This is a genomic window from Streptococcus sp. CM6 (genome assembly GCF_000526095.1).
Lineage (GTDB): Bacteria > Bacillota > Bacilli > Lactobacillales > Streptococcaceae > Streptococcus > Streptococcus oralis_BW.
On sequence record NZ_JATS01000006.1, the window covers coordinates 57,672 to 114,768 of the forward strand.

59 protein-coding genes (2 of these 59 only partly in view) are annotated in these 57,097 nt (G+C 39.9%); 9 read left to right on the top strand and 50 right to left on the bottom strand.

The genetic code is table 11. The features are described from left to right. The 13 genes from lacD to HMPREF1516_RS01615 form a co-directional block, all read right to left on the bottom strand. Positions 1 to 967, bottom strand: the 5' portion of a protein-coding gene (gene lacD / locus HMPREF1516_RS01555; protein WP_033605643.1) for a tagatose-bisphosphate aldolase. The gene continues 14 nt to the left of window position 1, outside the view; the window shows 967 of its 981 coding nt (coding positions 1-967); it begins with the start codon at positions 965 to 967; the stop codon falls past the left edge of the window. A 1-nt stretch (position 968) separates the two neighbouring features. Further along, on the bottom strand, positions 969 to 1,898 hold the full coding sequence (locus tag HMPREF1516_RS01560; RefSeq protein ID WP_033605644.1) for a tagatose-6-phosphate kinase: 930 nt from the start codon (positions 1,896 to 1,898) through the stop codon (positions 969 to 971). A 10-nt stretch (positions 1,899 to 1,908) separates the two neighbouring features. Beyond that, positions 1,909 to 2,424: a galactose-6-phosphate isomerase subunit LacB gene (lacB, locus tag HMPREF1516_RS01565; RefSeq protein WP_001216913.1), complete on the bottom strand. Its 516-nt coding sequence runs from the start codon at positions 2,422 to 2,424 to the stop codon at positions 1,909 to 1,911. Between the two features lie 30 nt (positions 2,425 to 2,454). Beyond that, positions 2,455 to 2,880, bottom strand: a complete 426-nt coding sequence (lacA, locus tag HMPREF1516_RS01570; RefSeq protein ID WP_033605645.1) for a galactose-6-phosphate isomerase subunit LacA — start codon at positions 2,878 to 2,880, stop codon at positions 2,455 to 2,457. Between the two features lie 285 nt (positions 2,881 to 3,165). Beyond that, on the bottom strand, positions 3,166 to 4,062 hold the full coding sequence (locus HMPREF1516_RS09725; RefSeq protein ID WP_084647623.1) for an aldose 1-epimerase family protein: 897 nt from the start codon (positions 4,060 to 4,062) through the stop codon (positions 3,166 to 3,168). Between the two features lie 98 nt (positions 4,063 to 4,160). Next, a complete protein-coding gene (locus tag HMPREF1516_RS01580) occupies positions 4,161 to 5,636 on the bottom strand; it encodes a PTS galactitol transporter subunit IIC (RefSeq protein ID WP_033605646.1) in 1,476 nt (491 codons plus the stop codon). A gap of 46 nt (positions 5,637 to 5,682) precedes the next feature. Continuing rightward, complete coding sequence (locus HMPREF1516_RS01585) at positions 5,683 to 5,988, bottom strand: PTS sugar transporter subunit IIB (protein ID WP_000590549.1); 306 nt, start codon at positions 5,986 to 5,988, stop codon at positions 5,683 to 5,685. A gap of 37 nt (positions 5,989 to 6,025) precedes the next feature. Then, positions 6,026 to 6,502, bottom strand: a complete 477-nt coding sequence (locus HMPREF1516_RS01590; RefSeq protein ID WP_000521983.1) for a PTS sugar transporter subunit IIA — start codon at positions 6,500 to 6,502, stop codon at positions 6,026 to 6,028. Between the two features lie 191 nt (positions 6,503 to 6,693). After that, the gene (locus HMPREF1516_RS01595) at positions 6,694 to 7,383 is read right to left on the bottom strand and encodes a sugar phosphate nucleotidyltransferase (RefSeq protein ID WP_000643949.1); all 690 of its coding nucleotides are present in this window, start codon (positions 7,381 to 7,383) and stop codon (positions 6,694 to 6,696) included. Positions 7,384 to 7,394: 11 nt separating this feature from the next. Beyond that, positions 7,395 to 8,273, bottom strand: a complete 879-nt coding sequence (locus HMPREF1516_RS01600; RefSeq protein ID WP_000791835.1) for a DMT family transporter — start codon at positions 8,271 to 8,273, stop codon at positions 7,395 to 7,397. 1 nt (position 8,274) lies between these two features. Next, entirely contained in the window at positions 8,275 to 9,132 is an 858-nt protein-coding gene (locus tag HMPREF1516_RS01605) for a phosphotransferase family protein (RefSeq protein WP_000413106.1), read from the bottom strand. A 16-nt stretch (positions 9,133 to 9,148) separates the two neighbouring features. Next, positions 9,149 to 10,171 carry a ribitol-5-phosphate dehydrogenase gene (locus HMPREF1516_RS01610; RefSeq protein ID WP_033605647.1) on the bottom strand — a complete coding sequence of 341 codons (1,023 nt, stop codon included), beginning with the start codon at positions 10,169 to 10,171 and terminating at the stop codon, positions 9,149 to 9,151. A 4-nt stretch (positions 10,172 to 10,175) separates the two neighbouring features. After that, positions 10,176 to 10,883 (bottom strand): IspD/TarI family cytidylyltransferase, encoded by a 708-nt coding sequence (locus HMPREF1516_RS01615; protein WP_033605648.1) that lies wholly within the window; start codon positions 10,881 to 10,883, stop codon positions 10,176 to 10,178. A 440-nt stretch (positions 10,884 to 11,323) separates the two neighbouring features. On the opposite strand from HMPREF1516_RS01615, the gene HMPREF1516_RS01620 reads away from it, so the two are divergent. Beyond that, complete coding sequence (locus HMPREF1516_RS01620) at positions 11,324 to 11,623, top strand: YbaB/EbfC family nucleoid-associated protein (protein ID WP_000981516.1); 300 nt, start codon at positions 11,324 to 11,326, stop codon at positions 11,621 to 11,623. A gap of 37 nt (positions 11,624 to 11,660) precedes the next feature. On the opposite strand, the gene HMPREF1516_RS01625 is transcribed toward HMPREF1516_RS01620, so the two are convergent. From HMPREF1516_RS01625 to glmU, 7 genes are all read right to left on the bottom strand, one after another. Further along, positions 11,661 to 13,424, bottom strand: a complete 1,764-nt coding sequence (locus HMPREF1516_RS01625) for a glycerophosphoryl diester phosphodiesterase membrane domain-containing protein (RefSeq protein WP_033605649.1) — start codon at positions 13,422 to 13,424, stop codon at positions 11,661 to 11,663. A gap of 8 nt (positions 13,425 to 13,432) precedes the next feature. Further along, a complete protein-coding gene (locus HMPREF1516_RS01630; protein ID WP_033605650.1) occupies positions 13,433 to 14,023 on the bottom strand; it encodes a 3'-5' exonuclease in 591 nt (196 codons plus the stop codon). An 82-nt stretch (positions 14,024 to 14,105) separates the two neighbouring features. After that, positions 14,106 to 14,600: a chromosome segregation protein RocS gene (gene rocS, locus HMPREF1516_RS01635; protein ID WP_000021248.1), complete on the bottom strand. Its 495-nt coding sequence runs from the start codon at positions 14,598 to 14,600 to the stop codon at positions 14,106 to 14,108. 76 nt (positions 14,601 to 14,676) lie between these two features. After that, on the bottom strand, positions 14,677 to 15,369 hold the full coding sequence (locus HMPREF1516_RS01640; RefSeq protein WP_033605651.1) for a 5'-methylthioadenosine/adenosylhomocysteine nucleosidase: 693 nt from the start codon (positions 15,367 to 15,369) through the stop codon (positions 14,677 to 14,679). Positions 15,370 to 15,384: 15 nt separating this feature from the next. Then, the gene (gene macP / locus HMPREF1516_RS01645) at positions 15,385 to 15,696 is read right to left on the bottom strand and encodes a cell wall synthase accessory phosphoprotein MacP (protein WP_007521803.1); all 312 of its coding nucleotides are present in this window, start codon (positions 15,694 to 15,696) and stop codon (positions 15,385 to 15,387) included. A gap of 11 nt (positions 15,697 to 15,707) precedes the next feature. After that, complete coding sequence (locus HMPREF1516_RS01650; protein ID WP_033605652.1) at positions 15,708 to 16,253, bottom strand: NUDIX hydrolase; 546 nt, start codon at positions 16,251 to 16,253, stop codon at positions 15,708 to 15,710. Positions 16,254 to 16,262: 9 nt separating this feature from the next. Next, complete coding sequence (glmU, locus tag HMPREF1516_RS01655) at positions 16,263 to 17,642, bottom strand: bifunctional UDP-N-acetylglucosamine diphosphorylase/glucosamine-1-phosphate N-acetyltransferase GlmU (RefSeq protein ID WP_000073751.1); 1,380 nt, start codon at positions 17,640 to 17,642, stop codon at positions 16,263 to 16,265. Between the two features lie 155 nt (positions 17,643 to 17,797). Here glmU and HMPREF1516_RS01660 point away from each other — a divergent pair, with 155 nt between their 5' ends. From HMPREF1516_RS01660 to lysS, 5 genes are all read left to right on the top strand, one after another. Then, positions 17,798 to 18,598: a glycoside hydrolase family 25 protein gene (locus tag HMPREF1516_RS01660; RefSeq protein ID WP_033605653.1), complete on the top strand. Its 801-nt coding sequence runs from the start codon at positions 17,798 to 17,800 to the stop codon at positions 18,596 to 18,598. A gap of 105 nt (positions 18,599 to 18,703) precedes the next feature. Beyond that, the gene (locus tag HMPREF1516_RS01665; protein ID WP_000493299.1) at positions 18,704 to 19,546 is read left to right on the top strand and encodes a DUF368 domain-containing protein; all 843 of its coding nucleotides are present in this window, start codon (positions 18,704 to 18,706) and stop codon (positions 19,544 to 19,546) included. After that, complete coding sequence (locus tag HMPREF1516_RS01670) at positions 19,546 to 20,028, top strand: aminoacyl-tRNA deacylase (protein ID WP_033605654.1); 483 nt, start codon at positions 19,546 to 19,548, stop codon at positions 20,026 to 20,028. Before HMPREF1516_RS01665 ends, HMPREF1516_RS01670 begins: the two co-directional genes overlap by 1 nt. Continuing rightward, entirely contained in the window at positions 20,028 to 20,651 is a 624-nt protein-coding gene (locus HMPREF1516_RS01675; protein ID WP_000780796.1) for a histidine phosphatase family protein, read from the top strand. The genes HMPREF1516_RS01670 and HMPREF1516_RS01675 overlap by 1 nt, the downstream gene beginning before the upstream one ends. Before the next feature lie 136 nt (positions 20,652 to 20,787). Then, positions 20,788 to 22,278: a lysine--tRNA ligase gene (lysS, locus tag HMPREF1516_RS01680; protein ID WP_000102434.1), complete on the top strand. Its 1,491-nt coding sequence runs from the start codon at positions 20,788 to 20,790 to the stop codon at positions 22,276 to 22,278. A gap of 228 nt (positions 22,279 to 22,506) precedes the next feature. On the opposite strand, the gene HMPREF1516_RS01685 is transcribed toward lysS, so the two are convergent. From HMPREF1516_RS01685 to HMPREF1516_RS01710, 6 genes are all read right to left on the bottom strand, one after another. Further along, entirely contained in the window at positions 22,507 to 23,346 is an 840-nt protein-coding gene (locus HMPREF1516_RS01685; RefSeq protein WP_001080330.1) for an amino acid ABC transporter substrate-binding protein, read from the bottom strand. A 15-nt stretch (positions 23,347 to 23,361) separates the two neighbouring features. Then, the gene (locus tag HMPREF1516_RS01690; protein ID WP_000891743.1) at positions 23,362 to 23,991 is read right to left on the bottom strand and encodes an amino acid ABC transporter ATP-binding protein; all 630 of its coding nucleotides are present in this window, start codon (positions 23,989 to 23,991) and stop codon (positions 23,362 to 23,364) included. A gap of 10 nt (positions 23,992 to 24,001) precedes the next feature. After that, entirely contained in the window at positions 24,002 to 24,643 is a 642-nt protein-coding gene (locus tag HMPREF1516_RS01695; protein ID WP_033605655.1) for an amino acid ABC transporter permease, read from the bottom strand. A 137-nt stretch (positions 24,644 to 24,780) separates the two neighbouring features. Continuing rightward, the gene (locus tag HMPREF1516_RS01700) at positions 24,781 to 26,010 is read right to left on the bottom strand and encodes a tetratricopeptide repeat protein (RefSeq protein WP_001065972.1); all 1,230 of its coding nucleotides are present in this window, start codon (positions 26,008 to 26,010) and stop codon (positions 24,781 to 24,783) included. After that, entirely contained in the window at positions 26,000 to 27,166 is a 1,167-nt protein-coding gene (locus HMPREF1516_RS01705) for an AI-2E family transporter (RefSeq protein ID WP_000400303.1), read from the bottom strand. The genes HMPREF1516_RS01700 and HMPREF1516_RS01705 overlap by 11 nt, the downstream gene beginning before the upstream one ends. Positions 27,167 to 27,282: 116 nt before the next feature. Continuing rightward, on the bottom strand, positions 27,283 to 29,259 hold the full coding sequence (locus tag HMPREF1516_RS01710; protein ID WP_000745941.1) for a peptide ABC transporter substrate-binding protein: 1,977 nt from the start codon (positions 29,257 to 29,259) through the stop codon (positions 27,283 to 27,285). Between the two features lie 176 nt (positions 29,260 to 29,435). Between HMPREF1516_RS01710 and HMPREF1516_RS01715 the strand changes: the two genes are divergently transcribed. Beyond that, a complete protein-coding gene (locus tag HMPREF1516_RS01715) occupies positions 29,436 to 30,449 on the top strand; it encodes a lactonase family protein (RefSeq protein ID WP_000665598.1) in 1,014 nt (337 codons plus the stop codon). Positions 30,450 to 30,492: 43 nt separating this feature from the next. Here the strand turns inward: HMPREF1516_RS01715 and HMPREF1516_RS01720 are convergent, their stop codons facing one another. The 11 genes from HMPREF1516_RS01720 to HMPREF1516_RS01765 all read right to left on the bottom strand — a co-directional run bounded on the left by HMPREF1516_RS01720 (position 30,493) and on the right by HMPREF1516_RS01765 (position 39,607). Continuing rightward, positions 30,493 to 30,912, bottom strand: coding sequence for a F0F1 ATP synthase subunit epsilon (locus HMPREF1516_RS01720; protein WP_000940837.1), 420 nt, complete (start codon positions 30,910 to 30,912; stop codon positions 30,493 to 30,495). Positions 30,913 to 30,922: 10 nt separating this feature from the next. Then, positions 30,923 to 32,329 (bottom strand): F0F1 ATP synthase subunit beta, encoded by a 1,407-nt coding sequence (gene atpD, locus HMPREF1516_RS01725; RefSeq protein WP_000094371.1) that lies wholly within the window; start codon positions 32,327 to 32,329, stop codon positions 30,923 to 30,925. A 191-nt stretch (positions 32,330 to 32,520) separates the two neighbouring features. After that, on the bottom strand, positions 32,521 to 33,399 hold the full coding sequence (locus tag HMPREF1516_RS01730; RefSeq protein WP_000301227.1) for a F0F1 ATP synthase subunit gamma: 879 nt from the start codon (positions 33,397 to 33,399) through the stop codon (positions 32,521 to 32,523). A 15-nt stretch (positions 33,400 to 33,414) separates the two neighbouring features. Further along, positions 33,415 to 34,920, bottom strand: a complete 1,506-nt coding sequence (gene atpA, locus HMPREF1516_RS01735) for a F0F1 ATP synthase subunit alpha (RefSeq protein WP_000996624.1) — start codon at positions 34,918 to 34,920, stop codon at positions 33,415 to 33,417. Positions 34,921 to 34,934: 14 nt separating this feature from the next. Then, positions 34,935 to 35,471, bottom strand: a complete 537-nt coding sequence (locus HMPREF1516_RS01740) for a F0F1 ATP synthase subunit delta (RefSeq protein WP_033605656.1) — start codon at positions 35,469 to 35,471, stop codon at positions 34,935 to 34,937. Further along, the gene (gene atpF / locus HMPREF1516_RS01745) at positions 35,471 to 35,965 is read right to left on the bottom strand and encodes a F0F1 ATP synthase subunit B (protein WP_000558551.1); all 495 of its coding nucleotides are present in this window, start codon (positions 35,963 to 35,965) and stop codon (positions 35,471 to 35,473) included. Before atpF ends, HMPREF1516_RS01740 begins: the two co-directional genes overlap by 1 nt. A gap of 13 nt (positions 35,966 to 35,978) precedes the next feature. Next, positions 35,979 to 36,692, bottom strand: a complete 714-nt coding sequence (gene atpB / locus HMPREF1516_RS01750) for a F0F1 ATP synthase subunit A (RefSeq protein ID WP_000392855.1) — start codon at positions 36,690 to 36,692, stop codon at positions 35,979 to 35,981. Positions 36,693 to 36,726: 34 nt separating this feature from the next. Next, a complete protein-coding gene (locus tag HMPREF1516_RS01755) occupies positions 36,727 to 36,927 on the bottom strand; it encodes a F0F1 ATP synthase subunit C (RefSeq protein WP_001054552.1) in 201 nt (66 codons plus the stop codon). Positions 36,928 to 37,158: 231 nt separating this feature from the next. Further along, positions 37,159 to 37,470 carry a CHY zinc finger protein gene (locus tag HMPREF1516_RS09740; RefSeq protein ID WP_084647624.1) on the bottom strand — a complete coding sequence of 104 codons (312 nt, stop codon included), beginning with the start codon at positions 37,468 to 37,470 and terminating at the stop codon, positions 37,159 to 37,161. A 14-nt stretch (positions 37,471 to 37,484) separates the two neighbouring features. Further along, positions 37,485 to 38,771 carry a peptidase U32 family protein gene (locus tag HMPREF1516_RS01760; RefSeq protein ID WP_000169122.1) on the bottom strand — a complete coding sequence of 429 codons (1,287 nt, stop codon included), beginning with the start codon at positions 38,769 to 38,771 and terminating at the stop codon, positions 37,485 to 37,487. 137 nt (positions 38,772 to 38,908) lie between these two features. Then, positions 38,909 to 39,607, bottom strand: coding sequence for a GntR family transcriptional regulator (locus HMPREF1516_RS01765; protein ID WP_000936178.1), 699 nt, complete (start codon positions 39,605 to 39,607; stop codon positions 38,909 to 38,911). Positions 39,608 to 39,747: 140 nt separating this feature from the next. On the opposite strand from HMPREF1516_RS01765, the gene guaA reads away from it, so the two are divergent. After that, a complete protein-coding gene (guaA, locus tag HMPREF1516_RS01770) occupies positions 39,748 to 41,310 on the top strand; it encodes a glutamine-hydrolyzing GMP synthase (protein ID WP_000065695.1) in 1,563 nt (520 codons plus the stop codon). Between the two features lie 73 nt (positions 41,311 to 41,383). On the opposite strand, the gene ffh is transcribed toward guaA, so the two are convergent. The 4 genes from ffh to HMPREF1516_RS01790 form a co-directional block, all read right to left on the bottom strand. After that, complete coding sequence (gene ffh, locus HMPREF1516_RS01775; RefSeq protein ID WP_033605657.1) at positions 41,384 to 42,955, bottom strand: signal recognition particle protein; 1,572 nt, start codon at positions 42,953 to 42,955, stop codon at positions 41,384 to 41,386. Between the two features lie 11 nt (positions 42,956 to 42,966). Next, a complete protein-coding gene (locus HMPREF1516_RS01780; protein WP_000402066.1) occupies positions 42,967 to 43,299 on the bottom strand; it encodes a putative DNA-binding protein in 333 nt (110 codons plus the stop codon). A 140-nt stretch (positions 43,300 to 43,439) separates the two neighbouring features. Next, positions 43,440 to 44,636 carry an elongation factor Tu gene (tuf, locus tag HMPREF1516_RS01785; protein ID WP_007521701.1) on the bottom strand — a complete coding sequence of 399 codons (1,197 nt, stop codon included), beginning with the start codon at positions 44,634 to 44,636 and terminating at the stop codon, positions 43,440 to 43,442. A 227-nt stretch (positions 44,637 to 44,863) separates the two neighbouring features. Beyond that, entirely contained in the window at positions 44,864 to 45,973 is a 1,110-nt protein-coding gene (locus tag HMPREF1516_RS01790) for an AI-2E family transporter (protein ID WP_000489822.1), read from the bottom strand. A gap of 103 nt (positions 45,974 to 46,076) precedes the next feature. Between HMPREF1516_RS01790 and pbp3 the strand changes: the two genes are divergently transcribed. Continuing rightward, positions 46,077 to 47,312 (top strand): D-alanyl-D-alanine carboxypeptidase PBP3, encoded by a 1,236-nt coding sequence (gene pbp3, locus HMPREF1516_RS01795; protein WP_033605658.1) that lies wholly within the window; start codon positions 46,077 to 46,079, stop codon positions 47,310 to 47,312. A 34-nt stretch (positions 47,313 to 47,346) separates the two neighbouring features. Here pbp3 and sdbB read toward each other — a convergent pair whose 3' ends face one another. The 9 genes from sdbB to HMPREF1516_RS01840 form a co-directional block, all read right to left on the bottom strand. Then, positions 47,347 to 47,892 carry a thiol-disulfide oxidoreductase-associated lipoprotein SdbB gene (gene sdbB, locus HMPREF1516_RS01800; protein WP_007521696.1) on the bottom strand — a complete coding sequence of 182 codons (546 nt, stop codon included), beginning with the start codon at positions 47,890 to 47,892 and terminating at the stop codon, positions 47,347 to 47,349. 12 nt (positions 47,893 to 47,904) lie between these two features. Then, a complete protein-coding gene (gene ccdA2 / locus HMPREF1516_RS01805) occupies positions 47,905 to 48,612 on the bottom strand; it encodes a thiol-disulfide oxidoreductase-associated membrane protein CcdA2 (RefSeq protein WP_002875594.1) in 708 nt (235 codons plus the stop codon). Between the two features lie 131 nt (positions 48,613 to 48,743). Beyond that, positions 48,744 to 49,604 (bottom strand): methionyl aminopeptidase, encoded by an 861-nt coding sequence (locus HMPREF1516_RS01810; RefSeq protein WP_000631555.1) that lies wholly within the window; start codon positions 49,602 to 49,604, stop codon positions 48,744 to 48,746. 15 nt (positions 49,605 to 49,619) lie between these two features. Next, a complete protein-coding gene (gene spxR, locus HMPREF1516_RS01815; RefSeq protein ID WP_033605659.1) occupies positions 49,620 to 50,897 on the bottom strand; it encodes a CBS-HotDog domain-containing transcription factor SpxR in 1,278 nt (425 codons plus the stop codon). Further along, on the bottom strand, positions 50,890 to 51,441 hold the full coding sequence (locus tag HMPREF1516_RS01820; RefSeq protein ID WP_001028753.1) for a GNAT family N-acetyltransferase: 552 nt from the start codon (positions 51,439 to 51,441) through the stop codon (positions 50,890 to 50,892). Before HMPREF1516_RS01820 ends, spxR begins: the two co-directional genes overlap by 8 nt. A 15-nt stretch (positions 51,442 to 51,456) precedes the next feature. Further along, a complete protein-coding gene (locus tag HMPREF1516_RS01825) occupies positions 51,457 to 52,716 on the bottom strand; it encodes a UDP-N-acetylglucosamine 1-carboxyvinyltransferase (protein ID WP_001227077.1) in 1,260 nt (419 codons plus the stop codon). 158 nt (positions 52,717 to 52,874) lie between these two features. After that, on the bottom strand, positions 52,875 to 54,380 hold the full coding sequence (pyk, locus tag HMPREF1516_RS01830) for a pyruvate kinase (protein WP_033584120.1): 1,506 nt from the start codon (positions 54,378 to 54,380) through the stop codon (positions 52,875 to 52,877). A gap of 64 nt (positions 54,381 to 54,444) precedes the next feature. Then, positions 54,445 to 55,452 (bottom strand): 6-phosphofructokinase, encoded by a 1,008-nt coding sequence (gene pfkA, locus HMPREF1516_RS01835; RefSeq protein ID WP_000820879.1) that lies wholly within the window; start codon positions 55,450 to 55,452, stop codon positions 54,445 to 54,447. A gap of 81 nt (positions 55,453 to 55,533) precedes the next feature. Continuing rightward, on the bottom strand, positions 55,534 to 57,097 hold the 3' portion of the coding sequence (locus HMPREF1516_RS01840; protein ID WP_033605660.1) for a DNA polymerase III subunit alpha. 1,538 nt of this gene lie beyond the right edge of the window; 1,564 of the gene's 3,102 nt are visible here — the last part of the coding sequence; its start codon lies off the right edge, out of view; the stop codon is at positions 55,534 to 55,536.

The following is a 57,097-nucleotide window of genomic DNA, read 5'->3' on the forward strand; positions in this document are numbered from 1 at the left end:
TCCATGAAGTCGCTGTTGTTTGAAGAACCTTGTTGAGTTCGTCAATGTTTTCAAAACCAGTTGTGCGAAGCCATTCGCGAGCTGCTGCTTCACCATCTTTGATGTAAGCTTCAACTGATCCAGCCCATGTAGCACGGCCACAAAGAACACCATTGAAATTTGCACCTGATTCATGGGCAAATACAAGAGTATCTTGGAAGAGTTTAGCTGATACACCAGCACTCAAGTAGATGTATGGCAAGTTAGTTGCTTCATCTTGTGCTTTGAAGAAGGCTGCCGCTTCTTCACGTGTATGCACGATTTCACCATCACCAAAGCCTTCAACGTATTTAACATTGACTGGAACTTCTACTTTCAAGACATCGATGTTAAAGCGTGGGTCTGAGAAGACCTTCATAGCACCAATAACCTTGTGTGGTTTCACTTTAGCGTATTCAGCAGAACCTGCGTCAGCGATTTTTTCATCGTAAGCGAGGATTTCAAGGAAGAAAGGAATGTCTTCTGCCACACACTCAGAGCCGATGCGTTCGATGTAGGCTTGTTTTTGTTGGTTGAGTTCGTCAGCGCTGTCTACGTCATAGTAAAGCAAGAACTTCACAGCGTCAGCGCCTTGTTCCTTGATGCGTTTTGCAGACCAAACATCCAAACAGTCAGGCAAGCGTTTGGTGCTTGTTGTGTCGTAGCCAGTTTTCTCATAAGCAAGGAGAAGGCCAGCATTTGGATCAAGCGCTTTTGTAGCTGGAAGACCATATTCAGGGTCAAGAAGCATAGAGGATGCGTATTTAGTCAATTCATCTGCAACCAATACTTTCAGTTCTTCCATTTGAGCCACTGTTGGTTCTTCTGTTTGGTGTTGAGCCATGAGGCGTTTCAAAGCACCACGTTGGTCAAATGCAAGAGCTGAGATGATACCATTTTCGTCAGAAAGTTTTTCTAAGCGTGCACGTTTTTGTTCTGTTAAAGCCATTTTATACCTCTTTTACTATTAATTGATCATATAGAGCTTGATAGTTGGCCATGTTGACATGACCAGTCATTTTTTCTTGAGCATTGAGCATACCAAGGACATTTGCCTTGATGAGTAATTCTGCATCCGATTCTTTGTGAAGAAGTCCTGAAGAAATTCCTGCCACAGTAGAGTCTCCAGATCCAACAGGATTTACTACCTGAATTCTAGGAATATCTACCTTGTAGAAAGTGTCACCATGTTTGGCAAAGGCACCGTTGGCACCAAGTGAAACGATAATCCATTCAATACCTGCAAACAAAGGTTCTTGAAGTACTTCTTTTAATTCATCCAAATCCTCAGAAACTTCTCTTCCTAGAAGCTGGGACAATTCCTCATTATTTGGTTTGATGACTGTTGGTTTATGTGGTGATTCAAGAACCGCCTGAAGTGCTGCACCAGAGCAGTCCAAAACAACAGGCTTGCCAGCTTGATTAGCAAGTTCTACCAAGCTCGCATAGTAATCAACTGGAAGGCCAGCTGGCAGACTACCTGAGATAGCTACTACTTCAACTGACTCCAAGAGTTTTTTGAAATGTTCCAAAAAGTCTTGACCTTCCTGTTCCAATACTTCAGGACCTTTTTCAAGAACTTCTGTTTGGTTGTCTCCGTGAAGAATAGCGATACAGTTACGAGTTTCTCCCTGAATTGAGAAGAAATCTTTCTTTACTTGATCATCGATATTTTCAACCAAAAACTCACCATGTTTACCACCCACTAAACCAGTAGCAAGAACAGAATCTCCAAATTCTGAAAGTACTCGGGTAACATTGAGGCCCTTACCACCAGCCGTTTTGGTTACATCCACCACACGATTGACAGTATCAATCTTTAACTCATCCAAGGGATAGGAAATATCAATGGATGGGTTCATTGTGACTGTTAAAATCATAGGTCACCTCTTAGTCGTGGTATTCTCCGCGATCCCATTTTTCAAGGAATTCAGTGAAGAAGTTTGCGTCTGTTTGTTGAGCATTATGACTTTCAACGTGTTCAATTTTCGCAATCAATTTCTTGTTTTCTTCAGATGGTTTGTATTCAGCATGGATGAAAGCTTCGATGATATCACACATGAGCAATTCACCAGTAATCTTACCACCAAAACCGATAACGTTGGCGTTCAATTGTTCTTTAGCATAAAGAGCTGTTGTCATATCACGAACCAAGGCAGAACGAACACCAGGAACTTTATTTACAGCGTTGTTGATACCAACACCAGTACCACAGATACATACCCCAAGATCAGCTTGACCACTAGTTACAGCTTCCCCTACTTTTTTACCAAATATTGGGTAGTGAGTACGTGTATGGTCATATGTACCAAAGTCAATGACTTCATATCCTTTTGATTTCAAAAATTCTGAAACCGCCATTTTTTCATCTGTTACGATGTGGTCACATCCAATTGCAATTCTCATTTTTAACTTACCTTTCTTACTGTAATCTAATTAGCACATTTTGTTCAACATGTCGACACGAATTTGGTGACGTCCACCATCGTATTTACCGTTAACAAATCCTTTAGCGATATTTTTAGCCAATTCATCACCGACAATTTGTGCACCCATAGTGATCATACGTGAGTTGTTGTGTCCACGAGTCATATAAGCTGAACGTTCGTCAGATACTTCTGCAGCAACCATTCCTTTGATCTTAGTTGCGACCATAAATGGACCTGCTCCATAAGCATCAATCACGATACCAAGGTTTTGTTCTTCTTTGTTTACTTCTGCAGCAACAGCAAGAGTCACATCAACAAAGTCTTGACCTTCAGCTGTAACATCCACAACGTGGAAGTTTTCTTTTTCCAAGAAGTCTTTCACAACTTCTTTCAATCTCAAACCTGCAGCATCTGCACCGATAACAATAGACATATTGTATACTCCTTTTATTTTTCTAGGCTAGTAAAAACTTTTATGGTTAGCAGTTTACCTACAAAAAGTTTTCTAGCAGTTTATTGACAAATTGGATTGAATGAGATGAATGACACCTTATTCAAGTTTAGGAAATCAGTTTCCTAGAAATAATCTTTCTCTACGAAAGAGAATATAACAAGTGATTGTTTGTTTGCGACAAACATCATTTGTTGCTTACAAACATAATATACTCCTATTTCTTAAAAAAGTCAACAATTAATGTTTGTTTTTGTGTTTTTTTAATTAAAAAATTTCGATATCAAAACCAATTTGATCCACTTGACCAGGTTCTAGGAGACGAACATTCTTCTTATCTTCTAGATGATCTCCTTCTTCAAGGGATGTTGACAAGCCAGACCAGGGTTCAAAAGCAATGAAAGGACCTTTATTCAAAGTTGACCAGATAATGAGATTTGGAAACTCTGTAAAGTGCACTTTCAATCCCTTATCATGTTTACGAGAACGAAGGGCAATTGTTCTAGATTGCAATTCATCTAAGGTGACTGCATCAGTGCTGAAAAGATCATAGCTGAGGTCTAATTCTTTTTGACCTTCTAGCCATGGACTTCTATCTTGAAAATCAAGCATACCTGTTTCTGGGAAAGGACGTGGAACAGAGCAAGTCTCTTCTTTTTCAAACTCTAGATAATAATCTTCATAGACTTCATCATCAAGCAGAGGACAATTAAATCCTGGATGTCCACCAATAAAGTAAGGCATGACCTTGCTAATTTCTTTATTAAATATTTTGTATTGAGTCCGCACTGTCTTTCCAGTAAGGATATAAGTGATTTCTAAGCGGAAATGATAAGGGTAGTTCTGATAGCTATTCTCATCGTCTTCAATTGCAAAAGTCACACTATTATCTGTCTGTTCAACTAATTCAAATTCTTTCTTGCGAACCAAACCATGACGAGGAATCTTTCCTTTGCTTTCATGCCCCTTCTCATCTATATAAAGTGCTGTATCCTCTCTCAATGAACCACAAATGGGAAAGAGAACAGGAGCTTGTCCACTCCAATAAGTAGCATCTCCTTGCCACAAATATTCAAGTCCCTCAGCATCTTTTATAGAAGAAAGAGCCCCACCAAAACTGTTAAATTGAACTCTTAATTGTTCTGATTTTAATTCAATTACCATTATTTTCTCCGATTTCTTGATAGTTTATAAAAAACTAGGTTGTCACTCCTAATGGTATGACAACCTAGTTTCAACAATTTACATTTTATAGGAGCGCATTATTTTGCTTTTGCTGCGTACTCTTCGTTACGTTTGATCATTTGTTTTCTGTACCATGCAAAGATACCGATATAGAATACAAGGAAGACTACAGCACCAAGGATTGCTTTGATATCACCAGTTGTAGTGTTACCAATTGTCCAACCAAGAAGTTTTTCGATTGGTCCTTCAAGAGTTGAGTGAGTAATCAATTGAGTTTCGCTCACACCTGCTGGGAAGGCACCTACACCTTTAGCAAGTTCTGTTGCAAATGGTGCAATAAGTGTACCTGAAAGAAGGAAGAGTGGCAACAAGAGTGTTCCGAAGATAATCATACGGAGCAATTTACCACGAGTTACAACCAAGAGAGCTGGAGTAACACCCATAGCGATGATACCTGCAAGTGGCAAGATACCATTTCCGACTTTTGAAAGAAGCACAGCTTCAATCAACATGATTGGTGCAAGTACGTTGGCACAAGCCCAGATTTCAGCACGACCAGCGATGAATGGCCAGTCAAGACCGATGTTGAATTTACGTCCTTGAAGACGTTTAGTAGCAACGTTTGTAATACCTTGTGAAAGTGGTTCTACGGCAGCGATGAACCATGAACCGATAAGTGAGAAGAGTTCCAAAGATACACCGGCAGTCAAACCAAGAGACAACCATCCTTTGATAACAAGACGCCATTTATCTGCATCCGCAACCCCTTCAATTGGATGTGGAGTTCCCATAATACCGATAACAATACCAAGAATGAAACCGATAAAGAATTTAGATCCCCAGAAACCGATTTTTTTGTTCAATTTAGCAGCATCAAAGTCATATTTATCAAGACCTGGGAAGAATTTTTCAAAAATCTTATCCAAAACCATGATAACTGGGTTCATCATGTAGTTCATGTGAGTTGATGTCATTGGTGATGAACTTGGAGCGTTAAGAAGGTCATCAAATGTAGGTTTCATCAAGTCAGAGTTGATAATTTTCAACACACCAACAAGAACGATAGCTGCTGTAGCAATCAAGAGTGAAACCCCTTGGCTCACACCATTGTTGTCTGCATACCATTTAATCAAAAGACCTGTGATAGACAAGTGCCAGATATCGAAGATATCGACGTCAAGTGTATCAGTTTTCTTCATAGCAAGCATTACTACGTTGACAATCAACATGATAAGCAAGAAGTAAAGTGTCCAAGCAGATCCCCAAGTGATTGTTGCAAGTGGTGCCCAACCAACGTCAGTGATACTCAATTGGATACCAGTGTTTTCAACGAATTTTGCAAGTGATGCTGAGAAAGCACCATTTAGCATACCGATGATAGCACCGATACCTGTAAGAGCGATGGCAAGTTTGATACCACCTTCAAGCGCTTTGGAGAATTTAACTCCAAAAAGTAAAGCCAATACTGTCAAAATGATTAACATGATGACAGGTCCACCCATATCTAAGACGGGTGTAAAGACCTTTTTGATTAGGTCAAAGATTGCATCCATAACAGTTCCTCCCTTTTTATTTTATATGAATGTTAACAAATTAAAATTAGCTTAATCCGTGCTCTTTGATAGCTGCTTCAATATTATCAAATACTGGAGCACTCATTGCTGGGATACGGAATAAGATTGGTCCAGCTTCGATAACTGGAATACCTGGGTCAAAACCAAGATCTGTTGCAGCAATTGGTGTAAAAATGTCATAACCTTTGATAAGGTCTTCATTAACGTCTTTGACCATAACTGCATCACAGTGAACATCATAACCACGATTTGATAGTTCTTCTTCTAGAGCACTTTTAATTTGGTGACTTGAGTTAACACCTGCACCGCAGGCAGCAAGAATTTTAATCATTTGGATTTCCTCCGATTTTATATTTTAATAAACAAGATTAAGCTGTTGCTTCAGCAATATAAGCATAAAGTTTTTCTGGTTCAGAAATTTTTGATAGATCTTCTAGATGATCCTTCCCTGTAAAGAAATCCATCAACTGAGCCAGAATATTCGTTTGACTTGAACTTGAATTGTTAATGATAAAGAAGAGCAGTGAAACTTCAACCTCTCTATCAGGAGCAATCATATTGTGAAAAGTTACTGGTTTTTCTAATCGAACAACCACTACTTTCTCAGCTAGATTATGGACAATATCTGTATGAGGAATCGCAACATTTGGTAGATCTTTCCCCAAAAATTCCATATCTAAGCCAGTTGGAAATGACTTCTCACGCGCGATCAAGGCTTCACGATAAGTTGGAGTAACGATTTCTCGTTCTTCCAATAAGGTTGCCACCTGATTAAACAGTTGTTCTTGATTATCCGCTTCTAAGCAAAACACCAGGTTTTTGTCAAAGAAATGATCTAATCCCATAACCTTTTCCCTTCTTTCAATTATCTTTTATGGTATAAGTATAACACTATATGAAATCGTTGTCAATATTTTTTTGTTTTATTTTGTTCATTTTTTTGTAATTTTTGTTTTGTTTAAAGAATATAATCAATATCAAACATTTCTATTTTAAAATCTACAAAAAAAGAAGGCTCAAGCCTTCTTCTCTTTCCTTACTCAATAGTAGATAAAATCTCTTCTAACTTATGGTAATCTTTTACACTATCAATTTCATAAATGCTATTGTCTTCTAATTCTTCAACATACACATCTAATTCTTTGATATTATCCTTAACCATGTTGTCCCAGTAGAGATCTACAAATTCACCACTTGCATATGCTTTGTCAATAAAGCCAACAATCTTCTCTGCAGTTGGAGCATCCCAGAATGAAACCCCACTCAAAATGCGACCAGCTTTGCTGTCAACAATGATGTCTTGAACCTTATAGTCATCACCATAAACCAAGAACCACTCGTTCGTACAGTCTTCACGATAAACGCTGAAATAGGTAGAACGTTTGAGATCGTTTCTAAACATATTTTTGAAAAGATAGTTATCTGCATCGATGACGTAGCTGTTAGCCAAATCTTCTTTTACTAGATAAAGTGAGTAAAAGTTATTGTAATCAGCATACTTGTCGTTAAAGACTAAACGGACACCATATTTTTCTTTTAGGTAGTCAAATTGTTCTTTGAGGTAACCGACAACTATGATAATCTCATCAATTCCTCTCTCTTTCAAAAACTCGATTTGGTATTCTACCAAAGGTTTTTGATTAACCTTAACCAAAGCTTTTGGGGTATTTTCAGTCATAGGGCGCAGACGAGTTCCTAATCCCGCTGCTAAAATAATCGCTTTCACATGAATCTCCTTTATTCTTTAATAATAATATAAACACCAGCCATAACAATAAGTGAAGTGATAATTGTCAGCATATCTAGCGGTGCACCTAAGAAAATAGCTGCAAATAAGACAGTCCAAACTACATAGCTCACATTCAAACCTGTTGCTTTCGCAGGTTGCAAACGATTAATAGCGATATAATAAGCTAAGTAGGAAATCATATCAAAGGCCGCAAAGACAATCAAGAGGCCGAATAATTGCCCATCTGCCACTTCTGCAAATGAATGGTGAGAAAAGAGCACAATCACAAGATAGGACAAGAATGAGGTTACTTGTCGGATTAACAAGGCTTCAATTTCACTTAATTCACTTTCCATGGCGTAGGAACTAAGAACACTTTCACTCCCCCAGGCAATGGCACAGATAAGGGCACAAAGAATCCCAATGTAAAACGAGTTTACTTGTTCAACCTTGTAAGTCTGAGCAATGATCGCTGCAATAATCAAGAAAACACCGAATACTGTATTCTTTGAAACCTTGTGTTTCAAAATGAAGAAGGCGAGCAAAACTGAAATTGCTGGGTAAATAGCCGATACAGATGAAGCTAGAGAACTACCGATATATTTAACCGCATAAAGATTGGCCTGCATGCCTATTGGTCCTGCTAGTAAAGCTCCGATAATTACACTTACATTTCGAATATTTAAGAAAATCGAGAGGCGAACTTTTCCTTCTTTTACCAAAAGAAAAGCTAACAAGATAAAGATACTCAAGAAATCATGAGCAGCAGCTACCACAAAAGGCGAAAGATTTGTAAAAATTGAAAAGATATAAGCACTAATCGTTAGACCTAATCCCCAGAAGATACCAGAGAGCAGACCAAAGGAAACACCATTTTTATTCTTCATCCTAACCTCCATAATAAGTCAAACCTTCGACAGCTCTTTGGTAACGGTTGATACCATAATCTCCAAAATCAGCTCCTTGAGCTTCTTTGTACACTGTCCACAAACTCCAGATAGTATCTTGCAAGATTTTATAGATACGAATCTTCTCACGTGATACAGGCGTTTTGTCACTTTCATAGTAGGAAAGGAAATCATCTTCCTCTTGCTTTGTAAATTCAGACTCTAAGAAAAGAGCTGCCAAATCCCACATCGGGTCATTCATAGAAGAGTATTCCCAGTCAATCAAATACAAACGACCTTGTGGTGACTCGATAAAGTTTTCTGGTACCAAATCGATATGACAGGATTTTCTATCAACACCCAAATCAGCCAATCTCTTTTCTAGTGAAAATACATCTTTTCTTACAGCTTCATAGTTTTCATAAGGGATAGCTCCCTCAATCAAGGATTCATATTTGCTGATTTCCTCAAAAGGAGCAAACTCTCCTCTTAATTCTTTCCCTGAAGCATGGATGGTTTGTAAAATTGGTGCAATCTTTTCAAACTTGGACTTGATTGATGTTGAATCAAGAGTTACTGCTGATTCGATGTACTCATTTACTTTAATCCCTGACTCAATATCAAAAAGATAATTTTTGACATCTAAATCTAAATCCTCTAAAAGTTCAAGATTGTACTTTTCATTTTGACGATTGATGAGTTTTTCAGTCCCTTTACCAAAAAATTTCACAATATACTGTTTGTTGGTTGTTTTAACCAAATAGTTTTGATTGGTCATGCCTCCCAGCTGTTCAACACTGAGTACTTCCTCTTCATTAGATAGCAAAGAAGAAATTTTTTCTCTGATGAGTTTCTCCACAATTAACCTCCATCTTCTAAACTTCCCACTTAAATACTGTTTTAAAAGCAGTATTTAGGTCGGTGGCAAAGACACGATGAATGTCCTTGATTTCTCTCACCGGTTCTTCGACGTAAAGAATATTTTTCAGACGATTCGCAAACTTTTTAACTTCCATCATCTGTATTGCATTTTCAAAATCAATTCGTCCTGATCGAGACGAACCGACCAATAATAAACCTTTTTCTAAAGAGTCTCGTGTATTGATATTGACCTTGTACTCGCTCACTCCCATCATGAGAATCGTTCCCTGAGGTCGAATGTAACGAATCAAGTCATTGATAGCTGGTCCCGTGCCATCACCACCGCAACACTCAAATCCATGATCAAAGGTCAAATCTTCTGGTATATTATCAGTAATGTAGCACTCTTTTGCAAAAGAGAAGAGCTCTAGTTTTTCCCAATGGCGACCAATCACGATAATCTCAGCTTCTGGTAGAGTGTAATTGATAATATTGGCAACCACAAAAGCCAAACTGCCATCTCCGATAACTGCGATGCGCTCTCGCTTGCTATGAGCAAGATTTAAGAAACGATCCATGGCATGCATACCAACACTTACAAACTCAGTAATTGCTGCAACTGTATCTTCGATATCATTATAAGAAACGACTCGGTCTTTTGGAAGAGAGACAAATTCTCTCATAAAGCCATCATAACCACTAGATAGGAAGTAGGTTCCTGTCATGTAGTTCTCGTAGAACTCCTTGTCACTCTGCATAGGCGGTTGATTTGGAATCATAACTACCTTTTGACCGACTTCATAAGTACCAGTTGGATCTGATATAACAGTTCCACAAGACTCGTGAATCATAGCCATAGGAAGCTTTTTAGCCAATATCTTTGGATCACGTTTTCCTTGATAGTAACGTTGATCCGCATGACAAACCGCCATATAATTTGGACGAATCAGGATATGATTCTCCTGATCAATGTCCTCTTCTTGGTATTTTACATTGATAAACTTTGGTTTGGTCAGTTGATAAATTTGATTAATCATAGCCTTAGTCTTTCTCAATCATGCTTTTCGCGATTTTTAAGTCTGTCACAGTTGTGATTTTGAGGTTTGAATATTCCCCTTTAGCTAGGGCAACGTCTTTACCTTTGATAACAAAAATCTTACATGCATCCGTCAGGATTTCCTTTTCTTGATCAGATAGGGACCCATACAAGTCCATGAAATCCTTGCATCGGAAGGTTTGAGGTGTTTGACCTTGATAGAGGTGAGCACGATTTGGAATATCAGTGATAAACTGACCATTGGTACTTTCAACAATGGTATCAACCGCTTCTACTACTGTGTCAACCGCATCATGATTTTGGGCCAGTTTGATATTGTCCTGAATCATGCGAAGTGTGATAAATGGACGAACAGAGTCATGCGTAATCACAATATCTTCTGGAGTAATTGGACGGTAGGCATCAATAGCTTCAACAATCTTCTCAATACTGCTATTACGATCAGCACCACCTTTGGTAATGATGATACGATCCTTGTGAAGAGAAAGATACTTGTCAACTAGGTCCTCGGCGTGTGACACCCAGTCTCCATGAACTCCAACTACAATTTTTTCAATACTTGGTTCTAAGACGAATTTTTCAATTGTGTGGATCAAAATAGGTCGATCACCCAGCTCCAAGAATTGTTTTGGTAAATTACTGATTCCCATGCGTGTGCCAGTTCCTCCGGCTAGGATTCCTGCATAGATCATTTATATTCTCCTTTAGTTTATTCTAAAAAACTCATTACTATCTATTATATCACAATCTGCCTCCATCATGAAGAAAAGACAGAGCATCATTTAGTCTAATCAACACACCATTTAAGATAAAAAGTGAACAATATCTTACTAAATCTGGAAAGACCATAACAAATTAAGAAATAAAATTAGGTTATCCTCTATATTCTCCTCTCAACGTTCGGTTAATATAGAGTTTTTTAGAATATAATAGAAACCTTAAAGAAAACTTAAATGAAATTATTTGTTTAGCAAAGAATACTAGGTGTACATAGTAAATTTCTTAAAAGTTTTTTGAGAGACTCATTATAAAAGTTCATATATCTCATGAATTAAACAAATAATAGACTTTTGAACCTAAAATTGATAAAATAAAAAAGAAAAAAATAGAAAAAAGGAAACTGTAAACCGCTATGATGAACATGCAGAACATGATGCGCCAAGCACAAAAACTTCAAAAACAAATGGAACAAAGTCAAGCAGAACTTGCCGCGATGGAATTTGTCGGAAAATCTGCTCAAGACCTTGTCCAAGCAACTTTGACTGGAGACAAAAAAGTTGTCAGCATTGACTTCAATCCAGCAGTTGTAGATCCAGAAGATCTCGAAACACTTTCTGACATGACTGTTCAAGCGATTAACGCTGCACTTGAACAAATTGATGAAACAACTAAGAAGAAACTCGGTGCTTTCGCTGGAAAATTGCCTTTCTAATCCACAAAAAAAGAGAAACAGATGTTTCTCTTTTTTTTTAGAAATCAAAGAATTCCATTGCTTTCTTTAAGAGTAATTCCGTATATTCCGGATCGTCTTGAGCCATTGTGACTTGTGATTGGACCATTTCTAGGTCATCTGTTATCATGCCATCTGCTCCAAGTCTGACTGCCTTATCAAAGGACTCAGAACTATTCACAGTCCAAACATATAGTTTCTGATCTGTTGTCCAAAGTTTATTGACAAAGTATTCATCCAAAGTTGAATACTCCATGGTATAACCAGTCGCCTTGGTTCTTGGAAACACACTATTATATGGCAGGATGAAGTAAACTGGAATTTCAGAATCATAAGCCAAGACCTTATCAATCACATGATAGTCTAGTGACTGCATCTGGTGGCCATATTTCTTGATCGTCATTCCATACTTTTCAAGGAAATGGTCCATCATTTGCGGACTATCTTTTTTACTGGTTTTAATCTCAATCAGCAATTTTTGGTTTAATGTATTTGCACGTTCTAAATAATCATCAAAACTTGAAATCTTTGTTTGATAACCATTCTCGTAAATATCTGTATTTGTTAATTCATCCAGAGTTAAGTCTTGCGGTGCTGCATTAATTCTTGCTAGCGATTTAAGGTTAGCGTCGTGCATCATCACGAACTGGCCATCTTTCGTTTCTTGCACATCCATCTCAATGAAGTCTGGTTTTAGTTGGGCTGTCTTTTCTAAAGACTGTACCGTATTTTGAACACCATTTTTATTACTTACTCCTCTGTGTGAAATCACTAAAGGTGTATTGGTATCCGGAGACTCCAGATAGATGTAACCTTCTAAAGCAAAGAAGATACTTGCACACCCCATGACTCCCCACCTCATCAAATAGTCTTTCTTTCTTCTTGGCATGATTTCCAACTCTTCTTCTGTCAGGAAGGAAACAAACTTCACTAGGAAATAAGTCAGAGTCATGTAATAGAGGTTTTTAATCAAGATAAAATTAATCACACCAAGAATCAAGGATTCTTTTTGAGTAAAATTATCCATTACCGCCTGAGCAAAGAGCAAGGGAATTAACAAGACAAAGAAGAAGAGATAGGTTTTAATGATAATGAGAAGCAAGTTCCAAGCATAGAAGAGAACGTGTTTTTTTGTCTTTAGCAGACTATATTTCACTCCCTCTCTCACTGTTTTCTTCTCAAAGATAATCTTAGGAAGGGCAAACATGAAGCGAACAGAAATGTAGAGAAAGATCCAAGCGGCTGCTATGATCAACAGCCCTACCAGCCAGTTCTTATCTTCTAGGTATGTAACGATAAAATCGGGGATAATAATCTTATTGAGATAGTAGATTTTTAAAATTTTTCTAATAAAAGGAAAAAGTAGAGCTACATAAAAGAAGACAAAGGCCATCTTACAAAAGCTCAATCGTTTGACAAATAGAAAGCTCTGGTGAAAGACTTTTCGACTATACTCAATCAAGGTTCTCTTTTCATGGTAGAGAAGGTGCCGCGCCCCAATGAATAGAAGACAAATCTGAAAATAAGCAACCAAGAGATTGATTGCTATTAAGATGAGGAAAGCTAAACTGACAAAAGGTGAGCCTTGAATAATAGCAAGAAAGTTATTGTAAGAAATAAACAAATAACCAGTTTGTCTGAGCAACATCCCTGCAATCCATGAATTCAATGGCAACCAAACAAACTCTACCATCATGAAAATCAAGAAAAATAGAAATAGAATTTTATCTAGGTTATAGTAAATCTTCCTAAAACCTAGCTTTTTAGGTTTTTCAGGTTTCATAGGCACTCCTAGTCTAAAAATTGAGATAAATCTAAACCGCCAAAGGGATTCATAGATAGACTACTCTGTTCTTTCAATAATAGCTTTCCTTCATCCGATTCTAAAAAGGCTTCGTAAACACGTGCTGTCATACGGGCATCTTCTAAACTATTATGCGATTGTCCTTTAAAGCCTAAAAAATTCGCCACGGTTTGCAATTTGAGATTGGCTATGCCGTGTAGGTCAGAACTACGGCGTTCAAAAGCCTCATCATATAGGTCGACCTTATACTGGTCACGATAGTCCAAACCATAATCTAAGAGAATAGGTAAATCACTCTTGGCCGCATTGTAGCCAACGATAGGTGATTTACCAACAAAGGCATGAAAGTCTTTTAAAACTTGCTCGACTTTCGGCGCATCTTTCAAGGTTTCAGCTGTAATTCCAGTCAAACCATTGATAAAACTCTTCAATGGTGCTGTAGTATGGACATAAGAATCAAAAGCTGCACTTTCTTGTCCATCTTGAAAACGGACTGCTGACACTTGAATTAAATGGGTAACCCCTTCGTGTTGATTGAATTCTAAGTCAAAGGCAATATAATCTCTTAATTTTTCCATCTTTTCCCTCAATTTCAACTCGATTTAAAACTATAAATAATAAAAGAAGCCATTAGGTTAGTGAATAACCCAAACAGCTTCTTTATTTTCCTCCAAATAGGCGAGCAAAAAAGCCTTTTTTGGTTGCTTGGACTTCTTCTTTTGCTTGATCCAACTCTAGTTTCAAGGTTTCTTGATCCTTCATGGCTTGAAGAGTTAACTGTTGCTGTTGGTCCAACTGTTTGTCCTTTTCTGCAATCTGACGGTCTTTGATGCGCATCTGCTCATCTTTTTCTGCCAACTGCTGGTCTTTGGCCTTGAGTTGCTCGTACAATCGAAGAATTTCAGCATTTTTCTCATCAACCAATATTTCCATCAGTTCACGTTGTTTGACATCATCACTGACTGGTTCATCTTCAAAAATCGTTTTTTTGTAGATTTCTTCTAGCTTGATCAAGCCACTTCGAGTCACTACAGTTACACCTTTGTCATTTTTTTTCGTGTCCTCTTCTGGAAGTTCTTTGACACGATTATTGATTGCTTGACGAGATAGGCCTAAGACCTCTGCAATCTCACTGACGGTCATTTCAATACTCATAATATCCTCTGAAACGTTTTCTAGCTTTTCTTTATTTAAATCTTATCATAAGCTAGATAAACTGTCAAATTTCCGCTTAATCCAAAGCCTTTAAAAAGGCTAGTAAGACTTGGGCAGAACGACGTCCAGCTTCAATGATAAACTCATCAAATGAGATAGAGGCCTCGTGATTGGCATTGTCACTCATAGCGCGAATGACTAGGAAAGGTAGGTCAAGAGCCTGAGCTGCCTGAGCAATGGCTGCCCCTTCCATTTCAACTGCTAAAACATCTGGAAAGTGGGACTTGATACTAGCAATCTTATCATCCCCAGCTATAAAACTGTCCCCTGTAGCAATCAATCCTATGTGCCAAGTCTGTTCTAACTGAGATAAATTTGTTTGAATCCTAGCGATAAAGTTCTTATCTGAGTCAAAGTAGAGGGGTTGACCAGCCATCTGACCATAAGCATAGCTAAACGCAGTCACATCCACATCATGGTAGACAAGTTTATCCGCAATCACGACATCACCGACGGCAATCCCTTCTGCAACTGCACCTGCCGATCCTGTATTGATAACGGCATCCACTTGGAAGTGGTCAGCTAACACCGCTACACTCATAGCCGACATGACCTTCCCAATCCCACTCTGAACTAGGACAACTTCTGTCTTGCCAACAGTACCAGTGTAGTAAGTATTTCCCAAAACCTGAACTTCTTGAGTTTTGGCCAAATTCTGAGTCAAGTGTAGGAGCTCTTCTGGCATTGCTGCAATGATTCCAATTTTCATTTTATTTCCTTTCGATTACAAGAGTTTCATTGCCAACACTAACAAAATTAAGAGTAGGATGACTGCAAATAAGATACGATTGAGTTTTAAATTAAAAACATTTCTCTTGGTATTCTCAATACGACGGCTCTTATGAATCGTTGGCTCTACTTCGATTGTTAAAGTATCTTGAATAGAATTATAGTCTCTAGAACGTGAATAACCAAAGTTTTGTGAAGAAGTTGATAAAATTTTAGTTTCCTCGTCATCTTGAAGAGGTGGCCCGGAGATTTGCTCACCACGATTGGCACGTTCGATTATTTCATCTGTTAATAAAGGTTTTCCCATGGGTTGCTCCTCTATTTCTTTTGTAGTTCCCAGTACTGGATTGCCATAATAGTCTTGGCATCACAGATATGACCTGACTGGATCAGGTTCTTGGCCTCCTCTAGACTCACTTCTAGGACTTCCAAGGTTTCATCATCGTCTTGCGGACGAGGATTATCTACCTTCGTCAAATCACTTGCGAGGTAGAGTTTTAATTTTTCATTACAAAAACCAATAGCAGAGTAGAAATCATATAGAAGCTCTAACTTACCCGTATAGGCAACTTCCTCCTCCAATTCACGAAGAGCCGCCGACATGGGATCTGCATTTTCACCAATTTCCAGTTTACCAGCAGGAATTTCATAAGAGATAGCTTCAATAGCTTTTCGGTATTGCTTAACAAGGACGATTTTATCCTCAGCTGTCACAGCTAGAACACATACGCCTCCATTGTGAAAAATCAGATCACGTTGGGCAGTTCCCTTCCCTTCTGGTAGTTCCACCTGATCTTGCACCAGCTTAAAAATAGGACCTTGATAGATTTCCTTCCGGCTAATCGTTTTTTCTTCAAATTCCATGATAGACTCCTACTGATTCTTAGGATGATGAGGCAAACGTAGTGCATATTCATCTTTATTAACTTGACGTCCACGTCCAATAGCAATGGCGTCAGCTGGAACATCTTTTGTAATCGTTGAACCAGCTCCAACTAGTGAATTATCACCAAGTTCCACTGGAGCAATGATGGTTGAGTTTGATCCAACAAAGACATTATTGCCAATGACAGTCTTGTACTTATTCTTCCCGTCGTAGTTAACTGTAATCGTGCCTGCGCCAAAGTTAACATGGCTACCTACCTCACAGTTTCCGATATAGGTCAAATGACCTGCCTTGGTATTTTCACCGATTGAAGATCCTTTTACTTCAACAAAGTTTCCAATGTGAACTTGGGAAGCTAGACTTGAGCCTGGACGAATATGAGCATACGGACCGACTGTCACACCATCTGCAACTGTACTTTCCTCAATCATGGAATTCGTAATCACAGCTCCAGCTCCGATAGCACTATCCACGATATAAGTTCCATTTGTTAAAACAGTTTCCGCCCCAATCTTCGTTTGACCTTTCAAGGTAACGTTGGCTTCGATTTGGACTTCAGGAGCAATCTCGACATCAACATCGATGTAAGTTGCTTCTGGATTGACAAAACTAACACCATTAACCATATGCTTTTGGTTGATACGACGGCGCATCACTGCTTCCGCAGTGGCAAGAGCCACACGGTCGTTTACCCCAAGACTTTCATCAAAATCCTTGAGAGTATAGGCGCCAACCTTCTCACCCGCATTACGGAAAATACCAATCACATCAGTAATATAATACTCACCTTGGGCATTGTTGGTGTTGATGTTTTTAAGAGCCTCAAAAAGACGTTCATTGTCAAATACATAAGTTCCTGTATTGATTTCCTTAATTTGCTTTTCAAAGTCTGTGGCATCTTTCTGCTCCACAATGCGAAGAACTTCAGCGTTATCGTTACGGACGATACGACCATACCCAAAAGGATCTGCTGCTTCAGCCGTTAAAATAGTCGCCACATTTTTGTGATTGATATGGAAATCCAAGAGTTTTTTCAAGCTTTCACCTGTAATCAGAGGAGTATCCCCAGCGATAACCAAGGTGTGGCCAGAGCGGTTTTGGAGAATGGGCTCTGCCATCATGACAGCATGCCCAGTTCCTAGTTGTTCCGATTGGGTGACAAAGTCTGTCTGTCCAGCCAAGACTTGCTCAACTAGCTCCGCCTTGTGTCCCACAACAGTGACTGTTTTTTCAGGTTGAATAGCACCAACACTACGAAAAACATGCTCCAACATCGAAATTCCTGCTACCTTATGAAGTACCTTTGGAAGATCTGATTTCATGCGAGTACCTTTACCCGCTGCTAAGATAATGGCATAATTTGACATACTATTCTCTTTTCTGTAAAAATTCCCTTATATTATACCATAATTTACTTCCTTAGGAGTAAACAAACAGAGAAATAGGGGAAAACATGCTAGTTCATTCATCTTTTCAACGTTTTCTTTGATTTTTTTATCTATTTACGTTAAACTAATTAGATATGAGAAAAGAGATTCATCCAGCTATTATTTTTAGTCTATTCACCATTGTTATAGCTATTTTAATCTTTAATAAACCAGCTTATGAAGACCATTCGGTCAAGTCAAAAAGCAACACTGTCCAAGTTGAAAACCAGGCCTTGCATAATCTTGATAAACCTATTATTGACATTTCTGGTTGGCAAAGACCAGAGGAGATAAACTACGATATTTTATCTCAAAATATTTCTGGAGCTATTGTTCGCGTACACAGTGGTACTCAACACACGGAAGCAAATGATGCAGCCTTTATCAACGGGGTCGATAAATCCTATAAAAATCACATTTCAGAATTTCAAAAGCGCAATGTTCCCGTAGCCGTCTATGCTTATCTAGCTGGTACGAACAAAGAAGAAATGGAAAAAGCGGCTGAAGTTTTCTACAATTCTGCTTCTCCATACAACCCTAGTTATTACTGGCTTGACGTTGAGAAAAAAACAATGGCAGATATGAATGACGGAGTCGAAGCTTTTCGAGCTAAGCTTGAATCGCTGGGCGCTAAAAATATCGGGATTTACATTGGTGTCTATTTCATGCAAGAACATAGCATCAATACGGAAAATTTCTCTGCCGTCTGGATTCCTTCTTATGGGACAGACTCAGGCTACTTTGAGGCCACACCCAATACTGATTTAGACTATGACCTCCATCAGTATACTTCCAAAGGAAAAATTGCAGGATTTGAACATCACCTAGACATCAATCTCATTTCTACTGATAAGGAAAAAGAAGAAACCTTCAGAAAGCTATTTTTAAGACCATAAAGCAAGTGAAAATCGCAACTTTTTCACTTGCTTTTTCATTTTTTTGCCGTCTGTGTTATAATTGATAAGACAGAGAAAGAAATTTATGAAATTGAGGAGTCTAATATGTTTTCATGGATTGCAAGAGTTATTAAAGGAATCGTCATCGCCTTAGGATTTATCCTACCTGGAATTTCTGGTGGTGTTCTGGCAGCGATTTTGGGGATCTACGAGCGAATGATTGGCTTTCTTGCTCATCCCTTTAAGGATTTTAAAGAGAATGTCCTGTACTTTATCCCAGTAGCTATTGGGATGTTGCTAGGCATTGGTTTGTTTTCTTATCCAATCGAGTATTTGCTAGAAAATTACCAAGTCTATGTTTTGTGGAGCTTTGCTGGAGCTATCATCGGTACAGTTCCCAGTCTCCTTAAAGAATCTACTCGAGAATCTGATCGTGATAAGATTGATCTAGTCTGGTTCTGGACTACCTTTATCCTTTCAGGTCTAGGGCTCTACGCGCTAAACTTTGTTGTTGGTTCTCTCAGCGCCAGTTTCGCTAGTTTCATCTTGGCAGGTGTTCTTTTAGCTCTAGGTGTCTTGGTGCCCGGTTTAAGTCCATCAAATCTACTCTTGATTTTAGGACTGTACGCTCCAATGTTAACTGGCTTTAAGACCTTTGATTTATTTGGTACCTTCCTTCCTATCGGGATTGGTGCAGGAGCAACTCTTATTATCTTTTCAAAATTAATGGACCATGCCTTAAACAACTACCACTCCCGTGTTTATCACTTTATTATTGGGATTGTGCTATCAAGCACCCTCTTGATTTTGATTCCAAATGCTGGAAGTGCTGAAAGTATCCAATACACTGGACTTTCCATCGTGAGCTATGTTCTCATCGCCTTCTTCTTTGCACTTGGCATTTGGCTTGGTATCTGGATGAGTCAATTGGAGGATAAGTATAAATAATGGCAAAAAAAGTAAAAATTAAAAAAACTCTTGTCGAGCAAATCTTAACCAAAGCAGGAATTGAGCACACAGGGATTCAAATCAATGCGCTTGAGGGAGAACTTCCTTCGGAATATGATCGAACACATATCTTTAAAACCTTGGCTCTGCTGGGGGACAAGACAGGCCCAATTATCGGAATTGTTCCCATAACGGAACACCTCGCTGAAAAAAAATTAGCAAAGGTTTCTGGTAATAAAAAAGTGAGTATGATTCCTCAAAAAGACCTAGAAAAAACGACAGGCTACATTCATGGAGCTAATAACCCCGTCGGCATTCGCCAAAAACACAACTATCCTATTTTTATTGATAAAACAGCTTTAGATTTAGACAAAATGATCGTCTCTGCTGGGGAAGTCGGGCATAGTATCATTATTGCTCCACAAGACTTGGCTAGCTTTGTGAAAGCAGATTTTGCAGATATCTTGGAGGAAGACAACTGATGAAACTCTATTTTGTGCGTCACGGCCGAACTATCTGGAATCTTGAAGGACGTTTCCAAGGTGCTGGAGGGGACTCACCTCTTCTTCCTGAGTCTATTGATACCTTAAAGGTGCTCGGTCAATATCTCAGCAACATTCCTTTCGATGAGATTTATTCAAGTGATTTACCAAGAGCGGTCAAATCTGCTGAAATTATCCAAAGTCAACTCCAGACGCAATGTCCTTTAGAGACTATTCCTGACCTGCGTGAATGGCAACTTGGCAAACTAGAGGGATTAAAAATTGCAACATTAGAGGCCATCTACCCACAACAAATCGAGGCTTTTCGTACAAACTTAGCTAAGTTCGATACAAGAATGTTTGAAGCGGAATCCCTCTACAGTACAACTCAACGTACCATTCAATTTATCAAATCTCTGAAGGGGAGTCAGGCTAAGAGAGTTCTAATCGTTGGTCATGGTGCAAATCTCACTGCTAGTCTTCGTACCCTTCTAGGTTATAAAGAGCCCCTTCTTCGAAAAGATGGTGGTTTAGCAAATGCTAGTCTAACAATTTTAGAAACCGAGGATTTTGAAACTTTCACTCTGGAAAGGTGGAATGACACTTCCTATCAAGGAAAATAATGGAACTTGATCTTAATGGTCAAGTTCTTTTTAGTTTTCAAAGAATATCCGTGAATTTCTTGACTATTTATGATAAAATGGGAGTATCGCAAAAAGACTCATCGTATCAAATTTTGAGTAAAATTAGGAGGATTTCATGTCTACAGAACATATGGAAGAACTAAATGACCAGCAGATCGTTCGCCGTGAAAAAATGGCTGCGCTCCGTGAACAAGGAATTGATCCTTTCGGTAAACGTTTTGAACGTACTGCTAACTCTCAAGAACTAAAAGACAAATTTGCAGAACTCGATAAAGAACAATTACATGAATTAAACGAAACTGCTACTATCGCTGGACGTTTAGTTAGTAAACGTGGTAAAGGAAAAGTCGGCTTCGCCCATCTTCAAGACCGAGAAGGTCAAATCCAAATCTACGTTCGTAAAGACGAAGTCGGTGAAGAAAACTACGAAATCTTTAAGAAGGCTGATCTCGGTGATTTCCTCGGTGTCGAAGGTGAAGTCATGCGTACAGATATGGGAGAACTTTCTATCAAGGCAACTCACATCACACACTTGTCAAAAGCACTTCGCCCTCTTCCTGAGAAATTCCACGGTTTGACTGACGTTGAAACAATTTACCGTAAACGTTACCTTGACTTGATTTCTAATCGTGAAAGCTTTGAACGTTTTGTCACTCGTTCAAAAATCATCTCTGAAATTCGTCGTTATCTAGATGGACATGATTTTCTTGAAGTGGAAACACCTGTACTTCACAACGAGGCCGGTGGTGCTGCTGCCAAACCATTTATTACACACCACAATGCTCAAAATATTGACATGGTGCTTCGGATAGCTCTAGAACTTCATCTCAAACGTCTAATTGTCGGTGGTATGGAACGCGTCTATGAGATTGGCCGTATCTTCCGTAACGAAGGAATGGATGCAACTCATAATCCTGAATTTACTATGATTGAGGTTTACCAAGCCTATGCCGATTTCCATGATATTATGGATTTGACAGAAGGTATTATCCAGCATGCTGCAAAGGCTGTCAAAGGTGATGGTCCAGTCAACTACCAAGGTACTGAAATCAAAATCAATGAACCATTTAAACGTGTTCACATGGTGGATGCTATCAAGGAAATTACTGGTGTAGACTTCTGGCAAGATATGACTTTCGAGGAAGCCAAAGCTATCGCTGCTGAGAAGAAAGTTCCAGTTGAGAAACACTACACTGAAGTTGGTCACATCATCAATGCCTTCTTTGAAGAATTTGTCGAAGAAACCTTGATCCAACCAACCTTCGTTTATGGGCATCCAGTAGCTGTCTCTCCACTTGCTAAGAAAAACCCTGAAGACGAGCGCTTTACTGACCGTTTTGAGCTCTTTATCATGACTAAGGAGTACGGTAATGCCTATTCTGAGTTGAACGACCCAATCGACCAGCTTAGCCGTTTCGAAGCCCAAGCAAAAGCCAAAGAACTTGGTGATGATGAGGCAACAGGTATCGACTACGACTACATCGAAGCTCTTGAATATGGTATGCCACCAACAGGTGGTTTGGGTATCGGTATCGACCGTCTTTGCATGCTCCTCACTGATACAACCACTATCCGTGATGTATTGCTCTTCCCAACAATGAAATAATACTCTTCGAAAATCTCTTCAAACTACGTCAGCGTTGCCTTGCCGTAGATATATGTTCCTGACTTTGTCAGTCTTATCTACAACCTCAAAACAGTGTTTTGAGCAGCCTGCGGCTAGCTTCCTAGTTTGCTCTTTGATTTTCATTGAGTATAAACCCTTATCCTCTGGTACTTGCCAGAGGATTTTTCGATACAAAAAGAGACTGAGGAAAAACTCAATCTCTTTTTCTTATTCTTGATTTTTAACTTGACTGGTTGCTACATCTTCCCCAAACCATTTCTGGCTGATTTCCTGGAATTTTCCTTCTTGGTATAGTGATACAAAGGCTTGATTCAGAGCAGCTAGCAAAGTTTTATCAGCAGGTCTAACACCCACTGCAAAAGCTTCACTTTCAAATCCAGCTGAAAAGACATTGTAGTCATTTAATATTCCTTCAGACTGGAGATAATAATTAGCATATACCCGGTCAATCAACAAGGCATCAATCCGATCATTTTTTAAATCAATCAAGGCTTCATTGAAACTTTGGTATTGATTAGCCTTCTGGTCTTTCACTCGATTCTTGAGTAGTTCAGGTTGTCCTTCAAAATTCAAATAGCCAGAAGATCCAGCCTGGGCCCCTAAAACTTTGTCAGTCATATCCTGAACTGAGTGGATATTTTGAGACTTTTTAGAGACCAAAACTTGTTGATTTTCCATGTAAGAAATGGTAAAAGCAACCTTCTCTTTCCGTTCATCTGTAGCTGTATAGCCATTCCAGATGGCATCAATGGTACCATTTTGTAGTTCGGTTTCTTTCATATCCCAATCGATGGGTTGAAATTTAATCTGAATTCCTAGCTTTTCAGAGACAGCTTGGGCTAGGTCAATATCAAAGCCCGCGTACTGGCCATTCTTTTCCTCAAATCCCATGGGAACAAAGGTATTGTCAAAGCCAATGGTAATGCTACCCTGCTTTTGATATTTGGCCCAATTATCCTGATTTGGATCACTTGCCTTCTGAGTACAAGCCGTCAGGAAGAAGCTAAAGAACAGAGCAAGTACAAGGGCAATTTTCTTTCTATTCATAGGCACCTCCTACTCTTACTTTGGATCAACCTTAAGGATCTGATCAGCAATGTTTTCCGCAAACTGCAGGTCGTGGGTAACAACAATCTGAGTCATCCCACGCTCTTTATTTTGAAGGATAAGTTTTTCTACTTCTAATCGCAACTCTGGATCTAAGGCTGATGTAGGCTCATCATATCCAATAATTTCTGGGTTTATCATCATAGCGCGTGCTAAGGCTACCCGTTGTTTTTGCCCACCTGAAAGTGAGAACGGAAAAGCATCTGCATGCCCTGCTAACCCAAGTTGTTCTAACAAACCACGCGCCTTCTTCTCAGCAACTTCCTTGTCCATACTCATCGTTTTTATGGGCGACAGAGTTAAGTTATCTAGAACTGACAAATGTGGAAAGAGTTGAAAATCTTGGAAAACAAATCCCAGAAGATTGCGCTTTTCTAGTTCGTCTATAGCTAGCGATTCGCCGTTATAGTAGATTTCTCCAGAATCGATAGTTTCCAATCCAGCTAACATACGTAATAAGGTTGTTTTTCCGCCTCCTGATGGACCTACGATTGCGAGGATTTGCTTTTCAGGAATAGATAGGCTGAAGTTGGTTAAGATTTGTTTGCCACCAAAGGCCTTGTTAATGTTTCGTAATTCTAACATAGCAATCCTCCTATCTGTAATAACTGTACTTCTTCTCAAGTTTTTTCGCTACAATGGTTACAAGACCAATCATAATCAAATAAATCGCTCCAGCTAAAAACATAGGCACAAGACTGGCATCTCGATTAGCTGCAGTCCGACTAGCCAAAATCAAATCTGAAATCCCCAAAGCATAGACCAAAGAAGTATCCTTGACCAGACTCATAATTTCATTAAAGACACTCGGTAAGACAATCTTTGTAACCTGAGGGAGGATGATGTAGCGAACTGTATCAAAGGAGCTAAATTTTAACACTTTTGCGGCTTCATACTGCCCTTTTGGAATGGTTTCGATCCCACCACGAAAGATTTCGGCAAAGTAGGCTGCATAGTTCAATACAAAAGCAATCACAGCAGCTGGCAAACGATCTAAACGTATCCCAACACTAGGGAGCACATAGTAAATAAAGATTAATTGCAAAAGCAAGGGAGTTCCTCGCATTACCCAAATATAAAGGTCAATGAGATAATGGAGGGGTTTCCAACGGACTTGCAAAGCAAAGGCAACGACAATACCTAAGGGAATTGAAAAAATTAAAACCAGAGCAAAGACTTGAAGTGTCATACTTGCACCGTTTAACAAACTTGGTAATATCTCAAACATATAAGACATACTGCACCTCCTAAAAATAATTGTTCCTATTATAGCATAAATAAACAATTTAGCAAGTCTTTTTGTAAAAAAATTCTATTTTTCAAAAAAAACGTATCTGCCAAATTGACGGATACGTTCTTTTAGAGAGATAACTTTTAAAGTGTTTCTAAGAGTTCTTGCATCTGAACATCATCTGGAACGAGTTTTAAATAAGCTTCAGCTTGCACTTTAGCTTCTTCAAAATATCCCAATTCACGTAGGAGATAAGTATACTGCTCCAGAAATTCAGGATTATCCTTGAGGTCAGACGATAGTTCCTGATAGAGTTCATAGGCCTTATCTAAATCCTCAATTTTCTGATAAGAACGGGCAATCATCCACTTGGTCAAGAGATTTTCAGGTTCTTGACTTTGGAGAGCAATGATATCTTCGTACCGCTCTTGTTCCATATAAATGGTTGCAAGGCGAAGGAAAATTTCTTCTGTATCCTCTGCATCATCCTTAGCAGTAAGGAGAAACTGCTCTGCAGCACTAGGATCATGCAATTCGTACGAGAACTGAGAAGCCGCTAGCAAGAGACGAGTCTCAAATGGATTTTTCTCCAGTCCTTTTTTAACGATACGAAGGGCCTCTTCCACCTGATGTTCCTTATGCAAGGCTTGACTATAACCATATTCATATCCTTCAAAATCTGGTGAAATGGTATCAATCTGCTTAAAGTAAAGAACAGATTTTTGATACTCTTCTTGGTCAAAGTAAAGACTAGCCAGTTCAAAGGCAGTTTGGTCATCATATTCTAATTCTAAAGCTTTTTCTAAGAATTCTGTTGCAGCTTCAAACTTACCTAACTGGGCATAAGCATAGCCAATTCGCTGATAAGTTGAGACGCCCGTTTGCTCATAGATAGAGCGATTGTCTAATTGAGCATAACCCTGAATAGCTTCCTGATAGTTCCCTAACTCGCTATCCAATTCAGCCAAACCAAAAACTAATAAGGGATCGTCTGAGTAATTTAAGGCTTCCAGTAACTTTTCTCGTGCTACATCTGTCAATCCTTCCAACTGATAGAGGTCTGCCTTCAAAGCCAAGGCCGATACATACCAGTCACTTTCAGGTTTGATTTCCTCAAGGTAAGCAAAGGCTTCCTCAACATTGCCATCCTCGCTAGCAATGCTAGCTAAGTTCAGATTCACTTCTGGAAATTCTGTAACGATATTTTGGTAAATTTCTTTTGCTTGAGGATAAAAGCCAATTCCCTCTAGATAGCTTGCTAGTTCATAGAGAACCTCACTTGAATCTGTTTCAAGGGCTTTGTGAAAATACTGATCCGCTTTGCTTAAATCTTGGTCATCCAAAGCTTGGAGCATGCGTTGACTATTGTTCACTCTTGATTTCCTCCCCTTCTTCTTCATACAAACCGCTGACTTTTTTATACCAGTTAAAGATAGCTGAGATAACGACCTTAGCAGAGGCATAGACAGGAATTCCCAGCAAAACTCCCCAAATACCAAACATAGACCCTGAAGTTAGGAGAACAAAGAGGACATTGATCGGATGGATATTTAGCTGACTACCTAAAATAAGTGGGGAAACGAAGCGACCCTCAATCGTTTGTTCAACAATAAAGACAATAATTACTTTTAAAAGCATAACAGGTCCTGCAATCAAGCCCAAAACCAAAGCAGGCAACATCGCTAGAAAACTACCTAGGTAAGGTACTAGATTGAGGATACCAGCCGTAATCCCCAGAGTCACAGCATATCTGAGATGAATAATCTTAAAGAAGATAATAAACATAATCGCCACTATAATAGCAACTGTAACCTGTCCTCTAACATAGTTTGACAACTGTTTATTAACATCTGACAAAACTTGTCCTACTGGTTCCTTTAACTTCGTGGGAATAAACTTGGTCAAATAATCTCGCAAACCTTTCCCATCGCGTAAAAGATAAAAGAGCATGAAAGGTACGATAATGACCGCTACAATAACCTGGGATACACTGCTGACAAAGGCACTCACCCAGTTAACGGCTTGGGAAGAGATTTTGCTCGCCCACATGGTCGCCTCAGTAGAAATATTGGCAAGAACCTGCTCCAACTGTGGTCTAAAATCATCTGGCAAGCGTTTGGTTACAAGATCATTGATCACCTTATCAGCATCTTCCAGGTATATCGGCACATTCTTCGCAAAATTTAAGACTTGGCGTTGCAGATTTGGAATAGCAACCGCCAGCCCCCAAATGATAAAGAGGCCAATTATAACAAAGAGAATACTAATGGCAAGAACACGATTGATTTTGTGTTTCTCCATCCAGTCAACAATCGGATTAAGGAGATAATAAAGTAAACCAGATAAAATAACTGGCAACATGACAACTCCTAGAAAATCTAAAACTGGTAAAAGAATAAAACTAATCTTACTTAGAATGAAAAGGTTCAAGCCCAGTAACAGGGTCACCAAGAATACAGTAATAGCTTTGTTATCTAAAAACCACTTGAAGAACCAAGATAGGCTAAAATGTTTCTCTTTATGTTCCATAAATACATCCTTTCTGTCATTCTCTCATTATACCATTTTTAGACTAAAATAACTCTTTTTTAAAGTGCTTACATAGATAGACAAAAAGAAAAATCTCCTCAATTGAGGAGATTTATTTAATCTTTAATATGACTTGATAGTTGTTTTTGGTATTCCTCGTTTGATTTTGCTTTTTCTTCAGCAAATTTCTTGCGGAATTCTTCCATTTCTTTACTTGTCACAATCTTATCTTGAATCTTCAGATATTTATAACTGTTTTCACCTGTTTTATCACCGACCCAACCATCTGCTCCTGTTCCTGGAACTTTCTTTGTAACAAGCATTTGGGCACCATCAGAGTTAACAGGGATGATCAAAGCACTATCTGTCAACCATGCTTGAGCTTTAGCATATTTTGAATAGCGTTTTTCGAGATCTGTTTTCTCACTGTTAGCATCATCAAGTAATTCTTTGTATTTATCCAATCCTACTGCCTTAATGGCTGAACTATCTGATCCTGGTGCAATACCAAGTGCTCCAAGAAGAGTTGGTCCAGATGTTGGATCAAATGCATCAAGATAGGTTGATGGATCTGCATAGTCTGGGCTCCATCCACTGTTTGGATTGATATCCCAGTCGATATTGTCTTTTGAAGTTGCAAGAACGGTCATACTTCCCAATTCATCATCAGAAACTTGTTGGATATCAACCACGACATTTTCAACTCCAAGAGCTTCCTCTATTGATTGTTTATACGATTGAGCTTGACGTACAAAATCCGTTTGAGTAGAGGATACTGGCAAGTCCAAATGAATAGGGAACTGAACACCGTCGGCTTGAAGAGTTTTCTTAGCCGCTTCAAGTTTAGTTTTAGCTTTATCTACATTATGAAGTGAATCTTGTGCATCATCTAAGCTAACATCGCTCCAAGCAGTATCCAACTTGTCAAGTTCTGTTTTTGTTACTTGACCAAAAGATTGATCCCCAATTTGAACAAATGTTGGAGGTGTAAAGCTAGTACGTAATTTACGAGGGGCAACTTCATCACCAAATACTTGAGAGACAGCAGCCTTACGATCTGCTCCAAAAGCCAAGGCTTGGCGGAAATCTTTGTTCAACAAAGCTTTCTTAGTAGATGTTTTTTCTTCGTCCGTTGTTTTAGAAGTATGGTTATAGGCTACACGGTCAATATTAGTTGAAATGTAGTAGCTACCTCCTCTTTGTTGACCATACACAATGTTGTCTTTGTATTTTTCTTTGAATCGCTCATAGTTTGCAGAATTCTTAAAGAGCGGAGCTGCTGGGTAGTGTCCTTCATCAAAACCACGACCAAGAGAGTCTGCATCTTGACCATCAAAGAAGGTCAATTTTATATCATCAATGAAGACATTTCCTTTATCCCAATAGTTTTGGTTTTTTGTCATCTCGATTGAAGATTTCGATGTGAGACCTTTCAGAAGGTAAGGACCATTGTATAGAATACTTGTAACATCAGTAGGTTTACCAAAATCATCCCCTTTAGAGGCTAAAAAGTCTTCATTGATTGGTGCTAAAACACCCATCGTTGTCTTGGAATTCCAGAAAGATTCAGGATTATTAAGCGTATAAACGAGTGTATAATCATCTGTCGCCTTAATTCCAACAGTAGAAAAATCATCTGTTTTCCCGTTAATATAATCATCCAACCCTTTGATTGAATCCTGTACAAGATAGAGGGCTTGTGATTTCTTAGCGACAGCATGTTTCAAACCTGTCACGAAATCCTGAGCCTTTACTTCACCATATTCTTCGCCTTCATTAGTGTACCACTTAATTCCTTTCCGGATTTTATAGGTGTAAGTCAAACCATCTTTAGAAACACTCCAGTCCTCTGCTACAGACGGTACAAGATTTCCATATTGGTCATTCTCAAGCAAACCATCAATGACATTCCCAGTCACCTGTTTGGTACTGGAATTTCCAGAAACTGTGTAGTCCAAAGTTGCGGGATCCGATGAGAAGACATAAGTATAAGTCACAGGTTGGTTGGCATTTTTACCACCAGACGAACAAGCTGCTAGTAGTGCTGATGACAATACTGCTACTGCAGCCGTTAGAAAAATACGTTTTTTCATAAAACACTCCTTTAAATCAAATATATGATTATTATATCACTTTGATTTTTGAAAGCAAGGTAAAAACTAAATAAATCTCCCTAAGATGTTTTCTGTAATTTTCAAAAAATGATGAAAGTCAGTTAAGAATTTCATTTTGTGGTATAATAAATTTATCATTATTAAGAGGTATGGACATGAAAGAAACTGTTTATTTTGGAACTTACACTCGTCGCTTATCTAAAGGGATTTACAAGGCAGATTTTGATACAGAAACAGGCCAGCTTGCAAATCTTGAACTCTTTGCTGCTGAACCAAGTCCGACCTACCTTGCCTTTGACCAACAGCAACACTTATACACCGTAGGGAGCCAGGATGGCTTAGGTGGAATCGCTGCTTACAAGACAGATGGCGCTTTGCTAAATCATGTGGTTGAAGAAGGCGCTCCTCATTGTTATGTGGCAGTGGATGAAAAGCGTGATCTCGTTTATGGGGCCAACTATCATAAAGGTCAAGTTCTGGTTTATAAACGTCAAACGGATGGTAGCCTCATCCAAACGGATCTGGATCAGCATAGTGGACAAGGCCCTCATGAAAACCAAACTTCCCCACATGTACACTTTACAGATCTAACACCTGACCAGTATCTCGTCACATGTGATCTAGGTACGGATGAAGTAACGACCTACGATGTTAGCCCAGAAGGAAAACTAAGTAAACTCTATACTTATCATAGCCAAGCTGGAGCAGGTGCTCGCCATATCGTTTTCCATCATCATTATAAGATTGCCTACCTCATCTGTGAACTCAACAGTACCATTGAAGTCTTGATTTACGATGGTGTTGGTGAATTTGAACGCATGCAAGTCATTTCGACTTTGCCAGATGGATATGAGGGATTTAATGCTACTGCCGCCATTCGTCTTTCAAAAGATGGTAAATATCTCTATGCATCAAACCGAGGTCATGATTCCATTGCTGTATTTAGCATCCTAGCTGATGGTAGTCTGGAGTTATTAGAAATTGTGCCCAGCCACGGACAAAATCCGCGCGATTTCAATCTTACTCCTGACCAAGAATTTCTAATTGCAGTTCACCAAGATTCAGATAATGCAACCGTCTTTAAACGTAATCCCGAAACTGGTCGATTAGCTGAGCTTTCTAACGATTTCCAAGTTCCCGAAGCTGTTTGCATCACATTTAAACATTAATGTAAAATAAAAATGAACTCGCTTAAGCAAGTTCATTTTTATTTTACAGTTTATTTCCGACATTGATACGGTTAATGGCACGTTGTAAAGCAACCTTAGCTCGCCGTTCTTGGTCAATCAAGTGTTTATCTTGTGCTTCTTCAATCTCACGTTCAGCACGAAGTTTAGCACGTTGGGCACGGCTAATATCGATATCACGAGCACGTTCTGCTGAGTCTGCTACAATAGTAATGATGTCATTGGCAATCTCGATAATTCCTCCGTTCACTGCAATCCAGTTCACATGAGTATCGTCATCGATTCGTTTTACCTTTACTTCATCAACCGCTAAAACCGCAATCATATTTTCATGTCGTGGCAAGATCCCCATCTCACCATCCAGAGTTCGTACCGATACAAAGCTGGCATGGTGATCATAGACGAGGCCATCTGGTGTCACGATCTGGACAGTTAAATGAGCCATAGATCACCTCTTAAAATCCCATTTTCTCAGCTTTTGCAATCACATCTTCGATTGAACCGACACCACGGAAAGCATCTTCTGGTAGATGGTCATGTTTTCCTTCAAGGATTTCCTTAAAGCCGCGAACTGTTTCCGCCACTGGTACATAAGAACCAGGTTGGCCAGTAAATTGTTCGGCAACGTTAAAGTTTTGAGACAAGAAGAACTGGATACGACGGGCACGAGCAACCAAAGTCTTTTCTTCATCAGAGAGTTCATCCATACCAAGGATAGCAATGATATCTTGCAATTCATGGTAACGTTGAAGGACACGTTTGACCTCAGCAGCAACTGCATAGTGCTCCTCACCAACAATCTCAGGTGCCAAGGCACGAGAGCTTGAAGCCAGTGGATCAACGGCTGGGTAGATACCCAACTGTACCAACTTACGTTCCAAGTTTGTTGTTGAATCCAAGTGAGCGAAGGCTGTTGCTGGCGCAGGGTCAGTATAGTCATCCGCTGGCACATAGATAGCCTGGATAGAGGTTACAGATCCCTTCTTGGTTGATGTGATACGTTCTTGCAATTGACCCATTTCCGTAGCAAGTGTTGGTTGGTAACCAACGGCTGAAGGCATACGACCCAAAAGGGCAGATACTTCTGAACCAGCTTGAGTGAAACGGAAGATATTATCGATAAAGAGAAGCACATCTTGGCCTTCTACATCACGGAAGTATTCAGCAATTGTCAAACCAGTAAGGGCAACACGCATACGTGCTCCAGGTGGTTCATTCATCTGACCAAATACCATGGCTGTTTTCTCGATAACACCTGATTCTTTCATTTCCCAGTAAAGGTCGTTCCCTTCACGAGTACGTTCCCCAACACCAGTAAATACTGAAATACCACCATGTTCTTGGGCAATGTTGTGAATCAATTCTTGGATCAAGACAGTTTTACCAACTCCGGCACCACCGAAAAGTCCAACTTTACCACCTTTTAGGTAAGGGGCAAGAAGGTCGATAACCTTGATCCCTGTTTCCAAGATTTCAGATGAGGTAGACAATTCATCAAAAGTTGGAGCTTTCTTATGAATTGGCTGACGCTCAGCGTCTTCAGCGAAAGGAGCATCCAAGTCAATGGTATCTCCCAAAACGTTGAAGACACGTCCCAAAGTTTCTTTACCTACTGGCACAGAGATTGGACGGCCCGTGTCCAAAACTTCCATTCCACGAGTCAAACCATCTGTTGATTCCATGGCGATGGTACGAACCATACCATCACCCAACTCCAAGGCTACTTCAAGGACGATTTTTGTTTTTCTTTCGTCATTTTTGTAGACGACAAGTGCATTATTAATCTCAGGAAGTGTTTCACCTGCTGCGAACAAGACGTCAACAACGGGTCCAATAACCTGAGCAATTTTACCTGAACTCATCTCCTTCTCCTATTCTATATAAGATACTATCGGTTCCTAGCTCAACTAGGTCCTAATACTCTTCGAAAATCAAATTCAAACCACGTCAGCGTCGCCTTACCGTACTCAAGTACAGCCTGCGGCTAGCTTCCTAGTTTGCTCTTTGATTTTCATTGAGTATAAGTTCATTTTAATACGAGGGAGGCAAAGCCTTATTCTAAGGCACTAGCCCCCGCTACAATTTCTGTAATTTCTTGTGTAATCGCCGCCTGTCTGGCACGGTTATACTGAATTGTCAAATCATTGATAACTTTCTTGGCATTATCAGTCGCCGTTTGCATGGCTGTCATACCTGCAGCATTCTCAGCTGTCTTGGCATCGATGATAGCCCCGTATATCATACTTTCTGCAAACTGTGGCAACAACTGCTCTAGAATCTCATCACGACTCGTTTCCAACTCAAAGGTCAAGCTATACTCTTCATCCGCTTCATTTGGATCTAAGTCAACGATTGGAAGCATTTGTTCTACACGCATTTGACTTGTGAGAGTATTGACATGATGATTGTAGCAGACGTATAATTCATCAAAAAGTTCGTTTTGATACATTTCAATCGTTTTTGAAATAATTTTACGAACTTCATCAAAACTAGGTTGATCTGCCAAGCCACGTAGTTCATAGATTGGCTGAATACCACGAGCCTTAAAGAAATCAGCTCCCATCCCACCGATACAGATGATCTCAAAACCTTTACCATCTGGATGGTATTCATCTTTCAACTCCATAACGGCTTTAAGGATGGAAGCATTATAACCTCCAACCAAGCCACGGTCTGAAGTGATAACGATATAGCCTGTTTTCTTAACTGGGCGACTGATGAGCATCGGATTGGTTGAACCACCAGATCCGTTACCATGCAGAATATCCGTCAAAAGCTTACGAACTTTCTGAGCGTAAACTTGGAAGTTGCGCGCTGCTTCTTCAGAGCGACCTAGTTTAGCAGCCGATACCATTTGCATGGCATTAGTGATTTGACTAGTATTTTTTGTTGAGGCGATTTTTGTTTTAATATCATTTAGAGATACTGCCATCTGACACCTCTATTCTTATTGGAAGCTGGATTGATTGAGAAACTCTGTAATCGCAGCATCCAAGACTGCCTCTTCTGGCAAGTCTTTTGTTTCACGAATAGTTTCCAAAATCTCTGGATGTTGTGCATCAAAGAAATCATGAAACTCTTCCTCAAAACGAACAATGTCATCTACAGGAATCGTATCCAAGAAACCATGTGTCAAAGCATAAAGAATGGTTACTTGTTTCTCAACAGGTAATGGTTTATGAACTGGTTGTTTCAGAACTTCAACGGTACGACGTCCACGATTTAACTTAGCTTGAGTAGCCGCATCCAGATCAGAACCAAACTTAGTGAAGGCTTCCAACTCACGATATGAAGCAAGGTCGATACGAAGTGTACCAGCAACCTTCTTCATAGCTTTGATTTGTGCAGAACCACCTACACGAGATACTGATGAACCCGCATCGATGGCTGGACGAATACCTGCATTGAAGAGACCATCGCCAAGGAAGATTTGACCATCTGTGATTGAAATCACGTTAGTTGCGATATAAGCAGAGATATCTCCTGCTTGTGTCTCGATAAATGGTAGAGCTGTGATTGAACCACCACCAAGTTCATCAGAAACCTTAGCTGAACGCTCAAGCAAACGGCTATGAAGGTAGAAAACATCCCCAGGGAAGGCTTCACGACCTGGTGGACGACGAAGCAAGAGGGAAAGTTCACGATAAGCGACCGCTTGTTTTGAAAGATCATCATAAACGATCAAAACATGCTTCCCTTGGTACATAAACTCTTCTGCCATAGCAACCCCAGCATAAGGAGCTAGGAAGAGCAATGGAGAAGGTTGTGAAGCAGAAGCTGTCACAACGATTGTGTAGTCCAAGGCACCGTACTGACGAAGTGTCTCAACTTGCGTACGAACAGTTGACTCTTTTTGTCCAATCGCTACATAGATACAGATCATATCTTGACCTTTTTGGTTCAAAATAGCATCAATAGCGATCGTTGTTTTCCCTGTCTGACGGTCACCGATAATCAACTCACGTTGACCACGACCAATCGGAACAAGGGCATCAATAGCTTTCAAACCTGTTTGCAATGGTTCTGATACAGACTTACGTTGCATAACGCCAGGAGCTGGCGCTTCTACTGGACGAGACTTATCAGTATGGATTTCTCCAAGACCGTCAACTGGACGACCAAGCGGGTCGACAACACGTCCAATAAGACTCTCACCAACAGGAACTTCCATGATTTTACCTGTACGACGAATGGTATCGCCTTCACGGATATCTGTAAAGTCACCTAAGATGATAATCCCAACGTCTGTAGACTCCAAGTTTTGCGCCATCCCATAAGAGCCATTTTCAAAAATCAACAGCTCTCCACTCATGGCATTTTCAAGGCCGTGAGCACGCGCAATTCCGTCCCCGATATAGGTTACAACACCTGTTTCCGATACATCAAAATTGGGTTTGAAATTTTCAATTTGTTGCTTAATTAAAGCGCTGATTTCTTGTGCGTTAATTGCCAAAAGAACACCACTTTCTATTTCAAATTTTCTTTAACAACTCGAAGTTGTTGTTTAATACTCACATCAATTGTCTTGTGATTAGCAAAAATGACAAAACCACCAATGAGTCCTTCATCAATTTGTTCTTTGACGCTCCGCACTTTCAGAGACATTTTTTTCTCTATCAATGGGAGCAGACGTTCCCTCTGTTCATCTGTTAAAGGATGGGCTGAAGAAATCGTGACTACAAAACGATTGGTCTCTTTTTCAAGGCGATTCAAACAATCAACAATGATATCATAAAAAAGATTTGCTCTGTGATTGTAAACCAGAACCTGAATAAAGTTTTGCATTAAAGGTGACACAGAGTCTTGAAAGAAACGAACTGTTTTTTCCTTATCTGACTCATCAACTGCTACCTGAGCTAAAAAAGAAGGTAAGCCCGTTTCTTCTGCGACTTGCTTGATTTGATCCAAGTCTGAAAAAATCCGGTCCTCTTCTCCTTTTTCAATCACTAATTGGACAAAAGGCATGCTGTATTTTTCAATTACCTTTGCTGTTTTCTTGTCCATTAGGCTTCTCCTAGCTGATCGATATACTGATCAATGAGTTCCTTATGGGCATGACTGTCAAGGTTTTGTGAGATGATTTTTCCAGCTAGACTAACTGTCAAATCTGCCACCTCGCCCTTAACACTTTGTAAAGCCTCAGCTTTGTTTTGCGCAATTTCTTGGTTAGCTTTTTCTTTCAAGCGACCAGCTTCTAGCTTAGCTTCAGCCAAAATATCTGATTTACTCTTTTCAGCTGTCTCTTTAGCATTTTCAATGATAGTTTTAGCTTCACTACGACTACCTGCTAATTCATCTTCGCGCTTTTGAGCAAGAGTCTCTGCTTTTTGACGAGCTTGTTCAGCGCCATCAATATCAGCAGCAATCTTTTCAGCTCGTTCTTCAAAGATACTTGTCAAGTTTGACCACGCGTATTTTTTGACTAAGACGACCAAAAGGATAAAAGAGCCAGCGATTAAAATAAAGTTACCAATCAATTCACCTACTGTTACGTGCATCATTTACTCCTTTCTACTCTTCATCATTAATTTTATTTCCTAGATACATTGAAGACAAGACTGTGAATACATAGGCCTGAACACAGGAAATAAACACAGAGAATGCCGTCCAGACAAGATTGGTAACAAATGCCACTGGATACCAATAAAGAGCCTGATGAGAAAGAGTAATAAGCAAGCTTGCCATCACTTCTCCGGCAAAGATATTCCCGAACACCCGCAAAGCAAGTGATAGGAAATTCGTGACTTCTTCAAGGAGATTCATCGGTGTCATGAAACTTGGGGTAATAAAACCTTTCAGATACTTTTTAACACCACGGCGACGAATTCCTTCTATATGGGTCATCAGGATAATTCCAAATGACAAAGCCAAGTCAAACTGGAGATTTGCAGTTGGCGATGTCCAAAGGTTTGTCCCATCTGTAGTTTGAAGTTTCGCCATCAAACCAAGATTGTTTGCGATAACCATAAAAAGAAATAAACACAAGTAAAAGAGTGAGTAATCTTTCATGTACCGAGAACCTACGTTGGGTTCTGTAAATCCGACTACAAAGTCATAGAGATACTCTAGTACATTTTGCTTTCCTTTGGGTTTCACAGTCATATTACGACTTGCCCAATAGATAAAGCCAAAAATCAGTGCCACAGACAACAAAGTCAATGCTGTCAAGGTTAAATCAAAGGTAACAGGACCAATATTGATGGTTGGATTGATACTTTCTTCCATCTAGAATCCTCCCTTTTCCATTTTATACTTCTCTTTATTTGATGATAAATGAAAATACGAGAGTTACAAAGAATGTTCCTTCGATAAAGGCAATCCCCATGATCATCAAACTACGCAATTGTGGGATGATGTCTGGTTGGCGAGCTGCAGACTTGAACAAACCGTTCATCAAAAATCCTTCTGCAAGAGATACACCCATACAGGCAAGACATAGACCGAAAAATGTTAAATTCATGATGAATTCTCCTTTTATTTAAAATTTACTTACTTAGTTTAGTCCTAAAATTTGTTTTTGTCAACTTTTTACTTACGTTGGAAGCGTTTCAGATGATTTATTTCTATTTTTGCTATTTTTATACTACTGTATAGATAAGTTTCTCATTTTATGATGAAATGTGTCCCCACTTTTTCTATATTTTCCGAAATAAATTGAAAAATCCAAGTTTAGAACTTGGATAGATCCATTTTATCTGAAATAGTAGGAATAGTGTTGTTTACACCCTGGATTAAATGGAGATTTGCAATGAGGACAGGATATCTGCTTTTGATATTCTTGAAATGTTATTGTCCTCTTACAAGCCCCACATAAAATCGGTCGATCCTCCGCAAGCGTCAAGGGGTAAGGTGAAAACACATGCGTTTCTATAGCATTGTGGCACTGATAGCAAGCATAATATTTTTTACACTCATAGCACTGAAGAGAAACGATGTCCTTTTCGTTATGATAATGAATACATCTACTCTCATCATCAACTAACAATCCTTGCGCTTGAATCATTCACTTTTCCTTATCTAGGCACGAACTGTGACGCTGGTTCCATCTTCCTTATAGAGATTGATAAGACCTTCCTTGAGAGCGCGGACCATGTCCCCTGCTTGAACAGGTTGTGGAACCTTAATAGTCAATAGTTCCATTGGATTTGGAGCACGGTCGATTTTATTGCCCTTGGCATCATGAAGGTCTTCGATATAAGTCTCAAAATGACGGAAACCTGGTCCATAAAACTCGACTTGATCTCCTTCGTTGATGACATTCCGTTGACGAATGGTTGCTGTCTGAGTTGCTTCATCATAAGCTACCACTTCAGCAACAAACTTGTATTCAGGGATTTTACGACGTGCACCAAACAACTGTTCATTTTCTGTAGGTGTACTATAATAGAAACCTGTTGCCAATTCACGTTGGGCAACCTTCCACATCTCATCTACCAGGTCCTGTTTGATAGCTTCAAATTTTTCTGGGCTTTCAAGGTAAGCATCCACAGCCGCCTTGTAACAGTTGGTTACTGTTGAAACATAGTGGATTGACTTCATACGACCTTCAATTTTTAGACTATCTACACCATTTTCAATCATATCTGGGATATGGTCAATCATAGACATATCAACGGCTGACATTGAAAATTCTTCTGGAATTTCACCTTTCAGACTCTTACGTTCTTGACCAAAAGGCATGTCGTAAAGGTCGTATTTCCAACGGCAAGACTGTGAACACCCCCCACGGTTGGCATCGCGCATACTCATGTGATTTGAGAGCGTACAGCGTCCTGAGTAGGAAATACACATAGCTCCATGGACAAAGGCCTCAATTTCTACATCAGTACGTTTGCGAATCTCTGCCAATTCTGCCATTGAAACTTCACGGGCCAAAACTACGCGAGTTAAACCAAGCTCTTTCCAGAACTCAAGAGTTTCATAGTTCGTCGCACTGGCTTGAGTAGAGAGGTGGATTTCAAGACCTGGCGCTTCAGTTGCTGCAATCATGATCAAGGCTGGATCTGACACGATAACTGCCGCAATCCCAATGTCTCGCAACTTACGGAACCACTCGCCAGCCCCAGCTTCGTTTCCTTCGTGCATAACCATGTTGGCAGCTACATAGACCTTGGCACCATACTTGGCAGCGAACTGCACACCTTCTTCCATCTGTTCAAAAGTGAAGTTTCCTGCACGGCTACGAAGACCATAAGCTTGTCCACCTATAAAAACAGCATCAGCTCCATACCGAACAGCCACTTTTAGCTTCTCTAAAGTCCCTGCAGGCGATAAAACCTCAGGACGTTTTAATGTTTTTGTCATGTTTTCTCCTATTTGCAATATAAAAGTTTGACGTTTTTCCTTCTCATTTTATAGTAAATAAAGGATAAAATCAAGCCTAGACAGATTGTTTTGACAATTCTAATCTTTTAAGAAAACAAAAAACTAGCCTTTCTAAACTAGTTATTTTCAAGATAAAATTCAAAGCGTTCGCCCACGTATTGACTCTTTACATATTCGAAAGCTGTCCCATCTTCAAGATAAGAAACCTGAGTCAAAGCTAAAATGGCATGCCCCTTTTCAACTTCCAGATAGTGAGCAATTTTTTCCTTAGCTAATCTCGCATAAATAGTCTGTTGGGATTTGCCAATCCGGTAGCCATGCTGCTGCAAGGTTTGAAAGAAGTGACTGGTGATTTCTTCTTTTTTGAAATCCTTAATGAATTTCTCAGGAATGGATGCGACTTCATAGACTAGCGGAACTTGGTCAGCGTAACGCACCCGTTCCATGCGGATAATATTCTCTGTTGGAGTAATCCCCAGCTTAGCGACCTCTTGCTCATTTGGAATGGTTCTTCTGTAAGAAATGAGTTGGCTGGAAGGTACTTTCCCCTGAGATTTGACAATCTCCGTAAAACTAGTCGTTCCCCGCATTTTTTCTTGGACACGAGTGCTAGAGACAAAAGTCCCACTGCCTACACGACGCTCCAAAACTCCTTCCTCAACCAAGAGAGAGATAGCTTGGCGTAATGTCATCCGGCTAACTTGAAACTGTTCAGCTAAATCTCGCTCACTTGGAAGTCTCTCACCAATTTTCCAATGATGCTCATCTATATCCTTCTTGATCTGATCGTGGATTTTCATATAAGCTGGTAACATGATTCTCACTTCTTTTCTTTATTTTCTCCATTGTACCGTATTTACTAAGAAAAAGTCAAACTTTGCCTTGTTTAGTTGGTAATTCGCCCCTATTTGTGATAAAATATTGAAAAAGATATTTCTTTTGAGAAAGGAAAAAGATGAGCAACATTTCAACTGATTTGCAAGATGTCGAAAAAATCATCGTGCTGGACTATGGTAGCCAATACAACCAGCTGATTTCACGCCGTATTCGTGAAATTGGTGTTTTTTCTGAGCTAAAAAGTCACAAAATCTCAGCTGCAGAGGTTCGTGCGATTAACCCTGTAGGGATCATCCTCTCTGGTGGACCAAACTCTGTATACGAAGATGGTTCATTTGATATTGACCCAGAAATTTTTGAACTTGGTATTCCAATTTTAGGAATCTGCTATGGTATGCAACTTTTAACTCATAAACTTGGAGGAAAAGTTGTCCCTGCAGGTGATGCTGGTAACCGCGAGTATGGCCAATCACCACTTACCCATACCACTTCTGCCCTCTTTGAAGGGACTCCTGAAGAACAGATTGTTTTGATGAGCCATGGCGATGCGGTTACAGAGATTCCTGCTGATTTTGTTCGTACTGGAACTTCTGCTGACTGTCCTTATGCAGCTATTGAAGACTCAGAAAAGCACATCTATGGTATCCAATTTCACCCAGAAGTTCGCCATTCTGTATACGGGAATGATATCCTTCGCAACTTTGCCCTTAACATCTGTAAAGCTAAGGGTGACTGGTCAATGGACAACTTTATCGATATGCAGATCAAGAAAATACGTGAAACTGTAGGTGACAAGCGTGTTCTTCTCGGTCTATCAGGTGGTGTTGACTCTTCTGTTGTTGGAGTTCTTCTCCAAAAAGCGATCGGCGATCAATTAATCTGTATCTTTGTAGACCACGGTCTTCTTCGTAAGGGAGAAGCTGACCAAGTTATGGATATGCTTGGTGGTAAGTTCGGTTTGAATATTGTCAAAGCTGATGCTTCAAAACGTTTCCTTGATAAACTTGCAGGTGTTTCTGATCCTGAGCAAAAACGTAAAATCATCGGTAATGAGTTTGTTTATGTCTTTGATGACGAAGCAAGCAAGCTAAAAGATGTGAAATTCCTTGCCCAAGGAACACTATACACTGACGTTATTGAGTCTGGTACAGATACTGCTCAAACCATCAAATCACACCACAATGTTGGTGGTCTTCCAGAAGACATGCAGTTTGAGCTGATTGAACCATTGAATACCCTCTACAAGGACGAAGTTCGTGCCCTTGGTACAGAGCTTGGTATGCCAGACCACATCGTATGGCGCCAACCATTCCCAGGACCAGGGCTTGCTATCCGTGTCATGGGTGAAATCACTGAAGAGAAACTAGAAACTGTTCGTGAGTCAGACGCTATTCTTCGTGAGGAAATCGCTAAAGCTGGTCTGGACCGTGATATTTGGCAATACTTCACAGTTAATACAGGTGTTCGTTCAGTCGGTGTTATGGGTGATGGTCGTACTTACGACTACACAATCGCCATTCGTGCCATTACTTCTATCGATGGTATGACAGCTGATTTTGCCAAGATCCCTTGGGAAGTTCTTCAAAAGATTTCTGTCCGTATCGTAAACGAAGTAAACCACGTTAACCGTATCGTCTACGACATTACAAGTAAACCACCCGCAACTGTAGAGTGGGAATAAACCAATCAAACACAAAAGAACTCTGAATCAGATTCAGAGTTCTTTTTTAGGTAAGCGCTTCTGCTTTCCTTTTTTATTTACGTTTCTTCTTCGCTTTTTTCATTTTGTTGGCCATACGTTTCATAGACTGTTTCATGGCAAATTCACCGATTTTACCTTTGAGACCTCCACCAAACATCTGGCTCATATCTGGCATGCCTGCGCCTCCGAGCCCCGACATATCGGGCATTCCACCTTGTCCCATCATGCCTTCGAGGGCAGACATATCCATCCCTCCCATATTTGGCATATTTTTTGGAAGGTTATTTGGATTGATTCCCATCTGCTTCATCATCTTGTTCATATCTCCAGACATGACACCTTGCATGAGCTGTTTGGCCTGGTTAAAGTCTTTGATGAATTTATTGACTTCGACAAAGGTATTTCCAGAACCTGCAGCGATACGACGGCGACGACTTGGATTTAACAAATCAGGATTTTCACGCTCCTCAGGTGTCATGGAAGACACAATGGCACGTTTGCGCGCAATCTGGCGCTCATCCACCTTCATATTTTGAAGGGCTGGATTGTTAGCCATACCTGGGATCATCTTGAGCAAGTCTTCCATTGGCCCCATATTTTGCACCTGATCCAATTGATCGATGAAATCATTGAAATCAAAGGTGTTTTCGCGCATCTTCTCAGCCATTTCAAGGGCTTTTTGCTCATCGTATTCCTGAGAAGCTTTCTCAATCAAGGTCAGCATATCCCCCATACCAAGAATACGACTTGACATGCGGTCTGGGTGGAAGGTTTCAATGTCCGTAATCTTTTCACCTGTACCAGTGAACTTGATTGGTTTTCCAGTGATGTGACGAACAGATAGAGCCGCACCACCACGAGTATCACCATCAATCTTGGTAAGGATAACCCCAGTCACTTCCAACTGAGCATTAAACTCACGCGCAACATTGGCCGCTTCTTGACCAATCATGGCATCAACGACGAGCAGAATTTCATTTGGTTGAGCTAGTGCTTTCACGTCACGAAGCTCATTCATCAAAAGTTCATCAATCTGCAAACGACCTGCCGTATCAATCAAGACATAGTCATTATGATTAGCTTGGGCTTGTTCCAAACCTTGACGAACAATCTCCACAGCTGGAACCTCTGTCCCAAGAGCGAAGACAGGCACATCAATCTGTTGTCCCAAGATCTTAAGCTGATCAATAGCAGCAGGACGATAAATATCCGCCGCAATCATCAAAGGACGGGCATTTTCTTCCTTCTTGAGTTTGTTGGCCAATTTACCAGCAAAGGTTGTTTTACCAGCCCCCTGCAAACCGACCATCATGATAATCGTCGGAATTTTAGGAGACTTGATAATCTCTGCCGTATCAGAACCTAAAACGGTTGTCAGTTCCTCATCAACGATTTTGATAATCTGTTGCGCGGGATTAAGGGTATCAATGACCTCATGCCCGACTGCACGCTCACGAACTTTCTTGATAAAGTCCTTTACAACGGGCAAGGCAACGTCGGCCTCAAGCAAGGCCAAGCGAATTTCTTTGGTTGCCTCTTGGACATCAGATTCAGAGATTTTTCCTTTTTTACGTAGATTTTTAAAGACGTTTTGCAAACGTTCTGTTAAACTTTCAAATGCCATGTTTCTTCCTCTTATTCTCTATTATCAATGCTTGTTAAAATTTCTATCTGCTCCTGCAGAAAGTCATCCTTGGGATAGCGCTCCAAAATCTGGTCAAAAATCTGACTGCGGACAATGTAGTCCGAATACATGTGCAATTTCATCTCATAATCTTCTAGAATCTTTTCTGTCCGCTTGATATTATCATAAACAGCTTGACGACTGACACCGAACTCTTCAGCAATCTCAGCAAGACTGTAGTCATCAGCATAGTAGAGTTCAATATAGTTCATCTGCTTGTCTGTCAAAAGCGCAGCATAAAATTCAAAAAGCGCATTCATACGATTGGTTTTTTCGATTTCCATAACCTTTATTATACCAAAAAAACGATTATACTGCTAGAGTAGAAGCACTTCAAATAGAACAAGAAGAAAAAAGAACCTTGCAAGGCAAGATTCTTTTAGTGTCTGACTTAAATAATTGTTCTTCTGGGAACTTAATCGAATTAAGCTTCGATTTCTGTAACCATACCTGAACCAACAGTACGTCCACCCTCACGGATAGAGAATGTAGTACCTTGTTCTACGGCGATTGGGTGGATCAACTCAACGTCGATAGTCACGTTATCACCAGGCATTACCATTTCAGTACCTGCTGGAAGTTCGATTGAACCTGTAACGTCAGTAGTACGGAAGTAGAATTGTGGGCGGTAGTTGTTGAAGAATGGAGTGTGACGTCCACCTTCTTCTTTAGTAAGGATGTAGACTTCACCTTTGAATTTAGTGTGTGGGTTGATTGAACCTGGTTTAGCGATAACTTGTCCACGTTCGATTTCGTCACGTTGAATACCACGAAGAAGTACACCTACGTTATCTCCGGCAAGACCTTCATCAAGTTGTTTACGGAACATTTCAACACCAGTAACAACTGCTTTTTTAGTTTCGTCTTTGATACCAACGATTTCGATTTCGTCGTTGACACGAACAGTACCACGGTCGATACGTCCTGAAGCAACAGTACCACGTCCAGTGATTGAGAATACGTCTTCGACTGGGAGAAGCAATGGTTTATCTGTATCACGTTCTGGTTCTGGGATGTACTCATCAACAGTATCCATCAATTCCATGATGATATCTTCGTATTTAGTATCACCTTCAAGTGCTTTAAGAGCTGAACCTTGGATAACTGGAAGATCGTCACCTGGGAAGTCGTATTCTGACAAGAGGTCACGGATTTCCATTTCAACCAATTCAAGCAATTCTTCGTCGTCTACCAAGTCAACTTTGTTCATGAAGACGATAAGGTGTTTAACACCAACTTGACGTGAAAGAAGGATGTGTTCACGAGTTTGTGGCATTGGTCCGTCAGTTGAAGCTACTACAAGGATAGCTCCGTCCATTTGAGCGGCACCAGTGATCATGTTTTTAACGTAGTCCGCGTGTCCTGGAGCGTCGATGTGAGCATAGTGACGTTTTGCAGTTTCATACTCAACGTGCGCAGTGTTGATAGTGATACCGCGTTCGCGTTCTTCTGGAGCAGCATCGATAGACGCATAGTCTTTAGGTTGGTTAACTGCTGAAGGCAAGCGACGTGCCAAAACAGTTGTGATAGCTGCAGTCAAAGTAGTTTTACCGTGGTCAACGTGTCCGATAGTACCAATGTTAACGTGTGGTTTACTACGATCGTATTTTTCTTTTGCCATTTGAGTAAAAGCCTCCAATAAAATATATTTTATAGATAGACAGTAGGCAATACAGTCTAACTTTCCTTACTATTTTATCAAATTTCTGCTAAATTGCAAGTGTTTTACACATATTTTATGAATTAATCTGAATCTTACAAAGTGCTGTTCTTCTGCTTCTTTATACAATTCAAGTTTATTTCATTCTAGCGGTATTATGTTCACAAAAAAATCAGGTTCCCCTGATTCTAAATGGATTCTGATTTTTCCAGTTCTTTAGCTTCCTTATGATTTTCATATAATTTCGCCAAGAATTTAGTGATTTCTTTGAGAATAGAATAGGTTGGCACTGCTACAATCATCCCTATGACGCCGTAGATATTACTTGACAGTAAGAGGAGCACCAAAATCGTAATCGGATGCACTTTCATAACCCCTCCAACGATACGTGGATAGAGAACATTTCCATCGATTTGCTGAATAATAAGCATATAAGCAACCGCAATCAACATACGATGAGGATCCGTGAACACATTGGCAATCACCATTGGAATCAAGCCAATACTTGGACCAACATAAGGAATTAAATTTGCGATTCCAGAGAAAATAGCAAAAACAAGAGCGTACTTTAATCCGATAACGCTATAACCAATATAGGCTAAACATCCGATAATAACCGCATCAATCGCAATTCCACTGATATAGCGCGCTATGGTTGTATTGAGATTGGTTAAAAGGCTAGAAAGATTTAATTTATCATGTTTTAAGACGGTACGTTCCAACATCGGTAGCAACTTATGACCATCCAACAAGAAATAAATCAAGAATACAGGGGTCATAATGAGAATCAGAACTGTACTAAACAAGGCTGAAAGAACACTTCCTAAACTATTGCTGACGCTATTAAGGATATTCTGGAGGATATCCACATAGGAGAGGTTAAGTTGTTGAATGGTTTGTTGAATATCAATATTTTGGAAGACTGGATTCATGGACAAATCAATGATCAAATCTTGTAGTCTACTATAGATGTTTTGACTAGAAATAATCAAGCTTGTCAACTGATTAATCAAAATCGGTAAGAGATAAACAACACCTACAACGATGGCACCAATTAAAGCACAGAGAGTGACCAAGACACCAATTAGACGATTAATCTTACATCTCTTTTCCAAAAAGGTAACGATTGGATTGGTAATGTAGTAAAAAAATCCACCTAACAAAAATGGAATCATGATGGTATTCACAACCGTCACGAAAGGAGTAATAATCGCTCCCATCTCTCTCCAAAGATAGAAAATCAGTGTTAATAATAAAATTTCAGCTGTCCAAAAAAATAATTTGTTTCTACGGAACATAGGCATCCTCCTCTATTTATTTTATCATATTTCTTCAAAAGATAAGATGGCTTTAGTATAAAAGCGAGAAAAATTTTTTTCTTTATGATAAAATAAAGCTAATATGAAAAAAATAATTCTATCTTTTATAACACTTTTTGTTTTTGGAACAGTTTCTACTGTTTCTGCTCAGGAGTTTGATGTTGCTGCTAAACATGCCATTGCTGTCGAGGCCACAACTGGAAAAATCCTCTACGAGAAAGATGCAAATCAGCCTGTAGAAATTGCTTCTATTACCAAACTTGTTACAGTCTATTTGGTCTATGAAGCTCTGGAACAAGGAACTATCAGCCTATCTACACCTGTCGATATTTCGGACTATCCTTACAAACTTACAACCAATTCTGAGGCGAGTAACGTCCCTATGGAAGCTCGAAATTATACTGTTGAACAACTATTAGAGGCTACAATGGTATCCAGTGCAAACAGCGCTGCGATTGCACTAGCAGAAAAGATTGCTGGTTCTGAGAAAGACTTTGTAGACAAGATGAGAGCTAAACTTCTTGAATGGGGAATTCAAGATGCAACTATTGTAAACACAACTGGTTTAAATAATGAGACCCTTGGCGATAATATCTATCCTGGTTCTAAAAAAGACGATGAAAACAAGTTGAGTGCCTACGACGTTGCAATAGTCGCTCGTAATCTCATCCGAGATTATCCTCAAGTTTTGGAAATCACCAAAAAACCAACTTCTACTTTTGCTGGACTTGAAATCCACTCAACCAACTATATGTTGGAAGGAATGCCAGCCTATCGTGGTGGTGTCGACGGTTTGAAAACAGGTACTACCGACAAAGCTGGTGCTTCTTTCGTTGGAACAACCGTTGAAAAAGGGATGCGTATTATTACGGTTGTTTTAAATGCGGACCAACAAGATAGCAACCCTTATGCACGTTTTACTGCAACTTCTTCACTTTTAGATTATGTTTCTGCAAACTTTGCTTTAAAAACTGTCGTTCAGAAAGGCGAAACCTATAAAGATAGCAAAGTGACAGTCCTTGATGGGAAAGAAGATAAGGTAGCTGCAATTGCTAAGTCAGATATTTCAATCGTCCAACGAGTTGGAAGTGAAACAACATCAGCTCTTCAATTCACACCAAAATCAGAAATAGCCCCACTGGAAGAAGGCAAGGTTGTCGGTACTCTAACCTATGACGATCAGGATTTGGTCGGTCAAGGTTATCTCACTTCTGAAAAACCTTCTTTTGAAATGGTCGCTGAAAAGAAAGTAGAAAAAGCCTTCTTTTTGAAGGTTTGGTGGAATCAATTTATCCGCTTTATCAATGAGAAACTATAAAAAAATCGCGAACAATCGCGATTTTTTCTTTATTTCATTTCATCTCTTTAAAAGCTGCTTCCGCATCTGCATTACTAATAGCTCCAAATTGGATTTTTCCGATTTTACCTTGACTGTCAATCAAGTATTCCGTTGGAATACTACGAATTTGGTAGGCTTGAAAGGCAGTTGCTTGGGTATCATACAAAACTGGTATATCCTTATACCCTTGCTCTTGAAACCATTTTGGAAAGTCTTGAACTGTTTTTTCACCTTGTAGACCTGGTGCAATGACACTCAAGATTTCAAAGTCTCGATCTTGTTTGGCAGCTAATTCCATCAGCTCAGGCATGCTTTTTTTACATGGTCCACACCAAGAAGCCCAGAATTTCAAATAGACCTTTTTCCCTTTATAGTCTGATAACTTCACTTCTTTGCCATCCATAGACTGCAAGGTAAAGTCTGGCGCATCCTTACCCACTGCGATTTGTTGTACAGCAGGTTGTTTTGGACTGCTTGTCTGTTTGGTTTCTTTTTCACCACAGGCAATCAATAGAAATAGAGACATAATACTCAATCCTGTAAAAATAACTTTTTTCATCTTTTTCTCCTTTTATCCAAGAATTCCTGACAAGGCATTTAACTGCCCTAGCATTAATAATAATCCCATCAAAATAATCAAAGCTCCCCCAATTTTCTTTAGTAGAATCATATGGGGTTTTAATTTACTAAAATAGGGCATAATCCAGCCCGAAGCCAAGGCCAAAACTATGAAAGGAAGGGCCATTCCCAATGTATATACTAATGTTAACACGGCTCCTTGCCAAGCACCATTCCCTCCTGAAGCCGCTAGAGCCAAGACTGAACTTAAGACTGGTCCGATACAAGGGGTCCAACCAAAACTAAAGGTTATCCCAAGTAAAAAGGCTGACAGATAGTGATTAGACTTGGATTGTTTGAAGGTGACTGTCTTTTGAACCTCCAGTTTATTGAAATGTAAGATTTCCATCTGGTGAAGTCCTAAAAGAATAATGACTATTCCCATAGCATAACGAAACCAGTCTGCATAGAGCATGTGCCCTAGGAATCCAGCTCCAAATCCTAAAATAAAGAAAATAAGGGAGATTCCTGCAATAAAGCACAAGGTCCGAATTAAACCCGACCATGCAACATCTCTTCCAAAAAAGCGAAAGCTTTTCGAATTTCCCTGATCATCCAGTAAAATACCAGCATAGACTGGTAGCAAAGGGAAGATGCAGGGTGAAAAGAAAGACAGAATGCCGGCTAAAAAAACCGATACTAAAAATATAATAGATTCCAACGAATTACCTACTTTCTCAAAATTCTAATCTTATTTTACTATAAAAGAAAAAAATTGTGACAACTTTGCTACGCTTGTCTATTTTATCTCAACTTGAAACAAAAAAAGGAGCTAAGCTCCCTTTTATCGTTCTAATAAGTTCCTTCTTCACCTTGACTAGTCAAGATAACTGGACCGTCTTTAGTAATCACGAACTGGTGTTCATACTGGCAAGACAGTCCACCGTCTATAGTCTTATGAGCCCAGCCAGTCTTCATATCTGTATCGATTTCCCAGTCACCAGTATTGATCATGGGTTCAATGGTTAGTACCATTCCTTCACGGAGACGGAGTCCACGGCCTGCAATACCATAGTTAGGAACCATTGGCTCTTCATGCATAGTGGGACCAACACCGTGTCCAACCAAATCACGTACGACACCGTAACCGCGACTTTCAGCGTATTCTTGAATGGCTGCACCGATATCACCGATACGATTTCCAACAACCGCTTTCTCAATCCCTATATACATAGCTTCCTTGGTCACGTCCATCAAGTTTTTCACTTCTTCAGACGGTGTACCAACCGCATAAGCCCAACATGAGTCTGCTAAACCACCAGTATAGCTTTGGGTGTATTTTTTCATTTGCTCAACATTATTAAAGTTGAGTTTAGAGACATTGAGGTCGGATTTGGCAATCGGGCCACCCAGTACCATATCAACCTTGAGCAAGTCTCCATCTTTCAAGATGTAATGACGTGGAAAAGCATGAGCAACTTCGTCGTTGAGAGAGCAACAGGTAGCGTATGGGTAATCCATGACTGCGCCATCCACGCCAATCTGTAGAGGAAGGAAATTTTCCTCTTTACAACGTCGACGAACGTACTCTTCAACTTCCCACATATCCACGCCTGGCTTAATCAAATCACGTAAGCCGATATGGATACTTGCTAGGAAATCACCAGCCTTGTCCATAGCTTCGATTTCACGTGCTGATTTTAAAGTTATCATTTTTTCTCCTAGATTCTAATTAATTTTAACCGTAACATTTGCTTTTGAAACAATCTGATGACCATGATAAATATCATAATCAATAATAGCTGAGCGTCTCGTGTGGTGAATAATACGAGCCCGAATCCGCAGAGTATCATCTATCTGTACAGCCTGCAAGAAATAAATCAACATCTGCTCAATGATGAGATTACGTCCGCTATTGACAACGAGGTCTTGGGTCATATGGTTGAGAATTTCAGCCAAGACTCCATTAGCAAGGACTCCATTTTTCTCCAACATGAAGGGCTCAACAGTTATGACGACTTCATCATGATGATAAGAGAGTTTTTGCCCAATTTGCTCTGAGAAAGTCGGCAAAGCAGAAACTTGGGAACGGCTCATCTTTTCCATGACATCTCGTCGTGTTACGACACCGAGTAGGGTTTGGTTGCTTCTAACTACCGGAACCATCTCAAAGTCTTCTGCAATCATTCGTTGACTGACATTGGCAATATTGGTCGCCAATCCTGTTACGAAGATGCTGCGTGTCATCACCTTGTCAATCGTCGTGCTGGGAGACTTGTCTCCTGCGTCACGCATAGTAACAACCCCAACAACCACTTGGTGTTGGTTAACGACTGGAAAACGGCTACTTCTGTTCTTACGAACCAAGTCTAGATAATCTTTGACTGTATCGGTTTCTCTCAAAAAACCATACTCATGACTGGGGCGATAGAGCTTTTCAACTGTCAGAATATCGGTTTTGATTTGAACGTTTGAGAGAGCTTTGTTAATCATGGTCGCTACTGTAAAAGTGTCATCTTTACTTCTTAGAACTGGAATCCCTTTTTTATTGGCCAACTCAAGAACATCGTCCTGAACATAGAAACCACCTGTCACGAGGACCGCATTTTCATTTTCCAAGGCTAGAAGTTGAATACGAGTTCGGTCACCTACGATCACAAGACCACCATCATGGAGATAGGATCGGATATTCTGCTCTGTCATGGCCCCAATGGAAAATTTGCTAAACTCTCTCTCCAGCCCTTCCTGACCGGCTAAAACCTCAGAGGAGGTGACTTCAGCGATTTCAGCATAGGTTAGCCGTTCAATAGCCACTTTCTTTGGCTTAACTCGTATGGTTCCACTACGTGGCCGAGTTTCAACGATGCCACGATTTTCAGCTTCTTTGATAGCTCGGTAGGCGGTTCCATCACTAACACCTAGGTGATTAGAGATACTGCGAACACTAACTCTTTTCCCAATTGGCAACTCTTCCAGATAGGACAAAATTTCCTGGTGTTTACTCATTGAATTCTCCTTTTATATATCGAAATTCAAGATAGTCCCTCATTTTTCGTGTATAGCGGTCGCTCCCCTTAAACTGTCGGAAGAGACTAAAGCCTGATTTTAAGGCTACTTTTTGACTAGCTTGATTCTCCAGATGAGTGATGATGGATAATTGTTTTAAACCAAATTCTTCAAAGGAAAGCTGACAAAGCTTGGTAACCACTTCTGTCATATAACCTTGTGACCAAGAATCCTTTTTTAAGAAATAACCAATTTCTGCTTCTTTTTTGATTTCATCAATCTTTTCAAATTTAATAGAGCCAATCATTTCCTGATTTCCTTGGAGACAAATTGCCCAAACACCTAGAGGAGCCTTCATAAAATAGTTGGCAAGCGCGTATTGACTTTCTTCTAAACTTGATTGACTAGGAAAAATAAACTGCAAATTTTCAGGATTGGAAGCAATCTCGTAAAATGCTTGACTGTCACTAAAAAAGAAAGGACGCAAATACAAGCGCTCCGTTTCAAAAAAAGAAAACATTGCTAATTTGGTCCAAATATTCATAATCACCTCAACGGTTTAGTCTTCAATGAGTGTAATATCCGCTCCGAGACTACGTAATTTCTCAATAATATCTGAGTAGCCACGCAAGATAAACTCAATATTTGTAATTTCAGTTTTACCTTCAGCCATCAAGCCAGCAATAACAAGCGCTGCACCAGCTCGCAAGTCTGTAGCTTTTACGCTTGCCCCGTGCAATCTACGACCACCATTGTAGATAATATGATCATTTGTAGTCGTAATATCCGCATCCATTTTTGCTAATTCAAAAACATGGTTAACACGTTTTTCATAAATCGTATCAATAATGGTTCCACGACCTTGAGCAGTCAGCAATAGCGGAGTTATTGGCTGTTGCAAATCAGTTGCAAATCCAGGATAAGGAGCTGTTTTGATATTGATAGCCTTCAAATCAGACTGCTCTTCAACGAAGATACTGTCTTCTGAGACCGTCATATGAACGCCCATTTCCTCTAGTTTGGCGATAAAACCTTCTAAGTGCTCATAGAGAACGTTGTTAATACGGATTCCTTTTCCTACCGCTGCAGCAAGTGAAATATAGGTTCCAGCTTCGATACGGTCTGGAATGACTTGGTGACGCGTTCCATGAAGTTTCTCAACACCATCAATAATGATAATATCAGTCCCTGCACCACGAATGTGAGCGCCCATATTGTTCAAAAGGGTAGCAACATCGATAATTTCCGGTTCACGAGCCGCATTTTCAATGACAGTACGCCCCTTAGCTTTGACCGCAGCAATCATGGTGTTAATCGTTGCACCAACGCTGACGGTATCCATGTAAATACTTGCGCCATGAAGTCCCTTACCTTGGGCAGATAAATTCATATTATCTCCCTCATAGCTAACTTTAGCACCCATGGCCTCAAAGGCTTTTAAGTGAAGATCAATCGGACGAGGCCCCAGATCACATCCACCAGGAAGTCCAACTGTAGCTTCACCAAAGCGACCTAAGAGACTTCCGTAGAAATAATAAGAAGCACGCAAGCTATTGATCTTACCATAAGGCATAGGAATATTTTGAACACCTCTTGGATCGATTTCCAAGACATCATCATAACGCTTAACAGTTGCCCCCATAATCTCCATAATTTCTACAAGACTAGCAACGTCTGAAATATCTGGAACACAATCTAAAGTGACAATATCATCTGATAAGATAATAGCTGGAATAAGCGCTACAACACTATTTTTAGCACCGCTAATGGTGATCTCACCTTGCAATGGATGTCCACCATTGATGACAATTTTTCTCATGTTATACTCTTTCAAAATTTACTAAAAAGGTCTCTTCATTCTATTATACCATAATTTTCATTTTTTTCCCATTCCTATTGATTAAACATTCCATTTCAATAAAAAAAGCCTATCACACAAGCGATAAAGCTTGATATGACAGGCTTTGTAATGTTAGATTAACGTACTGTACGGATACGCATTGTGTTTGTACGGACAGCTTCTCCAAGCGGTACACCTGCAACGATAACAATATCATCACCAGATTCTACCAAACCTTGCTCAACTGCAATTCTTTCAGCGAGATCAAACATATCATCAGTGTTTGATGGGCGATCAGTGGTTACTGGAATAACTCCCCAGTTCAACATCAAACCACGCTGAGTCAATTCATCGAAAGTGATTGCCAAGATATCAGCATCTGGACGGTATTTAGAAATCAAACGAGCAGTGTGACCTGTCTTAGTAAGAGTAACCACCAACTTGATATTCATAGAATTTGTCGCATCCTTAACAGCTGAAGCCATAACCTCAGTCTTAGAATTACGTGGCAAGTTAACAAACGACAAGCGACCGTATTCTTTTAAAAGAGTTTGAGCATTTTTGTCAATAGTTGCCATCGTAGTAACTGACTCAAGTGGATATTTACCATTTGCAGACTCACCTGAAAGCATTGTAGCGTCAGTTCCGTCGATAACAGCGTTAAACACATCTGATACTTCTGAACGCGTTGCACGTGGTTTTTCAGTCATAGTTTCAAGCATGTTTGTTGCTGTGATAGCGACTTTACCAGCTGCGTTCACTTTAGTGATGATCATTTTTTGGTAAACTGGAACCATTTCGAATGGTACTTCGATACCCATGTCACCACGAGCGATCATGATACCGTCAGCAGCTTCAATGATTTCATCCAAGTTGTCGATACCTTGTTGGTTTTCGATTTTAGCGAACAATTGAACGTGACCGTTACCAGTTTCTTCACAGATTGCACGAACTTCGTTAACGTCTTTTGCAGTACGTACGAATGAAATCGCGATGAAGTTAATACCTTGTTCAAGACCAAAGCGGATATCATCGTTATCACGTTCAGCAAGAGCTGGGAAAGGAATTTTAGTGTTAGGGATATTTACACCTTTTTGTTTAGCAATCACACCGTCATTTTCCACTTCAACTACAAATTCACGAGTTGCATCGTCTTTTTCTACAACGCGAAGACCAAGTTTACCATCGTCAACCAATACTTGGCGACCAACTTCAACGTCATCATAGATGTCAAGAGCACCAGCAACGTTCAAAGCAATCACTTCACGAGTTGATTTGATTCCTTGTTTAGTTGCAACACGGATTTTTTCACCAGTTTTGTATGAGTACTCTTTAGCTTCACCTTCGAACAACTCAGTACGGATTTCTGGTCCTTTAGTATCAAGAAGGAAACCAACTTTCTTACCTGCAAGTTTTTCTGCAAGTTTAACAGTTGCCATACGTTCACCTTGTTCTTGGTGGTCACCGTGTGAGAAGTTGAAACGGAAAGTGTTAGCTCCCGCTTCAATCAATTTAGCAATGTTTTTTGCTGAAGCTTCAACGTCAAGTTTTTCACCCCAGTATCCGTCATCACCGAATTTCTTTCCACCACGGATTTCAACCGCAGGACCCAAAGTTGCAACGATTTTTACACGTTTATTCATGATTTGTGACTCCTTTATATAATTTGACCTTTTATGGTCATTTTACCAGATTAGTTAAAGTTGATTATGACAAGCTCTTATTCAAGCTAGCAAGTTCAAGGTCAGCTTTGTGAGGGTTGTTAACAACGATTTTGCCATCAGCTGTTAGGCTGAACAAGGCTCCTTCTTCTGCTGTTCCAAGAATTGGGTTTTCAACCATTTTTTCGTTACGGATACCAACAGCGACACCACCGATTCCTTGTTTGAGAAGTTTAACAGCGTGTGCTCCCATACGTGACGCTAATACACGGTCACGAGCGGTTGGTGAACCACCACGTTGGATATGTCCAAGCTCAGTCACACGAAGGTCACTAGTATCTCCTGCTTCCTTTAGTTTCTTACCAAATTCATCGGCAGACATAACCCCCTCGGCCAAAACGATGATGTTGTGTTTTTTACCACATTCATAACCAGCTTTGATACTAGCTACGATATCTTCCATCTTGAAGCCTTCTTCAGGGATAATGATTTCATCAGCACCAGTTGCAATACCTGCCCAAAGTGCGATATCGCCAGCATTACGTCCCATTACTTCAACAACGAAAGTACGACGGTGACTTGATGATGTATCACGAATCTTATCGATTGCATCCATTGCAGTAGTAACTGCAGTATCAAATCCGATTGTGAAGTCAGTACCTACGATATCGTTATCGATTGTACCTGGAAGTCCGATAGCAGGGAATCCATGCTCAGTCAAGCGCATAGCTCCGTGATAAGAACCGTCACCACCGATAACAACGACACCTTCGATACCGTGTTTTTTCAACTGCTCAATCCCTTTAAGTTGACCTTCAAGTTGTGCAAACTCAGGGTAACGAGCAGAGTGAAGGAAAGTACCACCACGGGAAATGATGTCTCCTACTGAAGCAGCATCAAGTGGATAAATTTCGCCGGCAACCATACCTGCATACCCATCATAGATACCGAAAACTTCCATTCCTTCTGAGATTGCTTGGCGAACTACTGCACGGATGGCAGCATTCATACCAGGGGCGTCTCCACCACTGGTCAAAACAGCAATACGTTTCATTTGGTTTTTGCTCCTTTTCCTTTTAACATTCTTACTGATTATACCACATTTAAATCGAAAATTCTTCTATTTTTCGTATTTTTAGCGATAAATCGTTTTCATGGTAATTTCCTTTAATTTCTCCTGTAAAGCAGGCTCTTTTTTTACAAAATGCCGTGTAGAAACAACTGTTTTTTGCTCCTCTTCATACCTGATAATCACAGGAGTTGGGCCTTTGTATTGTTCTAGGATATTTGAAATCTCTTTATCGTATTCATGATTTTTAACTTGAATCCAGAATCGTTCCGCCACTGCTTCTTTCAAATCTTGTGCAATCATTTGCAAACGGCCATCTCGAGATTGAACCTTCCCATTGATATAGTAAAATTTCCCTTCGGAGAGGATGGGGGCGAATTTTCTATATTGATCTGAAAATACAGTCACATCCATCCGAGACTTACTGTCATGAACCTGTAGGAAAGCCATGTTCTCTCCCTTCTTGGTTCGAATCACTTTTAGTTTTTGCACTTCAACTAGGAGAGTAGCTTGAGCTCCCTCAGTAAGATTAGCAATCGGGGTCGTCGGATATAGGGCTTGTTTGGCAAGAGTTTGGAGAGGATGGGCACTGATACCTACCCCAATCAATTCCTGCTCCTTGTAAAATTTCTCCGTCTCAGTAAAATCATCAGCTTCAGTCCAACTATAGGTTGTATCCGCAAAGAGTCCACCTAACTCCTCAACAAAAACAAATAAGTTTGGTAGGTTCACTAAGATTTTCTGGCGATTCTTGTCAAATTCATCAAAGAGCCCTAGTTCAACCAAAGGAGTCAAAAGCGACAGTTTCTTGTAATTCTTGGGAAGACGTGTGACAAAATCTTCAATGCTTGAGAAAGGACGATTTTCGATGATCCAGTAAGAAAAATCTCTTGGGATGCCCTTAATGGCTTTTAGACCAAGATATATTTTCTTCTGAGCAATTTTATCGTGATAGGGAATGCTATTGATTGCTAACGGGGCTACTTCAAAGCCCATCTGCAATGCATCCACAATGTAATCGCTACTGGAATAATTCAACATGACTTGGAAGAAAATAGCGGGATAATGCGTCTTGAAATAAGCTAGCTGGAAAGCCAGTGCTGAGTAGGCATAGGCGTGAGATCGGTTAAATCCATAGCCTGCAAACTTTTCCATCACTGCAAAAACTTGGTTGGCCTTTTCTTCTGTATGCCCCAATTTCATAGCTCCAGAGATAAAATCTTCCTTCATTAAATGCATCTCTTTAGCATTTTTCTTACCCATGGCTCGTCTGAGAATGTCAGCTTTACCAAGACTGAAACCTCCAAAGCGTTGAGCAACCTGCATGACCTGCTCTTGATAGAGCATGATACCGTAGGTTGATGACAGAATGTCCTCCAAGACAGGATCCAGCACCGTCACCTTTTCTTTGCCGTGCTTCCGAGCGACAAAGTTATCAATATAATCACTAGCCCCTGGTCTGTTGAGGGAGGTTGTGGCTACTACCTCTTCAAAGACTTGTGGCTGAACTCGTTTCAAGAGTCGAATGGCACCAGGTTGTTCAAATTGGAAAATCCCCTTGGTATTTCCAGCAGCAAAGAGGGCCAGCGTTTCCTTATCTTCCAAATCAATCTCTTCGATTTTCAGATGA

What these genes read in the sequence shown, in the direction of transcription:
- HMPREF1516_RS09740 (WP_084647624.1), bottom strand. Translation starts at nt 37,470, where the DNA reads ATGATTCAAGCGCAAGGATTGTTAGTTGATGATGAGAGTAGATGTATT.
- pbp3 (WP_033605658.1), top strand. Translation starts at nt 46,077, where the DNA reads ATGAAAAAAATAATTCTATCTTTTATAACACTTTTTGTTTTTGGAACA.
- lysS (WP_000102434.1), top strand. Translation starts at nt 20,788, where the DNA reads ATGTCTACAGAACATATGGAAGAACTAAATGACCAGCAGATCGTTCGC.
- HMPREF1516_RS01720 (WP_000940837.1), bottom strand. Translation starts at nt 30,912, where the DNA reads ATGGCTCATTTAACTGTCCAGATCGTGACACCAGATGGCCTCGTCTAT.
- HMPREF1516_RS01625 (WP_033605649.1), bottom strand. Translation starts at nt 13,424, where the DNA reads ATGAAACCTGAAAAACCTAAAAAGCTAGGTTTTAGGAAGATTTACTAT.
- HMPREF1516_RS01765 (WP_000936178.1), bottom strand. Translation starts at nt 39,607, where the DNA reads ATGTTACCAGCTTATATGAAAATCCACGATCAGATCAAGAAGGATATA.
- HMPREF1516_RS01715 (WP_000665598.1), top strand. Translation starts at nt 29,436, where the DNA reads ATGAAAGAAACTGTTTATTTTGGAACTTACACTCGTCGCTTATCTAAA.
- HMPREF1516_RS01820 (WP_001028753.1), bottom strand. Translation starts at nt 51,441, where the DNA reads ATGAATATTTGGACCAAATTAGCAATGTTTTCTTTTTTTGAAACGGAG.
- HMPREF1516_RS01590 (WP_000521983.1), bottom strand. Translation starts at nt 6,502, where the DNA reads ATGGGATTAGATCATTTCTTTGACAAAAACCTGGTGTTTTGCTTAGAA.
- HMPREF1516_RS01740 (WP_033605656.1), bottom strand. Translation starts at nt 35,471, where the DNA reads ATGGACAAGAAAACAGCAAAGGTAATTGAAAAATACAGCATGCCTTTT.
- HMPREF1516_RS01615 (WP_033605648.1), bottom strand. Translation starts at nt 10,883, where the DNA reads ATGATCTATGCAGGAATCCTAGCCGGAGGAACTGGCACACGCATGGGA.
- HMPREF1516_RS01650 (WP_033605652.1), bottom strand. Translation starts at nt 16,253, where the DNA reads ATGGAATTTGAAGAAAAAACGATTAGCCGGAAGGAAATCTATCAAGGT.
- pfkA (WP_000820879.1), bottom strand. Translation starts at nt 55,452, where the DNA reads ATGAAACGTATTGCTGTTTTGACCAGTGGTGGAGACGCCCCTGGTATG.
- lacB (WP_001216913.1), bottom strand. Translation starts at nt 2,424, where the DNA reads ATGAGAATTGCAATTGGATGTGACCACATCGTAACAGATGAAAAAATG.
- HMPREF1516_RS01790 (WP_000489822.1), bottom strand. Translation starts at nt 45,973, where the DNA reads ATGTTCCGTAGAAACAAATTATTTTTTTGGACAGCTGAAATTTTATTA.
- HMPREF1516_RS01600 (WP_000791835.1), bottom strand. Translation starts at nt 8,273, where the DNA reads ATGAAGAATAAAAATGGTGTTTCCTTTGGTCTGCTCTCTGGTATCTTC.
- HMPREF1516_RS01640 (WP_033605651.1), bottom strand. Translation starts at nt 15,369, where the DNA reads ATGAAAATTGGAATCATTGCAGCAATGCCAGAAGAGCTCCTACACTTG.
- HMPREF1516_RS01690 (WP_000891743.1), bottom strand. Translation starts at nt 23,991, where the DNA reads ATGTTAGAATTACGAAACATTAACAAGGCCTTTGGTGGCAAACAAATC.
- spxR (WP_033605659.1), bottom strand. Translation starts at nt 50,897, where the DNA reads ATGAGTAAACACCAGGAAATTTTGTCCTATCTGGAAGAGTTGCCAATT.
- HMPREF1516_RS01710 (WP_000745941.1), bottom strand. Translation starts at nt 29,259, where the DNA reads ATGAAAAAACGTATTTTTCTAACGGCTGCAGTAGCAGTATTGTCATCA.
- HMPREF1516_RS01730 (WP_000301227.1), bottom strand. Translation starts at nt 33,399, where the DNA reads ATGGCAGTATCTCTAAATGATATTAAAACAAAAATCGCCTCAACAAAA.
- HMPREF1516_RS01685 (WP_001080330.1), bottom strand. Translation starts at nt 23,346, where the DNA reads ATGAATAGAAAGAAAATTGCCCTTGTACTTGCTCTGTTCTTTAGCTTC.
- guaA (WP_000065695.1), top strand. Translation starts at nt 39,748, where the DNA reads ATGAGCAACATTTCAACTGATTTGCAAGATGTCGAAAAAATCATCGTG.
- HMPREF1516_RS09725 (WP_084647623.1), bottom strand. Translation starts at nt 4,062, where the DNA reads ATGGTAATTGAATTAAAATCAGAACAATTAAGAGTTCAATTTAACAGT.
- HMPREF1516_RS01665 (WP_000493299.1), top strand. Translation starts at nt 18,704, where the DNA reads ATGTTTTCATGGATTGCAAGAGTTATTAAAGGAATCGTCATCGCCTTA.
- HMPREF1516_RS01780 (WP_000402066.1), bottom strand. Translation starts at nt 43,299, where the DNA reads ATGGAAATCGAAAAAACCAATCGTATGAATGCGCTTTTTGAATTTTAT.
- tuf (WP_007521701.1), bottom strand. Translation starts at nt 44,636, where the DNA reads ATGGCAAAAGAAAAATACGATCGTAGTAAACCACACGTTAACATTGGT.
- HMPREF1516_RS01630 (WP_033605650.1), bottom strand. Translation starts at nt 14,023, where the DNA reads ATGGAAAAATTAAGAGATTATATTGCCTTTGACTTAGAATTCAATCAA.
- HMPREF1516_RS01760 (WP_000169122.1), bottom strand. Translation starts at nt 38,771, where the DNA reads ATGACAAAAACATTAAAACGTCCTGAGGTTTTATCGCCTGCAGGGACT.
- HMPREF1516_RS01810 (WP_000631555.1), bottom strand. Translation starts at nt 49,604, where the DNA reads ATGATAACTTTAAAATCAGCACGTGAAATCGAAGCTATGGACAAGGCT.
- HMPREF1516_RS01580 (WP_033605646.1), bottom strand. Translation starts at nt 5,636, where the DNA reads ATGGATGCAATCTTTGACCTAATCAAAAAGGTCTTTACACCCGTCTTA.
- HMPREF1516_RS01620 (WP_000981516.1), top strand. Translation starts at nt 11,324, where the DNA reads ATGATGAACATGCAGAACATGATGCGCCAAGCACAAAAACTTCAAAAA.
- atpF (WP_000558551.1), bottom strand. Translation starts at nt 35,965, where the DNA reads ATGCACGTAACAGTAGGTGAATTGATTGGTAACTTTATTTTAATCGCT.
- rocS (WP_000021248.1), bottom strand. Translation starts at nt 14,600, where the DNA reads ATGAGTATTGAAATGACCGTCAGTGAGATTGCAGAGGTCTTAGGCCTA.
- atpB (WP_000392855.1), bottom strand. Translation starts at nt 36,692, where the DNA reads ATGGAAGAAAGTATCAATCCAACCATCAATATTGGTCCTGTTACCTTT.
- HMPREF1516_RS01585 (WP_000590549.1), bottom strand. Translation starts at nt 5,988, where the DNA reads ATGATTAAAATTCTTGCTGCCTGCGGTGCAGGTGTTAACTCAAGTCAC.
- atpD (WP_000094371.1), bottom strand. Translation starts at nt 32,329, where the DNA reads ATGAGTTCAGGTAAAATTGCTCAGGTTATTGGACCCGTTGTTGACGTC.
- ffh (WP_033605657.1), bottom strand. Translation starts at nt 42,955, where the DNA reads ATGGCATTTGAAAGTTTAACAGAACGTTTGCAAAACGTCTTTAAAAAT.
- macP (WP_007521803.1), bottom strand. Translation starts at nt 15,696, where the DNA reads ATGGGAAAACCTTTATTAACAGATGAAATAATCGAACGTGCCAATCGT.
- HMPREF1516_RS01670 (WP_033605654.1), top strand. Translation starts at nt 19,546, where the DNA reads ATGGCAAAAAAAGTAAAAATTAAAAAAACTCTTGTCGAGCAAATCTTA.
- HMPREF1516_RS01675 (WP_000780796.1), top strand. Translation starts at nt 20,028, where the DNA reads ATGAAACTCTATTTTGTGCGTCACGGCCGAACTATCTGGAATCTTGAA.
- sdbB (WP_007521696.1), bottom strand. Translation starts at nt 47,892, where the DNA reads ATGAAAAAAGTTATTTTTACAGGATTGAGTATTATGTCTCTATTTCTA.
- HMPREF1516_RS01755 (WP_001054552.1), bottom strand. Translation starts at nt 36,927, where the DNA reads ATGAATTTAACATTTTTCGGTCTATGTCTTGCCTGTATGGGTGTATCT.
- pyk (WP_033584120.1), bottom strand. Translation starts at nt 54,380, where the DNA reads ATGAATAAACGTGTAAAAATCGTTGCAACTTTGGGTCCTGCGGTTGAA.
- HMPREF1516_RS01560 (WP_033605644.1), bottom strand. Translation starts at nt 1,898, where the DNA reads ATGATTTTAACAGTCACAATGAACCCATCCATTGATATTTCCTATCCC.
- glmU (WP_000073751.1), bottom strand. Translation starts at nt 17,642, where the DNA reads ATGTCAAATTATGCCATTATCTTAGCAGCGGGTAAAGGTACTCGCATG.
- HMPREF1516_RS01660 (WP_033605653.1), top strand. Translation starts at nt 17,798, where the DNA reads ATGAGAAAAGAGATTCATCCAGCTATTATTTTTAGTCTATTCACCATT.
- HMPREF1516_RS01695 (WP_033605655.1), bottom strand. Translation starts at nt 24,643, where the DNA reads ATGTCTTATATGTTTGAGATATTACCAAGTTTGTTAAACGGTGCAAGT.
- lacA (WP_033605645.1), bottom strand. Translation starts at nt 2,880, where the DNA reads ATGTCTATTGTTATCGGTGCAGATGCTGCAGGTTTGAGATTGAAAGAA.
- HMPREF1516_RS01825 (WP_001227077.1), bottom strand. Translation starts at nt 52,716, where the DNA reads ATGAGAAAAATTGTCATCAATGGTGGACATCCATTGCAAGGTGAGATC.
- HMPREF1516_RS01705 (WP_000400303.1), bottom strand. Translation starts at nt 27,166, where the DNA reads ATGGAACATAAAGAGAAACATTTTAGCCTATCTTGGTTCTTCAAGTGG.
- HMPREF1516_RS01610 (WP_033605647.1), bottom strand. Translation starts at nt 10,171, where the DNA reads ATGATTAATCAAATTTATCAACTGACCAAACCAAAGTTTATCAATGTA.